Origin of the sequence: Thioalkalicoccus limnaeus, assembly GCF_041197575.1 — a bacterium.
In the GTDB taxonomy this organism is placed as follows: Bacteria; Pseudomonadota; Gammaproteobacteria; order Chromatiales; family Chromatiaceae; genus Thioalkalicoccus; species Thioalkalicoccus limnaeus.
Window position 1 is genome coordinate 1 of sequence record NZ_JBDKXB010000023.1, and the last position, 55,094, is coordinate 55,094.

Below are 55,094 nucleotides of genomic sequence, written 5' to 3' on the forward strand. Positions count from 1 at the left end.
AGCGCGACCGTCGGCTGGCCCAGCGCGATGCGGCGCAGGCGGCGGAACGGGCCGCCCGGCATGCGGTCGAGGTTGCGCGTTTCGAGGCGGAGGCGGCACGCGCGCTGGTCGAGATCGCGGACGGCAAACGGGCGCCCGGCGACCAACCAGTGCTGGCGGTGCGCGCCCCGATCGCCGGTAGCGTGACCCAGCGGTACCGCTGCTGTGAAGGACCGGTGCAATCGGGCGATTCGGTGCTCGAGCTCGGCGACCTCGACCGTCTGGAGGTCAGGGTCGATCTCTTGTCGATGGACGCGGTGCGGGTGCGGCCCGGGATGCGCGTGGAGCTCGAACGCTGGGGCGGCGACGGCGACCTAGAGGGCCGGGTGCGGCGCGTCGAACCGGCTGGGTTCGAGAAGGTCTCGGCCTTGGGTGTCGAGGAGCGCCGGGTGCCGGTATGGGTCCGGATCCTGACACCGCGCGAGCACTGGGCGTCACTAGGGGATGGCTATCGCGTCGAGGCACGGTTCATCCTGTGGGAAGGCGAGGAGATCCTCCAGGTCCCGACCAGCGCGCTGTTCCGCGACCAAGACCGTTGGGCCCTGTTCGTCGTCGAGGACGGACGCGCGAGTCGGCGGATCATCGAGATCGGCCGCCGCAGCGGGCTCTGGACCCAGATCGAGTCCGGCCTCGAGGCCGGTGAACTGGTCGTCACTCACCCTGGGGAGCGAATCCAGGACGGGATCCGGGTGGCTGCGGAGATCCGCTCGTATCGCCGAGCCGCGGCCGTACGTTGACGCATAGGAGTCGATAGACTCGGTTGGATGCTGGGCCGTCCCCTTGGAGCATGGTCACGGACCCCGGGTCGCTCGGCCGTCGCCCATGTTCCCGAGGCGGACGGCGCATCAGTTTCACGATCAGCGCGGCGATGGGTCCACGATGGGCGACGATGACCGAGGTGCCCTCGTGTTGGTGCACCTCGTCGCAAAAGGACTCGAGCCGTCGATGCAGCTCGCGCACCGGGAAACGCCCGGCGAGGCACAGATCGTACGGGCGTTCTACCCAGGTTCGATAGAGGGCCGGCTCGGCGTGCTCGATCTCGTCTCGCTCGCGTCCGGCCCAGTGCCCGAGATCGACCTCCATCAGCCGCGGATCCGACGCGATCGCCGCGCGCGGATAACCCAGTCCATCGGCGACCAACGCGGCGGTCTGCGCGGCGCGGAGCAGCGGGCTCGCGACCACCCGCGCGACCTCGGTGCCGGCGAGCCAGCGGCCGGCTGCCTGGGCCTGACGGCGGCCCAGTTCGGTCAGCTCGGCGGCATCGGATTGGCCCTGGAATCGTCCCGCACGGTTGAACGTGGATTCACCGTGGCGGATCAGGATGATCTGGTCCATCGACCGGCTGGCAGCGGCCCGTGGTCGGTCAGTCGACCAGGACCCGGGCCGTCGACAGGTAGGCGCGGCCCTTCGTGATGACCGTGTCGCGGTCATCGGCCTCGGAGGCGAGATGGACCTCCTCGAGGGTCTCCGCCAGTGCGCCCACGTCGGCATGGATCCGCTCCAGTGCATTCTCGAGCGTATAGGTCAGCTCGTGGATCTTGGCCAAGTCGGCAGCGGTCAGTTCACCTTGGTCGAGCGCCGCGGCCAGCCGCCGGTTGTACTCCGAGAGATTCTGAAGTGCCTGTTCCAGTGTTTCCGACGGTAGCCCTTCGAAATGTTCGATCCGTTCGTCGGCCTGAATCATCGGTGCCGCGGCGATCAGGGCCGCGAGGAGCAGTGGGCGGGCGATAAGGGTACCGGGCATCGAGGTGGTCTCCTGCGAGAATAGAAATTAGACGCATTTGTAAGATATCCGTTGCCTCGTTGCTTGACAAGGGCTCGTCGCGTCCGGGCAAGCCCTCCGCATTGGTTGGACGCGCAAGGTTGAAGCCCGCACCGGATGCTCGGTCGGGGGCGTCAGCCCCGCAGTCGGTCAGGCATCGATCGGTTCCAAGGTCACCGGCGTGCCGTTGAGCACCGAGGTGCCGCTGACCGGATCGACCCAGTTCGGGTCGATCAGCCCATTGACGTTGACGCCGGGGCGGGCGCCGGCGACGGTCAAAGCCGCCCCCTCGAGATCGTGGCCCCAGCCGTGCGGCAGGCTGACGACCCCGGGCATCATGGCGTCGCTGACCCGGATCGGCACCTCGAGCGCGCCGCTCTTCGAGCGCAGCCGCGCCCGCATGCCGTCGGTGAGGCTGTAACGCCGGGCATCGTCCGGGTTCACGAGCAGCGTGCAGCGCTCGGCGCCCGTCATCAGTCGCGGCAGGTTGTGCATCCAGGAGTTGTTGCTGCGCAGATCGCGCCGGCCGATCAATTCGAGCGCGAATTCCGGATTGGTCGGTCGTTCGGGCTCGATCGCGAGGCGCTCGAGAGCGGCGACGAAGTCCGGCGGGGCGGCCTGGATCCGGCCGTTCGGCGTGCGCAAGCGCTCCGGCAGCCGCGACTCCAGCGGGCCGAGGTCGAGGCCATGCGGGTGGGCCTGCAAGCGGCGCATGGTCAGTGGTCCATCGCGATGCGCTCGGCGGCCGAGGGCCTCGACCCGCAGGCCCAGCGCGACCAGGCGTTCCGGCCCCAAGCGCCGGAGCAGCGCCGCGACAGCGCGTTCGACCGGCGACCGCGCCAGGCGCTGGTGCAGACCGGCCAGGATCTGCCAATCGGTCAGGGCGCCCGCCGGCGGCGTCAGCACCGGCGGCGACCACTTGGCGACATTGCGGATCGCGAGGAAGTTGAACACCAGGTCGAAGTGCTCGCGTTCGAAGGGCGAGACCGGCGGCAGGATCAGGTCCGCGTGCCGGGTCGTCTCGTTGATGTAGGGATCGACGCTGACCATGAAGTCGAGTCGCTCGAGCGCCTCGGCCAGTCGCGGCCCCCCCGGCATCGCCAGCACGGGATTGCCGGCGATCGTCAGCAGCGCGCGGATCTGACCTGGCCCGGGCGTCTCCAGCTCGTCGATCAGGGCCGCCACCGGCAGTTCCCCGCAGAATTCCGGCAGGCCGCGCACGCGGCTCGTCCATTGTCCCAGCGTTCCGGCCCCGGCCAGCCGCAGGCGGCCGAGCGGATCGATCAGCGGTGACGTGAAGAGCATGCCCCCGGGGCGATCGAGGTGGCCGGTGACGAGATTCAGCAGTTGAATCAGCCACTGGGTCGTGGTGCCGTGCGCCTGCACGCAGGTCCCGAGGCGCCCGTAGACGATGGCAGCTTCGGCGGCGAGCAACTCCTCCACCAGCGCCTCGATCGTCGCGGCCGGGATCCCGATCGTCGCGGCGACGCGTTGCGGTGAGAAGGGCACCACGGCGGCGCGAACCCGGTCCAGGCCGTCGGTGAAGGCGCCGAGTCGACCGGGTCGTTCGAGGCCCTGCGCGAAGATCCGGTGCAGCATCGCCGCGAGCAGCAACGGGTCGCGGCCGGGCCGGATGAACAGATGTCGGTCGGCGATCCGTGCCGTCTCGGTGCGCCGAGGGTCGACGACGACGATCCGGCCGCCGCGCTCCTGGATCGCCCGCAACCGCTGCATGACGCCGGGGGCCGTCATCACGGAGCCGTTCGAGACCGCCGGATTGGCACCGAGCATCAGGAGATAGCCCGTCCGGTCGAGGTCCGGCACCGGCATCAGCACCTGATGGCCGTATAGGCGCAGCGCGACCAGCATGTTCGGCAGCTGATCCATCGAGGTCGGGGAATAGAGGTTGCGCGTGCCGAGGGTCCGCACGAGCCCGGCACCGTACAGCAGCAAGCCGAGGTTGTGCGCGTTCGGGTTGCCGCGATACAGCGCGACCGCGTCGCGCCCATGGTCATCCTGAACCGCCCGCAACCGCCGGGCGGCCAGGTCCAGCGCGGCGTCCCAAGCAAGCGGCTGCCACCCGGTCGCGGTGCGCTGGACCGGGGTCCGCAGCCGGTTGGGATCCTCCTGGAACTCGGCCAGCGCGGCGCCTTTCGGACAGAGGAAACCGCGGCTCATCGGATCTTCCCGGTCGCCCCGGATCCGCGTCACCCGTCCCCCTTCGACGGTCAGGCGCAAACCGCAGCAGGCCTCGCACAGGGGGCAGGTCGTCAGCGCCTCACGGCTCATCGGTCGTCCTGACGAGCGTCGGATGCGGTGACGTCAGCAGTCCCATCGATGGCCCCGCATCGAACGCCCGCCTCATGGCTGTTGCTGGTCACGGGTCAGACGAGCCGTCGACGCTGGATCTTCCCAGGACGTCGACGCCGGCGTCGCCGAGCAGTTCGACGAGGCGAATCAGGGGCAGGCCGATCAGCGCCGTGGGATCGTCGCCGCTCAGCCGTTCGAACAGGGCGATGCCGAGCCCCTCGGATTTGAAGCTGCCGGCGCAGTCGTAAGGCCGTTCGCGCTCGACATAAGCCGTGATCTGCGCTCGGGTGAGCCGGCGGAATCGGACGCGGAAGGGCTCGCAGACACAACGCGCCGGTCCGTCGGCACCCGAGATAACGCAGAGCCCGGTCAGGAACTCGACGGTCCGCCCAGAAAGCCGCTCCAATTGCGCGATGGCTTGCTCGTGGCCACCCGGTTTGCCGAGGATCTGATCCTCGACACAGGCGACTTGGTCGGAGCCGATGATCAAGGCCTGCGGGTGATCCCTGGCCAGCGCGCGGGCCTTGGCCTCGGACAGGCGGAGGACCAGCGAATGCGCATCCTCGTCGGCGCGGCGGGTCTCGTCGATGTCCGGCGACATTGCGGTGAAGGGCAGACCGAGGCGGGCCAGAAGGTCGCGCCGGTAGGGGGACGAGGAAGCCAGCAGAAGCGGTGGCATGTGACGCGGTCTCCGGTCGATGAGCGCTCCGGCAGGCCGCCGTGGCGGCTCCGAATGCCCCGCAGATTCAGGGTTGAATGCGAACGTCTCGGCACAACTGTCGCGGCGACAGCGACGCAACGACACTGGGCCCAACAAGTCGGGGAGGTCGGGATGGGGCGCTCGGGTAGAATGCAATGGCCATGGTTCGTCGCGGTACTTGCGGGCGGGGTCGCCTTGAGCTTCTTTGGCGCCGTAGTCCCGCATTACAGCGGTGCCTACCGGCTCGACGCCCTGCTGCTGGTGACCGGGGCGACGCCCTACGTGATGTTCGGTTTTCTCGCGTACCTGCTGCACCGCTCCTTCCTAGCCGGGATCGGGATGGGTCTGCTCATTTTGCACGCACTGCTCCTTGTGTGGCAGCGCTGGTTGACCGACGGGTATCTCGACGGCCCATTGCTCTACTGGGTCCCGCTGTGTGCGGCGGCGGTCCTGTGTGGGCTCTGGCCGGCGGCATTGAGGGATGCCGATGCTCGGGCTCGCGCCCCAGAACAGGATTAGCGTTCGCTCGCCAGGTTTTGGCCACATGGGGGTCTGTCTCGGTTAGACTGCTACCTGAATCAGCCTGGCGGGTCTACTCGAACGGCAATTGTAACCTCTTTACCTGACGCCGATGGATGCCGTGGAGGTACGGTGTGTCGGCCCTGGGTGCCGTACCCGTCGCCACAGAGGGGTTTACGGCGCCGTCCTCGGGCCGGCGTCGCGCTGGTCGCGTCGCTGGCATCACCGCCGGCGTCTCGGTGGACTCGACAATCAGCCGCCCATTATCTGGTCCGCAACCTTCGATGTCGAAGATCATTTCTCTTCGTGATGCCTGGTCCGGTGCCGCCGACTGCGATAGCTGTTCGCTGCGCGACGGTGTCCTGTTCGCGGGACTTGCCGAGGCCGATTTCGGGCGGCTTCACGACCAGATCGATCAGTTTGCGTTGCCGGCCGGCGCCGCCTTGTATCGGGTTAAGGATGGGGGTGACCATCTGTTTACGATCCGTGTTGGTGTCCTGAAGCTGGTTCAGTATCTGGCCGATGGCAGCCAGCGCATCGTGCGGATCGCGCGCGAGACCGATGTGCTCGGGCTCGAGGCATTGCTCGGCGAGGGCTATCACCACGACGCCATCGCCCTGCAACCGACCGAGGTATGTCGGCTGCCAGCGCGGCTCGTGGCCGAGCTCGGCCGCGATAACCCGCTTTTGCATCGCGAGTTGATGGCGCGTTGGCAGCGAGCCCTATCCGAAGCCGACGCCTGGCTGACCGAGCTGTCGACTGGTTCGTCGCGGCAGCGCGTGGCCAGGCTGCTATTGCGGTTGGTTCGCGATCGCGACGCGCGGCTCAGCCAACTCTTCTCCCGCGAGGACATGGGGGCGATGCTGGGCCTCACGACCGAGACAGCCAGCAGAACGATCGCCGAGTTCAAGCGTCAGGGCCTGCTCGTCGAAACCGAGCCCAACGGGTTCCTGCTCGACATCCCGAACCTACGCCAGATCGCCGACGGTGGCGCCCGCTGAGCCGTGAACAGTCGCAGGCTGCCTGTGCTCGGTGTCGCGGCCGGGCGGCAAGGCGCATCGACCCGGTTGTCAACCGGGGTATCGATGGTTCGGTCTGCTCGCGCGTCGATTGACGGATTTCATGGAAGACGGGATCGACGGCTCCGACACTGTGGTCGAGGCCCTCGTTCATTGGCCAGGCCACCCCGAACCTCAGGGACGCGTGAGGTCCGTTCGGCGGTCTCATACGCGCTCCGTGCCCGCGGTGCCCGGCCTGAAATCGCGAACGAGGCCATGGCCGAGCGGCCCGCCCTTGGCCGGTCGCCTTCTTCTTTTCTATGCCCGATCGTGTTCGCTCGGGGCACGGCCGAGCATTGCCGAGATTCATCGCATGCGTATCGCTATCACGAGTCAGAATTTCCGAACCATCACAAGCCACGCGGGCAAGAGCCGGCGCTTCTTGATCTACGAGGTGGAGCGAGAGGCGCCGCCGAACGAAGTCGACCGCCTCGACTTGCCCCACGGAATGGCGTTGCACGATTATCATGGCGACGACCACCCATTGTTCGTCGCCGGGCTCGATGCGATCGTCACCGGCGGGGCCGGGTCCGGATTCGTTCAACGGATGGCACGGCACGGTATCCAGGTCCTCGCGACCAGCGAAACGGACCCGCTCGTCGCGCTGCGCGCGATCGCCACTGGCCAGCCCTTGCCACCACCAATGCCGCATGAACACTGACGGAGCCCCCCAGCCAGCGCCGGTCGGCGAAGTGCCGTGAGACGCGCTCCGACTCGCGGGCTGACGCCAGCGATTGCCATCGAAGCCCGGGTGCGCTGCCTAACCGTGTCGGCTGCCTCAGCGCCGCCGCGCTGTTGTGGTTTCCTAAGTGCTTTACGAAAAGTCGACCCGGGGAGCTGAATCGTCGTGAGGCATTTGGTCGAAGCGGGCCACCTGGACCTGGTGGCGGCCGCTACGTTTGGCCGTGTACAGGGCTTGGTCGGCGGCGGCGACCATCCGCAGCGGGTCGCCCCCGGCAACGGGGTCGAGTGTCACCAGGCCCATGCTGACCGTGACATGGTCGGCGACCGGCGAGGCGGCGTGTGGGATCGCCAGTCTGTCGACGGCGTCCAGTAGCTTTTGGGCCAGTGTTCTGGCTTGTTCTGGATCGGTGTAGGGGAGCAGGATCATGAACTCCTCGCCGCCGTAACGGGCGATGAAGTCTCCCGAACGCCGCAGGGTCGCGGATAGGGCTCCGGCGAGACGGCGCAGACAGTCGTCGCCGGCGCCGTGGCCATAGGTATCGTTGAACGGCTTGAAGTGATCGATATCCAAATAGATCAGCGACAGCGGTTGTCGCGAGCGATGCGCGCGCTCCCATTCGCTTTTCAACACGAGATCGAAGCGGCGCCGGTTGCCGATCTCGGTCAGGGCGTCGAGAAAGGCATAGGATTCGAGCAACTCGTATTTGCGTTTCAGGTCCAGATGCAACTTGACACGGGCCATGACCACCGGCGGGTAGAAGGGCTTGGTGATGTAATCGACCGCGCCAGCGGCGAAGCCCCGCGCGGCGTCCATGACCTCGGAGACGGCCGTCACGAAGATGATCGGGATGCCCTTGGTCCGTTCATCCTGCTTCAACGCGGCGCAGACCTGATAGCCATCCATCTCGGGCATCAGGATATCGAGCAGGATGATGTCGGGCGGTTGCTCGGCGCGGGCGAGCTTCAGCGCGCGTGCCGCGCCGGTCGCTGCGCTGACGCGAAAGTCAGCGCGAAAGATCTCGATCAGCAGATCGATGTTCGTCCGGGTGTCATCGACGATCAGGATCTTGGGTCGCTCATCCGGTTCCGTCATCAGGTCCTAAACTCTCCCGCATACGGTCGATGGTGTCGATCGCGGCATCGATCTCGAACTCGGCGATCTGGGTGCGCAGTTCGTGTGATAGGGTCGTGCCGAAGCATTGCTCGAGCGCCGCTGACAAATGGGCGAGCCGCGCCCGTGCGCTGTCGAGATCGTCATCGAGTTGCGAACGCAGCGCAACCAGTGCCTCGTCGATCTCGGCGCGTGAGAGTCTGCGATCGCCAGTGACGGGGACGGTAGCCGCGTCATCCGCCGATGAGCTGGGCAGTCGCGCGAGGCCCTCTCGGACCTCGGCCACCGTGGCCACGAAGCCGCGCCAGATCGGCGAGCCCGGATCGAAGGTGCCGGAGGCGAGCTGATCCTCGGCCGCCGCGGCCCGATCGTACAGGCCAATGGCGCCCAGATTGCCGGCGACGCCCTTGATCGAATGGACGGCTCGGCGACCCTCATCGAACCGCCCGGCGGCCAGGTGTGCTTCGGTCGTCCCTACGACGGCCCTGAGATCGCTTGCGAACCCGTGCAGCAGCCTGAGATAGAGCCCTCGATTGCCGTTGGCGCGCCGCAATCCATCGGCGGTGTCGATACCGGGCAGGTCGAGATCGAGCTCCTGTTCCGCTGGTGTCGGGCTCGGCTGGCGGGTCCTGGCCGGCGAGGTGGCCGAGGGGATCCAGCGCGCGAGCGTCGCGAAGAGCTTCGCCGGATCGATCGGTTTGGTGAGATAGTCGTTCATGCCGGCGGCCAGGCCGCGTTCGAGGTCGCCCTTGAGTGCGTGGGCGGTCATCGCGATGATCGGCAATGACTCGCAACCCGCGGTGGCACGCAGCCGCCGCGTCGCCTCCAGGCCGTCCATGACCGGCATCTGTAGATCCATCAGCACCGCGGCATGCCGGGCCGGATCGGCCTTGGCGAGTGCCTCGGCGCCGTTCTCGGCGGTGTCGACGGCGAGTCCTGCGGCCTCGAGCCATTCGATCGCGACAAGGCGATTGATCTCGATGTCTTCGACCAGCAGCACTCGCTGTCCGGAGAGATCAGGCGGTTCGACGACATCGCCGCCGGCGCGCTGGACCTGCTGTGTTATCGGCTGCGCCCCCTGATGCCCGAACAAGGCCATGATGGTGTCGAACAGGAACGATTGGTCGATCGGTTTGTGCAGGAAGGCATCGAGCGTGCTGCGTTCCGACCTTTGCATCAGGTCCTCGCGGGCGTAGGCCGAGATCATGCAGACGACCGGCGTCCGGTCGAGTTTCAAGTCGCGACGAATCCGCTGTGCGGTCTCGAGCCCGTTCAGGCCCGGCATCTTCCAGTCGAGCAGCACCAGATCGAAACGCCGCGCGGGATCGGCGAGGAGGGCCAGGGCCGCCTCGCCCGAGCCAACGGCCGTCGCCTCCATCTGGAACGAACGGATCTGGCCGGTCAGGATCTCGCGCGCCGTCGCGTTGTCGTCGACGATCAGCACGCGCAGGCCGCGTAAATCGATCGGCGTGGCCGGGCGCGGGTCGCGACGGTCGGGTTGGCGACGCAGCACCAGGGTTGCCGTGAAGGTGCTGCCTTGTCCCGGTTGGCTTTCGACGGTGATGGTGCCGCCCATCGATTCGGTCAGGTGGCGAACGATCGCGAGCCCAAGGCCGGTTCCGCCATGGCGCCGCGTGATCGACTCATCAGCCTGTGCAAAGGGCTCGAGGATGGCCGCGAGACGCTCGGCCGCGATGCCCGGGCCGGTGTCGCGGACGACACAACGCAGCCGAATCTGGTCCTCGTTCGACGGCGCGGCCGTCGCTTCGTCGAGCTCGATGGTGACGGCGACCTCGCCGCGCTCGGTGAACTTGATCGCATTGCCGGTCAGGTTGATCAGGATCTGTCCGAATCGAACCGGATCTCCGATCAGCGCGCGCGCCACCTCTGGATGGGCGGACACGATCAGTTCGATGTCGCGTTCATGGGCCCGAAAGGCAAACATTTCGGTCAGATTCGCGAGGATCTCGTCGAGCGAAAAGGCCGTGCTCTCGAGGTCCAGGCGACCGGCCTCGATCTTGGAAAGATCCAGGATATCGTTGATGACGGCCAGCAGCGTCGCGGACGCGGATTTGACCTTCGTCAGGTAATCCCGTTGACGCGGATCGAGATCGGTCCGCAGTGCCAGATCGGTCAGGCCAAGGATCGCGTTGAGCGGGGTGCGGATCTCGTGACTCATGTTCGCGAGGAAACCGCTTTTGGCCTGGCTCGCAGCCTGGGCGGCTTCGCGCTCCCGCTCGGCCTGTTGCCGTCGGCGACGCTCGGTGACGTCGAGCACCATGCCCTCTAGGATCGGTGCCTCCCCGGGTCCCTGATCGACTTGGTGCAACGACAGCTCGGCCCACAGGGTGGTGCCGTCGACCCGTTTCAATTGCGTCTCGCAGCCCTCGACGCGGCCTGTCGCGTGCAGTTGCGCAACCAAGGCCCGTCGGTCGTCGGGATTGACGTAGACCTGGGCACCGAGGTCATGAATGGTCCGTTGCGCCTGTGCGAGATCCTGGTAACCGAGCATCGCGAGCAGAGCAGGGTTCGCGTCGAGGATTCGGCCGTCCAGGGTCGTCCGGAAGATGCCCTCGGTCGCATTGTCGAAGATCGATCGATATTTCGCGGCGGCTTCCTCGATACGCCGGCGTCCGTCGGCGAGATTCGCGGCCATGCGATCGAAGGCGTCGGCCAGGGCGCCGATCTCGTCGCGACGGACCATCCCGAGCCGCGTCGACAGATCTCCGCCGGCGAGTCGTTCGGCGCCGAGCTTAAGGGCCAGGATCGGGCGCGCGATCGTGCGGCCCGCCCACCAGCCGATCAACAAAATCAGCGGCACGGTCGCGGCGAACACCGCGACTGCCATGGCCAACAGCCGCTGTTCGTAGGCCTTCAGTGTTGCCGCCGAGATGTCGGCGCCCAGCACCGCGACCTGGGTGCCATCGGCGGCCCGGATCGGCGCGTAGCCTGACAACCAGGTTCCCCAGCGGTCCGAATACAGGTCGCTCTCGACCACCGGTGCGGTCATCGTGGCGATCTGCTCGCGCAGCAGCGGGCTCGCCTCCTCGTATTGGCTCCCGAGTACCGCGAGCTCGACCGGATCCTCTTCGGCATCCACGACGAAGCGGATCGCCCCGTCGGCGTCGAGACGCATCGTGTAGACGAAATGCAGGTCCGAGGCGCCGTCACGTATCTGTTGCAGGATCCCCTGCACTTGTTGGTAGGGTGCCGAGTCCATCCCGAGCTCGGGCGTGATCCGGCTGTGCAGGTCCCCGTCGACGGTCACGGCCGCGACCGCGACGATATCGCCCAGGCGCTGTCGCAGGTCGGCGATTCCCTGGTCGCGCGCGACTTCATAAAGGACCCATGCCGTGGCCCCGGAGACGAGCAATGTCACCGTCAGAAACGCCAGGGTCAGACGTCCCTGAAGCCCGATGGCTGGGCGAGAACCTCTTTGGAGGCCCGACGGGACAGACAGCGGAGGGGATGCGTTCATGACCGAACTATAACGACTCGCGATCCTATTGTCCGCTGGCGAGTCGGCTCGGCTCCAGCGCGGCGAGGTAGTGTCGAGCGCTGACTGTCTGGTCGTAGTCGGCGACCGCGGCGCGCAGTCGTTCGGGGGCCGGCGGGCGATCGAGCGTCGCGGCCATGGCCTCGGCCAGTCTTGGCGCATCGCCGATCGGCACCAAGGGGCCCCATCGGCCCTGCTCGAGCAGCTCGGAGGGACCACTCGGGCAGTCGGTTGCGACCACGGGGATGCCGATCGCCATGGCCTCGGTCAGGACGTTCGGGGAACCCTCCCAGCGCGATGTCAGAACGAAGAGCTTGGCGCGGACCATGAAGGCGTAAGGGTTCGGCTCGAAGCCCGGTAGGTCGAGATCCGCGGCGACGCCGAGGCGCTCGCCAAGGGCCTCGAGGGACGCACGTTCGCGGCCTTCGCCGAGGATCAGGAGCCGGCAGGCGCGCGTGCGCCGCACTAGCGCGAAGGCGTGGATCAGGGTCGCGAAATCCTTTTGGTACTCGAGACGGCCGACGCCGAGGATCACCGGGGGTTGGTCGGGACGCAGCCATGGATGCGGACAGTCGGCGGTCGCCTGCCGTGCCATCTCGGGGGTGATGACTGGGTTGCGGATCACCTGGATGCGGTGTCGCGGGACGCCCGATAGGGCCTCGATATCGGCAGCCACACCGCTGGATACCGCGATGATCCGATCGAGGCGCGGGTAGAGCAAACGGATCGGCGCGTAACGCAACCACCGCTCGAGCGCCGTCTTGCCGGTCATCGCGGTCGACAGATGGGTACCCAGGCGCAACAAGAGCGGTGTATCGGTGCCGGCCAATGCGCGGGCCACGACGGCGGCGCGGCCGGCGCGATCCTTGATCGCCAGCAAGGCGTGGGGTCGCTCGCGACGCAGGTAGCGGGCCAGCGCAGGGATCGCCGTCAGGCTGTGGTCGGCGCCGAGCGGGTACTGGCGCACGGCGGGCGGTATCCGATCGAGATGCGGGCCGGCGCGTCGGATCAGCAAGAGGTCGACCGATTGGCCGAGGTCGACGAGCCCACGGACCAGGTTGACGACCATCCGTTCGACGCCGCCTTGACCGGAAAAGGAGACCAGGATCGCAAAGCGTGGTGCGGATCGCGGAGCGGCCGGCATCTCGCTAGGCTTCGCCGGTCGACGACCGGGCCAGCCAGTCGGTATGGAAGAATTCGCCGCGCGGCCGGTCGACGCGCTCGTAGGTGTGGGCGCCGAAATAGTCGCGCTGGGCCTGGATCAGGTTGGCCGGCAGCACCGGTTGCCGGTAACCGTCGTAGAAGGCCAACGCCGAGCCCAGGGCCGGCACGGGCAGGCCCAGTCCGATGGCCATGGCCAGGGTCTTGCGCCAGCCGGGTAGGGTCCGCGCGAGTTCCTCGCGGAAGAAGGGGTCGAGCAGCAAGTTCTCGAGATCCGGTTCCCGATCGAAGGCGGCCTTGATGTCGTTCAGGAAGCGGCTGCGGATGATGCAGCCGCCGCGCCACATCAGGGCGATGCCGCCGGGGTCGATCTGCCAGCCATTCGCGATCGCCGCTTGGCGCATCAACATGTAACCTTGCGCGTAGGAGCAGATCTTCGCCGCGTACAGGGCGTCGTGGATCCGAGCGATGAATTTCTCGGGCTCGACCGCGAAGCTCAGCAAGCCGGGCGGTAGCCACGCGGCGGCCCGCTCGCGTTGCCCCTTCATCGCCGAAAGGAAGCGCGCGAACACGGCCTCCGTGATCAATGTCAGCGGGATCCCGAGCTCGAGCGCGTCGGCGCCGCTCCAGGCCCCGGTGCCCTTTTGCGCGGCGCTATCGAGGATCTTGTCGATCAGTGGTGCGCCGTCATCGTCGCGGACATGGAGGATCTGCGCGGTGATCTCGATCAGGAAGGAGTCCAGCACCCCGCGATTCCAATCGGCGAAGACCCGTTGAATCTCATCGATGTCGAGACCGAGTCCCTCCCGCAACAGCCAATAGGCCTCGGCGATCAGCTGCATGTCGCCGTATTCGATGCCGTTGTGGACCATCTTGACGTAGTGGCCCGATCCTCCGTCACCGACCCATTGGCAGCAAGGGACGCCGTCGACCTGGGCAGCGATTCGTTGGAACAGACCCGCAAGCGGTGGCCAGGCCCGTGGGTCGCCGCCGGGCATGATCGACGGGCCGCGACGTGCCCCGTGTTCCCCGCCGGAGATGCCGACGCCGAGATACAGGATGCCGTCCGACCCGAGCTCGCGCAGGCGGCGTTCGGTGTCCCGATAGTGGCTGTTTCCGCCGTCGATCAGGCAATCGCCCGGTTCCAGATAGGGGCGCACCTCGTTGATCAGGTCGTCGACCGGCGCACCGGCGCGAACCATCAACAGGATCTGGCGCGGACGTTTCAAGGCCTGCGCGAGGGTCGCGAGCGATTGACAGCCGACGATGCGGGTCCCGGCGGCGGGGCCGCGCAGGAACTCGTCGGTCCGGGTGCCCGTCCGGTTGTAGACCGCGACTCGGAAGCCGTGCTCGTCCATGTTCAAGGCGAGGTTCTGGCCCATCACGGCCAGGCCGATGAGTCCGATATCTGCGTCAGCCATCAGCGGTCTCCGGCGTAAGCCTCTGTGTGTGCTTGCGCGCCATTATACGGCGGCGGCGTGTCTTTTGTGCCTGCTGGACTGGCCGTGGGATCGGTCAGCAGCGACGAATGTGTCAACTTATCCGTCGCCTGGGCAACTCCCGGAAAATCCATGTGTGACGGGCATAACGTACCAGGCCGACGCGGTTGTCGGTCGAATCACAATGGCCCGGGGGTAGGTGCGGCTTTAGCCGCACGGAGGTCGCGGCCAGGGCCGTTTGGCCGAAATGCGTTGCGGCTGAAGTCTCACCATACCGCGCTTTGGAATGGCATTGCGGCTGAAGCCGCACCTACACCGCGCATCAGTCGACTAAAACGGCATTTTCTCGCGGGAGTCGCCTTGGTCTCTGATCCGTGTCCACCCGTGTACATCCGTGGCTTTATTTTCGACGCGAATCGGGTGCGCGAGGCCGGTAGCGCCGGTGGTAGTCCGGGTCATACAGGGCGCTGTCGCGAAACTCGGTCGCGGCCAGGGCCGGGCCGACCAGGATCAGCGCCGTGCGCTCCTGCGGCGCGGCGCGAAAACGCTCCAGGATGTCGGCGAGCGTGCCGCGCAGGATCGCCTGATCGGCGTGCGTCGCGCGGGTCACGATCGCGATCGGGCACGTGGCGCCGTAAAACGGCGTCAGGGTCGTGACGATCTCCCCGAGCCGATGGATCGCCAGGTGGATCGCGAGCGTCGCGCGGCTCGCGGCGAAGGTCTCGAGCGTCTCGTTCGGGGGCATCCGGGACGCGCGTCCGCCGACCCGGGTCAGCACCAGGCTTTGGGCGACCTCCGGGATCGTCAGTTCGGTGCCGAGGGCCGCCGCGGCGGCGGCGAAGGCCGGTACCCCGGGGGTCAGCGTGTAGGGGATCCCGAGGCGCTGAAGGCGGCGGATCTGCTCGGCGACGGCGCTCCAGATCGACAGGTCGCCGGAATGCAGCCGCGCGACCTCGAGCCCCGCCGTGTGCGCAGCGAGGAATTCCGCCTCGATCGCGTCCAGGTCGAGCGGCGCCGTGTCGACGAGGCGTGCGCCGGGCGGGCAATAAGCGAGCAGCTCGGCCGGTACGATCGAGCCGGCGTAGAGACAGACCGGGCAGCGGCCGAGCAGGTCTCGGCCGCGCACCGTGATCAGGTCCGCGGCGCCGGGGCCGGCGCCGATGAAGTGTACCCTCATGGATCCTCCTGTCGGGCCAGCGCACAGGTGGCCAGGCCGTTGGTGAGCCGCGGCAGGATCAGCGTGCCGCACGGTGCGGTCGCGGCCAGGGCCGCGGCCTCGGCGACCGACGCGATGCCGACCAGGCGCCGGACCGCTTCCGAGCGCGTTGGGCAGGCCGTGGCGACTGCGTCGAGTGCCGCTTCGTCGAACAGCCACAGCGGATGGCCGAGCCTCCGGGCGGCCTCGATCAGACCGGGCTCGTCGCGTTTGGAGGTCACCGAGGCCAGCGCATCGATTCGGGCGACGCCAGCCTGCGCGCGGGCCGTGTCGATGAGCGCGATCAGGGTCTCGGCCGGACAGCCGGCGCGGCACCCGATCCCAGCGACGATCATGGCTTGACCGCGACCCATTGCCAGGCCGGCATCGCCGGTCGGAAGGCCGCGAATCGACCGATTCGATCGAGGCGTTCGACGGCCAGCCGCACCAGATCGCCGCCATGCCGGTCGCGGGCTTCGATCAGCCGTTGTTGCGTCGCGAGCGCGACCGCATTTGCGACCAGCCGGCCGCCAGGTCGCAAGGCCGCCCAGCAGGCCTCGATCAGCGCCACGTCCTGCCCGCCGCCGCCGAGGAAGATCGCATCCGGCGTCGGCCAGCCGGCGAGGGCCGCCGGGGCCGTCCCGAGACGGACATCGAGGCGCGGGACGCCGAGCCGTTCGGCGTTGCGGCCGGCCCGCTCGACGCGTTGCGGATCCCGGTCGAGCGCGATGGCGCGGGTCGTCGGGTGCGCCAGCAGCCACTCGATCGCGATCGAACCCGAGCCGCAGCCGATGTCCCACAGCAGCGCGCCGGCGGTCGGTCGGAGGCTCGACAGCGTCACGGCGCGTACCTCGCGCTTGGTGATCTGCCCGTCGTGCTCGAACCAGTCATCCGGCAAGCCCGGGGCCTGCGGCAGGATCATGGCTTCCGGCTCGGCCGCGACCTGGATCGCCAGCAGGTTCACCGGGTGCACACCGGTCAGATCGAAGGCGCGCGCCTCGGTCGTGCGAATCCGTTCATTGGGTCCGCCGAGCGCCTCGAGCAGCGTCACAAGGCTCGGGCCGAAGCCCCAGCCGGTCAGCGCCGCGCTGACGGCCGCCGGGGTCGTCGCATCGGCGGACAGGACCAGTACCGTCGTACCCGGTTGCAGTGCCGGGCGAAGGCTCTCCAGCGGCCGGCCACACAGCGACAGCATCGGACAGTCCTGTTCGGCCAGACCGAGACGCGCGGCGGCCAAAGCCAGGCTCGAGGCTTGCGGCAGCACGCGCGTCTCGGCGGGTGGCACCTGCTGGCTCAAGAGACTGCCGACGCCGAAGCAGAAGGGGTCGCCCGAGGCCAGAACCACGACCGGCTGGCCGCGGCGCGCGAGGATCGCCGGCCAGGTCGCGCCGAGCGGCGCCGACCACGTCAGGGTGTCGCCGCGGATCAGCGGCGCGGCCAGGTCCAGATGCCGGCGGCCGCCGACGACGAGACAGGCATTCGCGATCAGGGCCCGAGCCTCGGTGCCGAGGCCCTCGACGCCATCCTCGCCGATCCCTATGATCGCCAGCCATGTCTTGGCCCCGGCGGATGGCGCATCACCCATGACGACCCCCCCTTTGCGGATCCTGTTGCTCGGCGGTACCAGCGAGGCGTTGGCGTTGGCCCGCGCGCTCGAGGGTGACCGGCGTTATGCGGCCGTCTATTCGGTCGCCGGGCGCACGCGCGACCCGCGGCTGCCGGTCCTGGCGTGCCGGTGCGGTGGGTTCGGCGGCGTCGAGGGCCTGATCGAGTATCTGCGCGCCGAACGGATCGAGTTGCTGGTCGATGCGACCCACCCCTTCGCGGTACGGATGTCGACCCACGCGGTCGAGGCGAGCCGCCGTGCCGGGGTGCCGTTGCTCGCGCTGCGCCGGCCCGCGTGGACGCCGGGGCCGGCCGATCGCTGGGTCCAGGTAGCGGATATCGCCGCGGCCTGCGTCGCGCTCGGGCCGGCACCGCGGCGCGTCTTTCTGACGACCGGACACACGGACCTGGCGGCCTTTTGCGCCGCGCCCCAGCATCGGTATCTGATCCGCACCGTCGAACCGCCGACGGTGCGCCCGCCGCACTGCACCTGCCTGACGCAACGCGGCCCGTTCGATCTGGAGCAGGAGCGCGCCCTGCTGCGCGAGCATCGCATCGAGATCCTGGTGACCAAGAATTCCGGTGGGGCCGCGACGGCGCCGAAGCTCGCCGCGGCGCGGGAGTGCGGCGTCACGGTCATCGTCGTCGAGCGACCGCGCTTGCCGTCTGCCGATCAGGAGGTCGGCGACGTGCCGGCGGCCCTCGATTGGCTCGCCGATCATTGCGCTCGGTCCCGTCCGACGGATCTCGGCGTGTAGACCCACGGATCGTGCCCGGGACGCCGGATGATCCGTGTCTCGGCGGTGCCGACGACGACGAGGGTGCGCATGTCGGCCTGCTCGGCGCGCGCGGTCGCGAGATCGGTAACGACGACCTGTTCGTCCGGTCGGCTGATGGCTCGGGCGAAGGCCACCGGCACCGTGCCGGGCAGGTGCCGGCGGAGCCGGTCGAGGGCCTCGCCGAGCTGCCACGGGCGGGCCTTCGACAGCGGATTGTAGAGGGCCAGCGCGAAGCCGGCGCAGGCCGCGGCCGTGAGCCGGTCGAGGATCAGCGGCCAGGGTTTGAGGTTGTCCGACAGCGACAGCACGCAGAAGTCATTGCCGAACGGCGCGCCGAGTCGCGCGGCGGCGGCGAGCACCGCCGAGACCCCGGGATGGACCACGACCTCGAGCTCGCGCCAACGCGGATCGCCCTGTTCGATCACCTCGAAGACCGCGGCGGCCATGCCGAAGACGCCGGCATCTCCAGCCGAAACCAGGGCCACCGTGCGGCCGGCCGCGGCCAACGCCAGCGCGTGCCGGGCGCGCTCGGCCTCCACGCGATTGTCCGAACCATGCCGGTGCTGCCCCGGCCGGTCGGTGACCCGCGCGAGGTAGGGGCCGTAGCCGACCAGATCCGTGGCCGCTGCCAACGCGCTCGCGGCGCGCGGGCAGAGCAGATCCGTCGCGCCGGGACCGAGGCCGACGATCGCCAACCGACCGCTCATCGTGCCCCCTTGCGGCCCGGAATCAGCACGATCGAGAAGTAGGGCACGCGGTGCTCGAGCTCCTCGTCGGACAACAAAGAGATGTGCTCGCCGGGCATGGTGCCACGCTCGACGAGGATCGCGCGGTCGAGCGCGCCGGCTTGCGTCAAGGCGCGCCGGATCGCGGGCAGGTTGCGGCCGACCTTCATGATCACGGCGGCATCGGTATCGGCGAGGCGGCGGGCCAGTTCGGCCTCGGGCAGGGTGCCGGGCAACACGGTCAAGACGTCGTCGCCGTGCGTGATCGGGGTTTGGGCACGCGCCCAGCAGCCACTCATGCCGGTGACGCCGGGGACCACGTCGGTCGGAAACCGATCGGCCAGCCGATCGTGCAGATACATGAAGGACCCGTAGAAGAAGGGGTCGCCCTCGCATAATACGGCGACATCCCGCCCCGCTTCGAGATGGGCCGCCAACCGTTCGGCGGCCTCGTCATAGAAGCGCCCCATCGCCAGTGGATAACGCGCATCGCTCACCGGCACCTCGGTCGTGAACGGGTATTCGAGCCGCACCTCGACCTGGTCGCCGCGCAGATAGGAGGCCACGACCGTCCACGCATGTCCGGGCCGTCCGCGTTTGGCGAAGTAGGCGACCACCTCGGCCGCCTCGAGATGACGCAAGGCCTTCAAGGTCACGAGCTCCGGATCACCGGGTCCGACGCCGAGCCCGCGCAGGGTGCCGCCCCGGTTCATTCCCGCTCGCTCGCTAGCGCATTGATCGCCGCTGCGGCCATCGCACTGCCGCCGAGGCGGCCCGGTACGACGATCGATGCCTGCTCGGTCGCGGCGATCAGGGCCTCCTTCGATTCGGCGGCGCCGACGAAGCCGACCGGCATCCCGAGGACCAGCGCCGGGCGGGGTGCGCCGGCCTCGAGCAGCTCGAGCAGGCGAAAGAGCGCCGTCGGCGCATTCCCGATCGCGACCAGGGCACCGGCGAGATGCGGCAACCAGAGCTCGACCGCCGCCGCCGAGCGGGTGTTGCCGATGCGTTGGGCCAACGCGGGAACACTCGGGTCGTTCAGCGTGCACAGGACGCGGTTGTCGGCCGGCAACCGGGCGCGGGTGATGCCGTGGGCGACCATCTGGCTGTCGCAGAGGATCGGGCGGCCGGCCTTCAAGGCGGCGCGACCGGCGACCGCGGCGCCGGGCGAGAACTGGAGCACGTCGGCCAGGCTGGTCATCCCGCAGGCGTGGATCATGCGGACCGCAACGCGCTCCTCATCCGGCGTGAACCGCTCGAGAGATGCCTCGGCGCGGATCGTTGCGAAGGAACGGGCATAGATGGCGGCCCCTTCGCGAAGGTAATCATAGGTTCGGGGCATCAGGGTCGCGAATCCTCGATGGCGTCGCCTTCGTCGAGATCGACCGAGGGCATATGATTCGGGTGCCCGGCGCCCGATGGCGACCGGTGTCGGCCAGCGATGCCGTCGGGCACTGGTGGTGCCGCCTCGGGTCGCAACGCGCGTGGGTGGGCATTGGACACGCAAAGGCCCTTGAGGTACCGTTGGGCAAGGCTATTCAGAGACTTATCTTGTCATCGGCCGAGGATGAACAGAAAAGGATAGCCCAACTGTCGCGAGCGCAGCAAGACGGGGTCGACGGCAACCGGATGGTCCCTGTCCCGGACGATCGATGTCGTACGCTAGGTTCCCGCCGGCCGTCCCACCGAGCTGGGAGGGGGCGTCGGCCTTTCGGCGCTGCCGGTTCGTCGATTGGTTCTACGGTCAAGGATGAGCCACCGCACGATCTGGAGGCGACGACGATGCAAGGCGAATACATCCGCACCGAGTCCCGTTTTCGTCACTGGGTCACGGCCGATGGAGCCCCCGGCCCGACCGGCGATGGGGGCTTCGCGGCCGCGCCGAATCGCTATCACCTCTACGTTTCCTATGCTTGCCCCTGGGCCCACCGGACGCTGATCGTCCGGGTCCTGAAGGGGCTCCAAGACATCATCCCGATCTCGGTCGTCCACCCGATCATGCCGCCGGACAGCTGGACCTTCGGCGACTACCCCGGCTCGACCGGCGATCGCGTCCAGGGCCTCGCGACGCTGGCCGACCTCTACCAGCAGGTCGCCCCTGGGTTCGACGGGCTGGTAACGGTGCCGGTCCTGTACGACACCGAGCGGCGCACGATCGTCAACAACGAATCGTCCGAGATCGTCCGGATGTTCAATCGCGCCTTCGATGCCTGGGGGCGGGCCGATCTGGACCTGTACCCGGAGCCGCTGCGCGAGGAGATCGACGCGGTCAACGCCGAGGTCTACGAGGGCGTCAACAATGGGGTCTATCGTGTGGGGTTCGCGACCACGCAAGCGGCCTACGACGCGGCCTACGATCGCTTGTTCACGGCGCTCGACCGGCTGGAGGCACGTCTCGGCAAGCAGCCTTATCTCGTCGGCGATCGGCCGACCGAGGCGGATTGGCGGTTGTTCCCGACGCTGATCCGTTTCGACGCCGTCTACTACAGCCACTTCAAGTGCAATCGCCAACGCCTGATCGATTTCCCGAACCTCTGGGGCTACACGCAACGGCTGTATCAGGTCCCCGGCATCGCCGACACGGTGCGGATCGATCACATCAAGGCCCACTACTATGGTAGTCATCCGACGCTGAACCCGACCGGGATCATCCCGAAAGGGCCCGCGCTGTCCTTCGACCTGCCCGCGGGTCGAGGTGCTGGCGTGACGGGGGTCAAGATGACCCAGGAACGCGGCGCGCGAACCGATCCCGCGCCGCGTGATCTATAGTCACTATAGGTCCCGTGTATCGTCAGGTGGCGCGATCCAGATACCGTTCTCCGGCCGGTGCGTTCACCTGATGCGCCAGTTCAAGGCGAGATCGGGGCGGAGAGGCGGTTCGGCCGGTCATGCACGCGGACCGAACCGTCACAGACCGCGTGTAGGTGCGGCTTCAGCCGCAAGAAGGCCACCTTGGCTGATTGGGTGTAGGTGCGGCTTCAGCCGCACGCAGGCACCCCTGGCTGATCGCGTGTAGGTGCGGCTTTAGCCGCAAGAAGGCTATCCCGGGCCGTCTGGCCGAATTCCATTGCGGCTGAAGCCGCACCTACACCGCGCACCCTTTAACCAAAATGGCACTTTATCTCGCGGGAGTCGGCTTGGTCTTTTTTCCGTGTTTTTCCGTGTTTATCCGCGTGCATCCGCGGCTCTGTTTTCACGCTAGAGTGAGGTCCCCATGAAAAACGTCGCAAACCTGTTGGACGAAAAGGGTCACGCAGTCCACACGATCGGACCGGACGAGACCGTCGCCGAGGCCCTGAAGCGGATGGCCGACCACAACGTCGGGGCGCTGCCGGTGCTCGATGGGGATCGGCTCGTCGGGCTCATCTCGGAGCGCGACTACGCGCGCAAGGTCTTGCTCGCCGAGCGATCCTCGCCGACGACTCGGGTGCGCGAGATCATGATGACCCGCGTGCCCTGCGTCGCGGCGACCCGCACGCTCGAGGAATGCATGGCCGTGATGACCGAGCGGCGCGTGCGCCATCTGCCGGTCGTCGATCAAGGCAAGCTGATCGGATTGATCTCGATCGGGGACCTGATCAAGGCGATCGTCGCCGAGCAGCAGTTCATCATCTCGCAGCTGGAGCAATACATCTCGAGCTGACCGGGCGGGGCTATCCTGGTCCCGAAGACTCGGGCAGTCGTTCATGCCGGCCGTTCGATTGAAGAGGGCCGTAAGAGATCGGCGAAGCCCTGGGGCACACGCAAATGGCTTCCGATGAGACTTCACCGGTTGGAGTGTTGAGATGACCGATGCGATCAATGAATGGATTACCATCGACCCAGAGGTTCGTGGCGGCAAACCGTGCATCCGCGGGACTCGGATCACGGTTTACGACGTCCTCGAATACCTGGCGGGTGGCATGAGCGAGCAGGAGATCCTGGCCGACTTTCCCAGCCTCGCGTCGGAGCACCTGCGCGCGGTGTTGATGTTCGCTGCGCAGCGGGAGCGCCGCTTGGCCGTTGGCACGCCCCATGAAATTGCTGCTTGACGAGAACTTGAGCCCGAAGCTCCCGGGGTTGCTGGCGGAGCTTTGCCCAGGCAGCAGCCAAATCGATGAGGCGGGATTGCGCGGGGCGAGGGATGCCGAGGTATGGGAGTATGCCAAGGCAAACCGTTACATCCTGGTGTCCAAAGACAACGACTTCGGCCAGCGCAGCTTTCAATACGGCGCGCCACCGAAGGTCGTCTGGCTGAACGTCGGGAATGCTGGAAACGTCAGCAGGACCACCCGGCATTCGCCCTGCTCGGCAAGCACGGTCGCGGCCGGCGCACGGCCGACGTCATGGCGAACCTGCGGGGCGAGGCCGAGTGATCACAGCGGTCGATACCAGCGTGCTATGGGTGGTTTACTTGAAGCGCGAGAAGGCGTCGAGGAAGGCCTTGTTCGTGGCCTCCCAGGCTGATTCCATGCCCTTGCGCATGTCGTTCCAGGCCGCCTCGCTTGCGGTCGCCATCTCGTTTAGCATCTCGCGGGCTTCCTCGCGCTGCTTCTGCAATCGATCGATCTGCTCGTGATAGTGTTGCTTCATCTCGGCCTGGGCCTGGTCGGCCCGGGCCTGTAGCTTGTCGAGGTCCGCATCCCATTCGTCGATCTTGGCCTTCATCTTTTCGATATAGGCTTTACGGTCGGTCATGGTCTTTCCTCCAGCGTCAGCGTGACATGGCTCCGACAGGCACCGAGTGTGCGGGTGCTTGCTTGCTCCTCAAGTATTTCCCGATTGGGCATCGGGCGCAACCAAACCCCGACCGGTGGCTCAACCGAGCGGCCGGTGCGTCCACGGAACAAAAACAGGGGCCGGGGCTCCAACTCCACGCATGAAAAAGACTGTTGAACTGGGATGTCTGATCGCGATCGGTCTCTCGCTGGCCGCCTGCGGGCCCTCCGGAGGCGAGCCACCGTCGTCGGACACGCGCGCCGAGCGCATCTTGCCGGTGCGCGTGATCGAGGTCGCCGGGCGGGACCTGTCGCGGGTGGTGCAGGTGTCGGCGCCCGTCGAACCTTTGCGAAGGATCCGCCTCGCCGCGCGCACCGACGGTGTCCTGACCGAGGTGCTGGTCGAGGAGGGTGACCGGATCCAGGCCGGCGAGGTGCTCGCGCGCATCGACGTCAGCGAGCAACGGGCCGAGCTGGCCAGGGCGGAGGCGCGGCGGCACGAGCGCCAAGCGCACTTCGACCGGCTGACCCTGCTACAGCGGCGCAACTATATCGACGAGGCCAGTGTCGAGGCGGCCGCGGCAGAGCTCGAGGTGGCCTCGAGCGAGGTCCTGCTGTGGCAGACGCGGGTCGATTTCGGCACCGTCACGGCCCCGATCGATGGCACCATCGTCGCGCGCCATGTCGAGCCGGGCGAGGCGATCTCGCGCCACGAGGCCTTGTTCGCGATCGCCGACCTGTCCAACCTCGTCGTGCGGCTCGGGATCTCCGAGTTGGACGTCCGGAATCTGCGGATCGGCGATGTCGTGAACCTGCGCATCGATGCGCTCGGCGATCGCGACCCGGTCGTCGGCGTGATTCGGCGTCTGTTCCCGGCGGCCGAGGACCTGAGTCGCCTGGTCACGGTCGAGGTCGAGCTGCCGCAGGCCGATGCGATCGGCGTGCGCCCGGGGTACCTGGCGCGGGCCGATGTGATGGTCGATCGGCGCGACGGTGTGCTGGCGGTGCCGGCCGGCGCGGTCGCCGAGGCGGCCGGGGAGCCCTTCGTGATGGTCGTCGACGGCGACGAGCGGCTCGAGCGGCGCGCGATCGACGCGGGCCTGATCCGCGGCGCCTGGCGCGAGGTGCGTTCCGGTCTCGCCCCGGGCGAGCGGGTCGTGTCGGCCAACCCGCTGGAGATGACCGCTGGCACGCGGGTGCGGGTCATCGACGAGCACCCTTGAGCGAGGCATCGCATGACGCAGGCTGACCGCATCGGCTCGTCCGCTCCCTCCGAGCCAACCCGTGGCGCGCGCTACTACGCCGGGTTGACGCATGCCTCGATCCGCCGCCCGATCGGGACGCTGGCGATCGCGTCGGTGGTACTGGTGCTCGGCCTGTTTTTCGTCGACCGGCTGCCGGTCAACCTGCTGCCGCAGGTCGAGTTCCCGTACGTGACGGTGACGGTCAATTACCCCGGCGTCGCGCCAGAGGTCATGGAGGAACAGGTCACCCGGGTCCTCGAGCGCAATCTGGCCTCGGTCGAAAACCTGAGTCGCCTGTCGAGTCGGGCCTCCGAGGGTCGGACCAACGTCAATCTGATCTTCGAGCACGGCGTCGATCTCGATATCGCGATGCAGAATGCGGCGCGCTTGCTGGAGACCGCGCGCCAGCAGTTGCCGAGCGACATCGAGCCGCCGCGGCTGCGCAAGTGGGATCCGGGCGAATGGGCGGTCTGGCGCGCCGGTTTCTCGTCGCCGACGCGCCCGCCGCGCGAGGTGCGCGACTGGGTCGAGCAGCGCCTGGTGCCCCAGTTGCAGTCGATCAGCGGGGTCGCGGCGGTCGAGGCGACCGGCGGCCAGGTCCGCGAGATCGAGGTCGTCCTGGATCAACAGCGGCTGCGGTCCTATGGGCTGACGCTGCGCGATGTCGCCGATCAACTGCGTGACGAGAACGTGAACCTGGCCGCCGGCCACATCACATCGCCACGCTTCGACGTGATGGCCCGCACCGACGGGCGTTTCACGAGCCCCGCGGAGATCGAGGACCTGCTGTTGACGGTGCCGGACAGCGCGCGCCGGATCCGCTTGAGCGAGGTCGCCGAGATCCGCGACGGCTTCCGCGAGCAGCGCCTGTTCGTGCGGCTGAATGGGGTACCGGCGACCCAGTTGTCGATCTTCAAGCTGCCCGATGCGAATGTCGTCGCCGTCGTCGATGCGGTCAACCAGCGCATCGCGCAACTGGAGCGTTCGGGGTTCATCCCCGCTGACATCCATTGGCAGGTCACCCGCGACGGCTCGGTTTTCGTGCGTGGGTCGGTCGAGGCCGTCGCGACGGCCGCGATCCTCGGCGCCGTCCTCGCGATGCTGGTCGTGCTGGCCTTCCTCGGCTCCTTGCGCAAGAGCTTCGTCATCGGCCTGTCGATCCCGCTGGCCGTGCTCTTCACCTTCGTGCTGATGGGGTTCGGTGGCTTGACGTTGAACGTGATCAGCCTCGGGGGTCTGGCGCTCGGCGTCGGTTTGCTGCTCGACAATGCGATCGTCATGCTCGAGAACGTCTCGCGCCACCAGGAGCGGCTCGCGAAGTCGTCGCGCGACGCGGCCCATGACGGGGCCGACGAGGTGATCTCGGCGATCACCGCCGGCACCCTGACGAACCTGGCCGCGGTGGCGCCCTTCCTGTTGATCACCGGGATGGCGGCGCTGGTCTTCCGCGAGCTGATCCTGACTATCTCGTTCGCGGTCATGGCCTCGCTGGCCGTGGCCCTGACGCTGGTGCCGATGCTGGCGGCCCAGTTGGGGCGGGTGCGCTTTCGCTCCGGATTGGATCGCAGTCGGCCGTATCGCTGGTTCGATCGCGGTGTCGACCGGCTGGTGCGGGGTTACCGTGGGCTGCTTGCGCGGCTGTTACGTTGGCGCTGGGCTGTGCTGCTGGTGTCCGCGGCGTTCTTCGTCGCCAGCCTGGTCGGTTTCGAGCGTTTGGGCAGCGAGTTCTTGCCGCAACTCGACGATGGTCAGGTCGGGGTGCGCATCTCGTTGCCGCCGGGGACCCCACCGGACGAAACCGATCGCGCCGCGCGGCTGGTCGAGGCCGCGTTGCGCGATATGCCCCATGTCACAAGCGTGTTCGCGCTCGTCGGTGGGCACCTGCACGGCGGCGTGATCTCGGAGCGCCCCGGCACCGCGCGGATGGATGTTGCGCTGGTGCCGGCCAGCGAGCGGCCGGACAGCCCAGCCGGTCTGTGGGTCGCCGAGGCCCAGCGCCGCCTGCGCGATCTTCAGATCCCGAACGCCCGGATCTGGGTTCAGCCCCCGCGGATCCCGGGCCTGACGCTCGGCCCGACCGCGGCCGACATGGACGTCACGATCGTCGGCGAGGACCTGATCCGGCTCGATGAGCTGGCGCGCGAGATCGTCGATCGCCTGGAAGGGGTCGTGGGCCTCGAAGACCTCGAGGTCGCGCGCGAGGATCGCACGCCGCTGTTGAGCGTCGATGTCGATCGCGAGCGGGCCGCGGCGCTGGGGCTCAATGTCAGCGAGATCGGACGCGCCCTGCGCGACGCGGTGACCGGCTACATCCCGACACGCTATGCGACCGGGGTGGCCGAGTACGATGTGCGGGTCCGCCTGCCGCGCGAGGCCACCGGCGACGAGCAGGCGCTGGGGCAGGTGATCCTGTCGGCCGCCGGTGGCCGCCTGATCCATCTCAGCGACGTCGCGGCCTTTCGGCTCGGCGAAGGGCCGGCCCACATCGAGCGCGAAAATCAGGTGCGTGTGCAGCGGATCACCGGGAACTTCAACACGGCGCTGGCCGATGCCGGTCAGATCATGACCGAGATCCGTGCCCGGATCGGCGACATGAGGCTCCCGGACCAGTACGGGCTGATCTTCGGCGGCCAGTTCGAGACCGTCGAGGAGACGCGCAGCGAGATGACGATCGCGGTGCTGCTCGCGCTCTTTCTGGTCTTCGTCGTGCTGGCGGTCCAGTACGAGCGGTTGTCGAATCCGCTGGTCATCATGGCCGCTGCGCCGCTATGCCTGATCGGTGTCGTGACCCTGCTCTGGGCGACCGATACGCCGCTGTCGGCGCCGGCCTTCCTCGGTGTCATCCTGTTGATCGGCATCGTCGTCAACAACGCGATCCTGCTCGTCGAATACATCGAGCGCGGCCGCCGGCGCGGCCTGGACACCGCGACCGCGATCGTCGAGGCCGGTGGCATCCGGCTGCGGCCGATCCTGATGACGACGCTGACGACGGTGGCCGGCATGATTCCGCTCGCGTTGGGGATGGGGTCCGGCGCGAACCTGATGCAGCCGCTCGCAATCGCCGTCATCGGCGGGCTGCTGACGGCGATGTTGCTGACCCTGTTCCTGATCCCCTGCCTGTACCTGATGGTTCAGAACGCGAGTGAGCGCCTGAAGGCCCTGCTATTTGGCGAACCGGGGCGACCTGAAGACACCTTGAAGGCCGCGAACCCTCGATGACACCGAGTGGCTCTAGGTCGGTGCCCGGCGGGCATCGGCCGTTGGCCACCGAACGCGGGTTGCGGGGGTTGCGGCGAGGGGCCGACGAATGGAAGGAGATCCGATGCGATGTCACGATTCCAACTCATCCAATCGATCCAGGAAGGCCAAGACCTGCTCTCGGACCATGCGCAGGGTCGTCTCGAAGCGCGAGGCTACGAGTTGCTCGCGCTCCCAATCCAGCTCGAACGAGTAGGCATTGCGAAAGACATGACGAAAGCCGCGAAAATCCTGCAACAGGCGGTACAGTTCGTCGTCGATGACCGCCGGGCGGTAGCCCTCGACATCTAGTTTCATGCGGCGAAGCAAGTCGGCATGCCAGGTGTCCATGCCGATGTCGTTCTCGAAAAAGGCCGCGATGCGCCGAAACATGTTCTCGCAGCCGTTGTAGAAATTGTGCAGTAAGTAACCGATGGCGCCTCGGTCGTACACCGAGACCTCCGTGGGCGGCAGATCAAGCTTTTCACGAACCGTAGCGAAGACGTGCGCCAAGGCTTCGAGCTTGGCCAACTCGTCTTTGATGTCGGCGCGCAGCAGCTCGACCTTAGCCTTATGCCGCATAGATCAGCTTGCCGCGCTCGATGGCCTTGGACACGAACTGGGCGTCATCGGACTCGGTGTGCAGGTCGATCGAGCGTTCGAGCGCGTCCTCCAAATCACGGCGCAACGCCCAGTAGTCGGCCGGATCCGTTCCCAATACGACCAAATCGATGTCCGAGCGAGCGTGTGCTCGACCCTCGACCAATGAGCCGAATGCGATGGCGCGGGTCGCGTGATAGCGACGGAAAATGGCGGCACCCTCACGTTCCACCCGATCCAACAAGTGCTCGGACAGCCCCGCGGACTCCTGCCTTCGCTCGGCCCATCGCGCCTTGAGCCGACTGTAATCGAACGGATCCGCGGTCGCTGTCGCACCTTGCGCGACGGGATCTGATGGTGGCGAGTTCGAGTGTGCCATGTGCCTTCAAAGCGGGTTGGCGTGCGCGTTGGTCGCGAATGTCGAATCGATCCGGATACCGGCAGCCGAGCCGTCGCGGCGTCACTCGGCCCGGTTTTCTGTTGGCCGTCGTGCTCGCTGCGGCGGCTGCGGCCCCGGCCGCGCCTGTGGTGTCGGCGGTCGCCTTCATCAGCCCGACGGCCGTCACGCGACAGTGCGATTCTAGAGGAAAAAGGACACCGACCAAACCGCCGAGTTCCACCCTGGATCGGCCTCGGATGGCCCGGATCGTGCGGAAACGGGAGCTTTGCGGTGCCGCTCTGACCGGGTTCGGATCCTCCGTGTCTGGAGGATGCCCTGCGATCCGGCCGCACGGCGCCTTCGGCCTGCGATGCGGCGCTAGGATCAGTTATCCTGGACAGCGTCCATCCCCCGAGCGGAGCGACCGGATGAAATTCCCCTATGGCTTGAGCGATTTCGGCACCCTGATCGGCGAGGGGTATTGGTATCAGGACCGCAGCGATCGCCTCGCGGCGATCGAGGAGGCGGGGCGGCAGCTCATCTTCCTGCGCCCGCGCCGCTTCGGGAAAAGCCTGCTGCTGTCGATGCTGGAGCATTACTACGATCTGAACCGGGCCGGGCAGTTTCAGGCCCTGTTCGGCGGCCTCGCCGTCGGCCGCAAGCCGACCCCATTGCGCAACGCCTATTTCGTCATGAAGTGGGATTTTTCGCTGGTCCCGGCGCATGGCGAGATCGCCGACATCGAGGCGGCATTGCATCAGCATCTGAACGACTGCGTCTCCGACTTCGCCCAGCGCTATTGCGACCGGCTGCCCGGTCCCATCGCGATCCAGGAGGGCAATGCGCTGTCTTCCTGGCGCGCCGTCCTGACAGCGGTCTCGCAGACCCCGCACAAGCTCTATCTGCTGATCGACGAATACGACAACTTCGCCAACGAGGTCTTGATGGCCGATCGCGACGGCGGTCGCGAGCGTTATCAGACGCTGCTCTATGGCGAGGGCCTGCTCAAGACCGTCTTCAAGGCGGTCAAGGCTGCCGCGGGCGGGATGGGGCTCGATCGGGTCTTCATCACCGGCGTCTCGCCGGTCGTGCTGAGCGACATGACCAGCGGTTACAACGTTGGCAAGAACATCTATCTCGAGGCCGATTTCAATGATCTGTGCGGCTTCACCGAGGCCGAGGTCGGCGCGGCGCTGGCGCAGCTCGCGGTCGAGGGCGGCGGCTGGTCGGCGGCCGAGGCGCTGGCAACGATGCGGACCTTCTATAACGGCTATTGCTTCAGCGAGGACGCCGCCGAGACCCTCTACAACCCGACGCTGAGCCTCTATTTCCTCGACGCGCTGCGTCGTCGCGGCCGCTATCCCCGGCAGATGCTCGACGAGAACCTGGCGATGGATCGCGGCAAGCTGATATACATCGCGGGCCTCCCGCACGGCGAGGCGCTGTTGATCGCGGCGCTGAGCGGCGATGACCGCGTCGTGATTCCGCAGCTGGCCGGACGCTTCGGGGTCGCCGACGTGCTGGCGGCGGTCAAGGACGAGCCCTTCATGGCCTCGCTGCTGTACTTCTTCGGTGTCCTGACCCTGGCCGGGCTGACCTCGTTCAACGAATGCGTGCTGCGCATCCCCAATCTGGTTGCCCGCGGGCTCTACGTCGAGCGCCTGCGCGAGCGCTGGCTGCCGCCGACCGGCCTGGACCGGGCGCTTGCCCCGGCGATTCGCCGGCTCGGTCAGCAAGGCGATCTCGCGCCGCTGGCCGATCTGATCGAACAGGGCTATTTCCGGGTGCTGTCCAATCGCGATTACCGCTGGACCAACGAGCTCTTGGTCAAGTTCGCCTTCCTGACGCTTTTGTTCGACGACCGACTCTACATGGTCGTGTCCGAGCTCGAGACCGACCGCGGCTATGCCGATCTGGCGTTGATCGTACGCCCCGACATGCGGCGGTTCGAGGCCTTGGACCTGTTGCTCGAATTCAAGTACTTGGGGCTGAAGGAATCGGGCCTGACCGGCGAGCAGGTGCGCAACCAATCGCGCGAGGCGCTCGCCGCGCGGCCAGAGGTGGCGGCGAAGCTCGACGAGGCTGCGGCGCAAGCGGCAGACTACGGCGCGACCCTGCGGAAACGCCATGGGCTCAAAGAGCTGCGCGCCTTCGCCGTGGTCGCCCTCGGGGTCGAACGGCTGGTGTGGCGGGCGCTGTGAGCGAGCGTGGATCCGCGAATCCTTGGCGCCACTCCCGACTGCTTTGGTATGGATCCATGACCGTCGCGAAGAGGGCAATCGGCCGGGTTCGCGTCGGCGGGTCCCGTCGCCCGGCACCCACGCGGTCGGTTCGCCGTTCCCATCATAGGTTTTTCGACCGATGACCACCGATAGAATGCGGGTTCAGTACCGGGTCACCGGCGCCGGTCGCGCGATCGCCGCGCGCGCCGCGGCGCTCGCCGTCGAGCAGAGCATCGAGATGCCGGTCGCGGCCGTGCGCAATGCCCGGGTCCGCGACGAGGTCGTTGGGCGCGTCGAAGGGATCCTCGACGAGGGCGGGGACGTCCATCGCGTCACGATCAGCCTGGCGGTCGAGACGACGGGCGGCGAGGCTGGCCAATTGCTGAACATGCTGTTCGGCAACAGCTCGCTGCATCCGGATCTCAGGCTCGTCGATTTCGATCTGCCCGATACGGCCGCGGCGGCCTTCGGCGGTCCGCGTTTCGGCATTGGCGGCTGGCGGGCGGCCTTGGGGATCGGGCGTCGTCCGCTGACGTGCAGCGCTTTGAAGCCCCAGGGGTGCGAGGCGGCCGAGTTGGCCGCGCTGGCCGGTCAGCTCGCCTCGGCCGGGATCGATCTGATCAAGGACGACCATGGCCTCGCCGATCAGGCGAGCGCGCCGTTCGCGCGCCGGGTCGCGGCGGTACAGCGGGCGGTCGATGATGCCAATCGTGCCACCGGCCGCGGCTGTCTGTACGCTCCGGCGCTGAATGGTGGTTCGCGGCGCATCCAGGAGCAGCTCGGTGTCCTGCGTGACGAGGGCGTCGGCGCGGTCTTGGTTGCGCCGATGATCGCCGGTCTCGGGACCTTGCAGGAGCTCGCGTCGGAGGGGCGGCCCATCCTTGCGCATCCGGCGCTCGCCGGGCATGGCGCGATCGCCGCGCCGCTGTTGCTCGGCAAGCTGTTTCGGCTGGCCGGTGCCGATGCCGTGATCTACCCGCACTCCGGGGGACGCTTCGGCTTCAGCGCCGACTTGTGCCGGAGCATTGCCGATGCCGCGCGCGGGCCCTGGTGTGGGTTGGCGCCGACGCTGCCGGTGCCGGCCGGTGGTATGCACCCGGATCGGGTCGAGGAACTGGTCGCGGGCTATGGCCCGGACCTGATGCTGCTGATCGGCGGCGCCTTGCTCGAGGCCGATGATGTCCGTCGCGCCGCGCGCGCTTTCGTCACGCGGGTCGCCGCGTTGGAGACCGACCGATGAACGATACTCCGATCATCCGCCGGGCGCGCCCCGGCTTCACCTGGGAGGCCGTCGAGCCGTTGGTCTACAAACCCCAGGGCAGTGCCCCGTTTCGCGACATCACCCGGCAGGTCCTGTTTCGGCGCGCCGATCTGGCCTGCGAGCTGCGGTATTTCGAGATCGCGCCCGGTGGTTATTCGACGCTCGAACGGCATGAGCACGAGCACGGCGTCATGGTCCTGAACGGCCGCGGTCGGGTTTTGGTGCGCGACGCGCTGTATCGGGTTGCCGCGCAGGACCTAGTCCTGATCCCGACACGAGCCTGGCATCAGTTCCGCGCCGATGAGGACAGCCCGTTGGGCTTCCTGTGCCTGGTCAACGTCGAGCGTGACCGGCCGCAATTGCCCACGGCCGAGGATCTCGCCGAGCTGCGGCGTGACGAGGCGATCGCGCGCTTCATTCGGCCCTGATGTCATGCCCGTGGCGAGTCGCTCCCAGGGATTAAAGAATCAAAGGATCAAAGGATCAAAGGATCAAAGGAGCCACGGAAGAGCACGGAAGAGCACGGAAACTCGCGGACCGAATCAGCCATGTCTCGACCTATCCGTTACTTGGTCTTTATCTTCGGGTCTTTCCGCGTCCATCCGTGTGCATCCGTGGCTCTTTTTTCACGCTGCCCGGCCTCCATCGGGCCTGTTCCGGTTTCCACGATGCCGCCCCGTTCCGATCGACGATAGCCTCTTGGTCGGCGTTCGGTCGGGGCGGCACCACATGATATGATCCGCGCCTATGCTGACCTACCCGAACATCGATCCCGTCGCCTTGGCCCTCGGGCCGATCCAGATCCACTGGTACGGCCTGATGTATCTGGTCGGCTTCGCTGCGGCCTGGTTGCTCGGCCGCTGGCGCGCGGCGCAGCCGGACTCGGTGATGACGAAGGCCATGGTCGACGATCTGGTCTTCTACGGCGTGATCGGTACCATCGTCGGCGGGCGACTCGGCTACATGCTCTTCTACGGCTGGGATGCGATCCTCGAGGACCCGCTGGCGCTGCTGCGCGTCTGGGAAGGCGGCATGTCCTTCCACGGTGGCCTGCTGGGGGTCCTGCTCGCGATCTGGCTTTTCGGCCGGCGGTATGGTATCGAGTTCTTCCGGGTCGCCGATTTCGCGGCACCGCTGGTGCCCCTTGGCCTGATGGCTGGCCGGATCGGCAACTTCATCAATGGCGAGCTCTGGGGTCATCGCACCGACCTGCCGTGGGGGATGGCCTTGCCATGCGAGCGCTTCGCGGCGCAGTGCCGGGATCTGCCTTTGGGCACGGAATGGAGTCTTCCGGTACATGCCTCGCAACTGTACCAGGCAGCCCTCGAGGGGTTGGCCCTGTTCCTGATCCTCTGGTTCTTCTCGCGCCGCCCGCGGCCGATGATGGCGGTCTCCGGTCTCTTCCTGGTCGGCTATGGCGTCTTCCGATTCACGGTCGAGTTCGTCCGCCTGCCCGATGCGCACATCGGATATCTCGCCTTCGATTGGCTGACGATGGGCCAACTCTTGACGCTGCCGATGATCCTTGCCGGTTTGGTTATGTTGGGCCTCGCGTATCGGCGCAAGCCGACAGCCGCGTGATGGACCGATACGACGGATCGGGGATCCCATCCGGGCCATTGACCGTCGCGCCCGCCTGATCTCGGGTAGCAAGCTGCCGATGGGTGGCGAGGCCGAACGGTTCGGTCCTTGCAACCCGTCGCCACGCCGTTATCATGCCGGTTTGGTGTCGTTTTACGAGGCAACCGATGACGGCTCAGGTACTCGACGGAAAGGCGATCGCGGCGGATATTCGCCAATCGCTCCAGGCTCGCATCAGTTCGATGGTCGCCAACGGCGAAAGGCCGCCTGGGCTGGCCGTGGTCCTGGTCGGCGAGGATCCCGCCTCGCAGGTCTACGTCCGCAACAAGGCGCGAGCCTGCCAGGAGGTCGGATTCTATTCCGAGGTCCATCGGTTGGCACGGGAGACGGCACAACCGGACCTGCTCGCGTTGGTCGATCGCCTCAATGCCGATCCGCGCATCGACGGGATCCTGGTGCAGCTTCCATTGCCCCCGCAGATCGATGCCGAGGCCGTGATCGAACGGATCCTGCCATCGAAGGATGTCGACGGTTTTCACCCGTATAACGTCGGGCGCCTGGCGTTGCGTTTACCACGCCTGCGGCCATGCACGCCGAAGGGCATCATGACGATGCTCGCGCGCACCGGCGTTCCGCTCGAGGGACTGGATGCCGTGATCATCGGTCAGTCGAATATCGTCGGGCGCCCGATGGCGCTCGAACTGCTGGCCGCGCGCTGCACCATCACGGTTTGCCATAGCCGCACCCGGGATCTCGCCGACAAGGCGCGCGGTGCCGACATCCTGGTCGCTGCGATCGGTCGCCCGGCATTCGTCCCGGGCGATTGGATCAAGGAAGGGGCCTTGGTCATCGACGTCGGCATCAATCGCACCGCGGATGGCGGCCTGGTCGGAGACGTCGACTTTGCCGCCTGCGCCGCGCGCGCGGCCTGGATCACGCCGGTGCCCGGTGGCGTCGGCCCGATGACCATTGCGAGCCTGCTCGAGAACACATGCGAAGCGCGGGGGTGGGCCACCAGTCCCGAGTGACCCCAGTACGGCCCGGAACACGATGACGCGCTGTCCACCCTCCCGGATCGTCCTGCGCCTTGTAGCGGCCGAGTGAGTCGAGCCGCCAGGCGGGCTAGATCACGGCCTGCCGGACCCGTGCGGAGACCCATTCGCTGACGATCACTGTGGCGAGGATCAACAGGAAGATCAGCGTCACCTGCGGCCAGGCGAGGCTGTCGACCGAGGACTTCAGTTGCAGGCCGATGCCGCCGGCGCCGACGAGTCCGAGCACCGTGGATTCGCGGATATTGATGTCCCAGCGAAAGACGCTGATGCCGACGAAGGCCGGCAGGATCTGAGGCACGATGCCGTAGTCGAGCACCTGCGCGCCGCCGGCGCCCGAGGCGCGCACGGCTTCGACCTGCCGGGTATCGATCTCCTCGATCGCCTCATAGAGCAACTTGCCGATGAAGCCGATCGAGCGCAGCGCGATGGCCAGGATCCCGGCGAGCAGTCCGGGTCCCAGGATCGCAACCAACAGCAGGGCCCAGATCAGCGAATTGACCGAGCGCGACGCGACGATGACCAGCAACGCGACCGGCCGCACCAGATAGCGGCTCGGCGTCGTGTTAGTCGCCGCGAGGAACGCAATCGGCACCGCGATCAGGATCCCCAGCAGCGTGCCGAGCGTCGCGATGTTGATGGTATCCCAAAGCGGTTTCCAGAGCTGATCCATGTAGGACCAGCGCGGCGGCACCATCCGAGAGAACAGGTCCTCGGCCTGACGCGGGGCGTCCCAGACGAAGGCCCAGATCTGGTTGCGGGTCATCGCCTCCCAACTGATGACGAACACGAGCACCAACAGGAGCCAGCCGACCCAGACGACGAGGGTTTGCACCGGGGTGCGTCGCGTCCAGATCGGGCCGTGCGGGCCGGGTCGGATCGCCATCATTGCACCTGGCGGCGGATCCAGCTCGAGGAGTACTCGGCGACCAGGACCACGGCGATGATCAGGATCAAGATGGCCGCGGCCGAGTCGTATTCGTAGCGGTCCATCGCGGTGTTCAGCGTCGCGCCGATGCCGCCTGCGCCAACGATGCCGATCACCGCGGATTCGCGGAAGTTGATATCGAGGCGATACAGCGACAGGCCGACCAATCGCGGCATCACCTGCGGCTGGATGCCGTAGTTCAGCACCTGCCACCAGGAGGCGCCGGTGGCGCGCACCGCCTCGGCCTGCGCCTCGATGATGTCCTCGATGTCCTCGGCCAACAGCTTGCCGAGAAAGCCGATCGTCGCAAAGGCCAGCGTCAGGAAGCCGGCCAGTGGGCCGAACCCGACCATCGCGACGAACAGGATCGCGACGATGATCTCTTGCAAGGCCCGCGAGACCGCGATGATCGCGCGGCAGGCCAGGTAGATCGGGGCGGGCGCGATGTTGCGCGCGGCGCCCAGTCCGATCGGCACCGAGATCAGGATGCCGACGACCGTCGCGGTCAAGGTCATCGTCAGGCTTTCGAGCAGCCCGGCGGCGATGTCGTCCCAGCGGCTAGTGAAGTCCGGTTGGGCGAAGGCGGCGACGAACCTGAGCCCGCGTTCCCAACCGTCGGCGACCCGTGCCCAGTTGACCTCGACGGCGCCCAGCCCGACGACCAGGTAGGCCAGCGCGCCGAGGTACAGGACCCAGCGCAGCCGCGGGTCGCGGATCAAGGGCGCGGGGCGCCAGCGGCGCGCGGCCGGGGTTTCGGGCACGGCGGCCATCACAGGGCCCGCACGAGCTCGTCGCGCGTCAACGCCGCCGCGGTGGCCTCGCGCGGTCCGCTCGGGTGGGCCTCGCCCCCCCAATCCTCTTCGCCGTAGATGCGGGTCAGGATCGCCGGCGTCAGCCCGTCGGGTGCGCCATCGTAGACGATGCGGCCGGCCTTCAGGCCGATGATCCGGCCCACGAACTGCCGTGCTAGCGCCACATCATGGATGTTGACGATCGCCGCCAGACCGCGCTCGGTGCAGACCTCGCGCAACAGCCGCATGATCTGGCGCGAGGTCTTCGGATCCAGGCTCGCGGTCGGTTCGTCGACCAGCAGGAGATCCGGATTCTGGGCCAGCGCGCGGGCGATCCCGACCCGTTGGCGCTGGCCGCCGGACAAGGCGTCGGCGCGTTTATCGGCGTGCTCGATCAGGCCGACCCGGTCGAGCAGTGCGAAGGCCGCGTCGATGTCGGTCTGCGGGAAACGCCGCAGAAAGCTGCGCCAGAAGGGGACATAGCCGAGCCGGCCAGTCAGCACGTTTTCCATCACCGACAGCCGTTCGACCAGCGCGAATTCCTGGAAGATCATGCCCATGCACCGCCGCGCGCGACGCAGCGCGCGACCGCGCATCGCGGTGATCTCGCGCTTGCCGAGAAAGACCCGGCCGGAGGTCGGCTCGACGAGCCGGTTGACGCAGCGGATCAGCGTCGATTTGCCGGCGCCGGAGGGTCCGATCAGCCCGACGATCTGCCCGGCCGGGATCTCGAGCGAGACCTCGGTCAGGGCCAGATCGCCGGTGCGATAGCGCTTCGTCAGCGTCTCCAGACGCAACAGCATCGCGCGATCTTCCCGTCGTGCTCGGGACCTGCTGCGGTTCAGCGGCAGTCGTAGGAGACGCCCATCGCGGCATCGATCTGTCGGACGACCTCCCAGTGCTCCTTGTAGGTAATCGGGATGAACTGGGCCTCGCCGGACTCGGCGAATTCGCGCGCGAGCTCGGAGCCTTCCCAGTCGAACGTGAAGAAGGCTTCCTTGACCTTGTCGGCCAGTTCCGGCTTCAGGTTGTAGACATGGCCGTAACCGGTGGTCGGGAAGGTCTGGGAGCGATAGAGGCTGACGATCTGCTCCGGTTGCACGACGCCGCGGGCCATCATGCGCCGCATGACCGAGTTGGCGATCGCCGCGGCCGGGTAGTCGCGGTTCGCGACGCCGATGATCGAGTTGTCATGCTTGCCGGAGAAGACCGGCGCGTAATCGCGCTCGGCCTCCAACCCGTACTCGGCGGCCAACAGCGCCGACGGGGCCTTGTAGCCGCTGTTCGAGGTCGGCGCCGTGAAGGCCAGTCGCTGGCCAGCAATGTCGGCGATCTCGTCGATCCCGCTCCCGGGATAGGTGATGATCTCCATCTCGTAGCCGTAGCTGCCGTCGGCCGCGGCCATCATCGCGAAGGGGACGAAGCCGGCGCAATTGACTGCAAGCGGATTCGAGCCGGTGTTGAAGCCAGCCACATGCAGGCGTCCGGCGCGCATCGCCTCGAGTTGCGCTGCATTCGATTGCACTGGGAAGAACTGGACCCGTTTGCCGGTCGTCTGCTCCATGTGGGCGAGAAAGCCGTCCCAGACCTTGGCGTAGACGGACGGGTCCTCGACCGGCGTATAGGCGAAGACCAGCACCGGCGGATCGACCCAATCCTTCGGATCGGTCGGGGCATCGGCCACCAGATCCCCGTCGGCGTCGGTATAGCGTGGATCCATGGCCAAGAGGGGTCCAGTGACCAGCATGGCGAGCCAAGCGGCCATGCCGAGAAGCTGGTAGCGCGCTGCAGCGAATGTCATCGGGGCGACCTCGAGCATTCAAAATGGACTGGGATCGCCGATGATAGACACTGAATTTTACGGTTTCTTGAAGGATTCGCCGGTTGCGGTCGCCGCGCCGGGTTCGGCCGCCAGCACATTGTCTTGCAGGTGGGCGCTGCCGTTGATGCCCCCGGGGCCTTTCAGATGGGTCGCCTTGCTCCATTTCCATGCCCCTCGGACGAAGAAGGCTAGCGAGAGAACCGCTAGGACGGCGATCAGGATCAATGCAGTCTCGGTGCTCATGGTGTCTCCTCGATGACCCAATGACTCAAGGCGTTTAGCATAGACGCCTGCCCAGCGAAAGTCAGCCCCCCGCGCGGGCTGTCGGCATCAGCGCCTTGCTGTCGTCGCGATCCGCGTCACCCCGTCCGGAGAGGCAGGCCCAAGGCATCGCGGACGGCCGGGACCAGTCGGGCACGAATCTCGTCGCGGACCGCGATGAAGGACTCGAGCGGTTCACCGTGCGGGTCGCGGAAGGGTAGATGGATCCTCGGGACGGGGCGCGGGAAGATCGGGCAGTTTTCTTTGGCGTTGTCACAGACGGTCACGACCAGATCGAAGGGTTCGTCGAGCACCGCGTCGATATCCTTCGGCAAGAGTCCATCGGCCGGCAGCCCGGCCTGCCTCAGCGCGTCGATCGCGCCGTCCGCGACCTTGGGCTGCGGTCGGGTGCCGGCGGACAGCGCACGGACGCAGCCGGCCAGGTCGTGGTTGAGGATCGCCTCCGCCATCTGCGAGCGGCACGAATTGCCGGTGCAGAGCACCAGGACGGTCTTGACTGGATCGGTCATCTCGAGCTCCTTGCGACAGGGGGTGGGGGCGCCATAATATTCGCTTTGCCATATACAGTCCATCTCCGGGAGTCCAGGTTCGGTTCGCGGCCTTTATCGCCCGTTCACCTGCGGGCTCCAGCGCGCGTTGGCTAGCCAGGCAGGGTACGCATCGCGTACCTTATTGGGACACGAGGGGTCGGGTTTTGCGGTGGGCGACCGCCGCTAGGCAGGCCGCAGCCTGCTGCCGCTGCGCCCTGATCCGGTTGCGATCCGCTTCGAGGAGACGCCGAGGAGTTTTTGGTGGACAATACGTTACAGCGTTTGCTCGATGCCGAGATGCGCGCCGAACGCATAGCGCAACAGGCCGAGGTCGAGCAGGAGCAGGCGATCCAGGCCGCGATCCGCGAGGCCCGCACCGAGGAGGAGCGGTTGATCGCCCGCATCCCGGACTTGCATCGAACCTACATCAAGAAGGCGCAGGAGCGGGCCGAACAAACGGTCGCCGAGCTCAAGCGGCGTTACGACGAGCGCCACGTCCAACTGCGTGATATGGCCGAAGAGCGCGAGGACGAGGCGCTGGACGCGGCCTTTCTGATTCTGACCAATGCGGAGCTCTGAGCGGCGGGCCGGCATCGGTTGAACGCCGGATCGCTGGGGCCGTTTCAGTATGTCCGATACCTCGCGTCAGGCCTACCTCCACACCCGGGTCTCGGTGATGTCGACCCGCCTGTTCAACCCCGGTGAGTTCGATGCGCTGATGCGCTTGGATTTGGCGGGAATGGCCGAGCGGCTCGGCTTTCGCGCCTTGCTCGACGAGCAATTGTCCACGCGGGGCAAGAGCCGCGCGGTCGAGCAGACGCTGATCCAAACCCTGTTGACGGAACTGACGATCCTGACCCGGCCCATGCTGGCGCCCGAGCGTGCGTTGGTCTTGGCCTGGGGTCGACGTTACGCGCTGTTCAACCTCAAGACGCTGATCCGCGGCAAGCTCCATAATCTGACGGCGCGCGAGATCGAGGATCAGCTTTACGAACTGCCGCCTCGCCTCGGCCTCGCCGATCAGGCCTTGCTGCGCACCGAGAACGTCCTGGAACTGCTCCGTGCGCTCGAAGACGGGCCCCACGCGCCGATCGCGCGCCAGGCGCGCGAGGTCTACGAGCAGCGGCGGGAGCCCTTCGCGCTCGAGGCGGCCATCGATCAACGCTATTATGCGGGCCTCGCGCGCCATGTCATGCGGTTGCAGGATGACCATGTGGAGCCTCTGCGTGACCTGGTCGGGGCGCTACTCGATCGCGTCGATCTGATGTGGTTGTTGCGGTTCCGATTCACCTACCGCTTGTCGCCGTCGGAGACCTTCTTCTGGCTGGTCCCCTCGTTTCGGTTGATGCATCGCGAGCGGCTGCTCGAATTGGTGGACCTGGAATCGATCGAGCGGGTGCGCGAGGCCTTGCCAACGGCCTTGGCCGACTCGCTCGACGGTGCTGACACCCTGATCGAGCTTCAACGCCACCTGGGCGCTCACTTCGCGCGGCGCGCGCGACACATCCTGCGCCGGAGCCGCTCGGGGGTCGCCCGCGCACTGGCCTACCTGATGTTGCGGGAGATGGATCTGATGACACTGTTCGCGTTGATCCAAGGCCGTCTCCTCGGGTTGCAACCGGATCTGGTCGTCGCCGCGGTCGAGCTGTCCGAGCCCGCTTCCAACCCTGCCGGTCGGGCCGCGGCGGCCTGACGACGCTTACCGACGAAGGAGCCGGATCGAGGATGTTGACACCGCTGGCGATGAAGCATGTCCGGCTGTTGGTCCTGACCGAGGATCTGCCGCGGGCGGCCCTGACCCTGGCCGAGACCGAGAGCTTTCACCCGGACACGCGCGAACCGGGCGATCCGCGACTGTCCGGGACGCCGGGCCACGAGTATCGCGAGACCTTCCAGCAGGCACGGACGCGCCTGGCCAAGATCGGCAATCTGATCCCCCTGGTGGAGGAGGTGGATCTGACCGAGATCCGTGTCGTCGATGCCGCGGAGCTGGCCCAGGTCAACGATTGGCTGGGGCGGATCTGGCGCGAGACGTCCCGCTACGAGGAAGAGTACCGGCGCCTCGAGGACGAGGAGGGGTTCGTTGCCGAACAGCAGGCCGCGGTCGCCAACTTCGCCGAGCTGCGGGTCGATCTGCGCCTTTTGCGCAGCCATACACGATTCCTGGAGATCCACGTCGGTCTGGTCCCGCGCGAGAATCTGCGTCAGCTCCAGGGTGCGGTCGGGCTGGCTGATCACATGCTGTTCAACTATACGACGCGCGGTGAACAGGCCCACGTCGTGATCGTCGGCCCGCGCGGTCACGGCGAGACCGAGTTGGCCTCGGTTCTCAGCTCGGCCGGTTTTCAGAGCCTGCCGATCCCGCAGGAGCTCGACCGATCGCCGGACGAGATCGCCGAATCCTTGGCGCGCCGCCGCGCCGAGATCGAGATCGAGCGCCAAACCTTGGGACATCGGCTGCAAGAATGGGCCGCCAGTTTCGCCGAGCGACTGACCGAGGCCGAGCGGACCTTGCGGCTGGCCGAGCCCTTCGTGACCCTCGATCCTTCGGTGCGCAATGCCGGGCATCTCGCGTGTTTGGCCGGCTGGGTGCCAGCCCGCGCAGTCGCCGATCTCCGACGCCGGCTCGACGATAGCTTGACCCAACCCTTTCAGCTCGATAGCCGCGACCCGCTCGCGGACGAACGGCCGCTGGTCCCGTCCGTGCCGGTGCGCAGTCGCTTGCTGCAACCCTTCGCGCTGCTGGTCAAGCAATACGGCATCCCGCAGTACGGCGAGGTCGACCCGGTCCCCTTGTTCGCGGTTACCTTCCTGTTGATGTTCGGCACCATGTTCGGCGATGTCGGACAAGGCGCCGTCATCGCCATCCTCGCGTGGATCTTCCGCAAGCCACTCGGACGTCTCTACCTGTTCGGTGTCCTGGCCGGTCTGTCGTCGATGGCTTTCGGCTTCCTGTTCGGCAGCGTCTTCGGGTCAAAAGAGTTGCTGCCGGCGTTGTGGATGTCGCCGCTGAAGGATCCGATCCTGATGCTACAGCTGGCACTGGGCTGGGGCATCCTGTTCATCGTGCTGGCCTGTCTGTTGGCGATCTATAACCGGCTCGTCGTCAAGAACCTCGCCGGGGCCTTGTTCGGACACCATGGCCTGGTCAATCTCGTCTTCTACCTCGCGCTGATCTGGGGCGCCGTCAATCTCGCGACCGCCGGCGCGTTCGGCTGGTGGCCCGCGACACTCGGTCTGATGGCCCTCGGTGGCCTGGCTTGGTACAACTGGCGCCATCTGGACGCGCCCGTTGCCGAACGGGTCTTGGTCGTCTTCATCGAGACCCTCGAGACCGTGATCGGGTACGCGTCCAATACCCTGTCGTTTCTGCGGGTCGCGGCCTTCAGCCTGAATCACGTGGCGTTATCGATCGCGATCTTCACCCTCGCCGGGATGATGGGTACCTTCGGACATCTCGTGACCTTGATCCTGGGCAACATCTTCGTCATCGTGCTCGAGGGGGGCATCGTGATGATCCAGGTGATGCGTTTACAGTATTACGAGGGCTTTTCGCGGTATTTTTCGGGCAATGGCCATGAATTCGCGCCGTTGCGGTTGCGGCGCGCGGCGCCTGGCCGCTAGCCGGCGCGCCGATTTGGTTCGGCTCACCTCCCATCCTTCTCAAGGAGTGCGACATGTATTGGCTCGTTGGTCTGATGTCCTTGGCCCTCATCGGCCTGATCGTCACCGGTCTGCTGTTGGAGCTGCGCCCGGCGTACGCGCGACATCTGCAAGGCTGGTTCAAGCCGGCGATGGGGGGGCAACTGGTGGTCTTCGTGGGTGCGCTACTCGGGCTGCTCTGGTTCGGCATCGATCAGGTCATGGCGCAAACCGAGGCTGTTACCGCGGTCGGTTCGGAGATCTCGGTCGGGCTGGGGCTCGCGATCATCGGTGCTGGCATCCCGACCGGGCTGTCGACGATCGGCGCCGGCATCGCGGTCGGCCCGATCGGTGCGGCCTCGTTGGCGGCGATCACCGAGAAGCCCGAGATCCTCGGCCGAACTCTGATCTACCTGGGCCTGGCCGAGGGGATCGCGATCTACGGCTTGGTCATCAGCATCCTGCTGTTGAACCGGATCTGACGTCGGACACGAACGATGACGGCTGACAACGAGCCCGGCCGCGGGACCCGATTGCTCTTTTTCGGCGAGGACAGTCTCGCCGATGGGTTTCGGCTGATCGGCTTCGAGACCTATCCAGACCCGATCCCGGCCGATCTGGAGCGGGTCTTCCGGGATCTGCTGCGCGCACGCGAGAACGCCTTCGTGGTGATCGAGGATCGCCTGATGCAAGCCGATATCCCGATCCTGCGCCAGATCCGCCGCGAAGGCGGCCGCATCGTCTTGATGGCGATCCCGCCGCTGCGGGAACCGCCGCGGCTCGCCAGCGAGGTCGCCGATCGGCTGCGAGCCATGTTCGGCGCCTCATCGATGAAGGCACGGGAGTCCTCGTGAACCAGGTAGACGCACTCGAGCAAGCCATCCTCGCCCGCGCCGAGCGCTTGGCGACAGAGTACCGGGATCGCGCCAAGCGTGGTCGTGACAGCATCCTGCGCGAGGCCGCCGACAAGCGCCGGTTACGCGAACAGCGCGAGGAAGCCCAGGCCAAGGCGATCGGCGAGCGCACCTTCCGGCAGCAGGTGCAGGCAAGCGAACTCAAGATGCAAAGCCAGCTCGACCGGGTGCGCTGGAATCTGGTGCAGTCCGTCGAGCGCCGGCTCGCCGACCGGTGGCACCGCTTCGCCGAGGACGAGACCGCCTATCTGGCGTTGCTGCGTGAACTGATCCGCGTGGCCGCCGGCCAGATCGAGCGCGACAGCTTGCTAGTCCAGGCCAACCTGCACGACATCAAGCGTCTGCGGCTTGACTGGGAGCCGGTCGTCGCCGCGCTGCCCGGTCGCCGGGTGGTACTGAGCGAGGAGCCGATCGAGACCCTGGGTGGTGTCCTGATCGTCAGCGAGGATCGCTCGATCCGCGTCGACAACACCTTCGAAGGGCGCTTGGCGAGGCTGCGGCCGCGGATCGCGCAAACGATTCTCGAGCGCCTGCTGCCGAGCGGCCTCGATACGGGCAGCCTCTTCACCGGCTGAACGATGCTCGTCTCCGACGTCGTCGTATCGCGCCGGCGCGACCCTCGGCGACAGGGGCCTCGCCGTCGGGCTGACCAGGGCTGATTCAGGGTCTGTCGCGACGAGATCATGCGAGGACCGATGCAACCAGCGACAGCGACCGGCCGCACGCGCGTAGCCCGGCGCACGGAAGGACCATGAGCGATAGCAAAAGAACCGGTGTGATTCTCGACATCAACGGCCCCATCGTGACCATCGATCTGCCGGGCATTCGCAGCGGTGAGCAGGTCAAGATCGGGGAGCTGGGTCTGTTTGGCGAGGTCATCTCGCTGCGTGACCGACAGGCCATCGTGCAGACCTACGAATCGACCGACGGCGTGCGGCCCGGTGAGCCGGCAGTCGGTCTCGGGTGGCCGCTGTCGGTCGAATTGGGTCCTGGCCTGATGGGCAGCATCTTCGACGGCGTGCAGCGGCCGCTCGACAAGATCGCGCTGATCTCCGGCGACTATATCCGCCGCGGGATCAGCGTCGCCGCGCTCGATCGGTCGCGCCTTTGGTCGTTCACGCCCAACCCCGCGCTCGAGCCGGGCACCCGGGTCACCACCGGGCAGGTCCTGGGAACCGTGCAGGAGACCGAGACGGTCGAGCATCGGATCCTGGTGCCACCGGGCATCGAGGGCGAGATCGACGAGGTCGCGCCGGCTGGAGACTATGACGTCGAGGCGACGATCGCGCGGGTCCGCGACGGGCGCGGACAAAGTCAGCGCCTGGCCATGTTCCATCGCTGGCCGGTCCGCAAACCCCGCCCTTACGCGCAACGCGACGACAGCATCGTGCCGCTGATCACCGGCCAGCGGATCATCGACACCTTCTTCCCGCTGCTCAAGGGCGGCAAGGGGGCGGTCCCGGGTCCGTTCGGTGCCGGGAAGACGATGGTCCAGCAACAGATCGCGCGCTGGTCGAACGCCGACATCGTGATCTACGTCGGCTGTGGCGAACGGGGCAACGAGCTCGTCGACGTGCTGGAGAGTTTCCCGCAGCTCGATGACCCCTATACCGGGCGCAAGCTGATGGAACGGACGCTGCTCGTCGCGAACACCTCGAACATGCCGGTCGTGGCCCGCGAGGCCTCGATCTATGTCGGCATCACGATGGCCGAGTACTATCGTGACATGGGCTACGACGTGGTCATGCTCGCCGACTCGACGAGCCGCTGGGCCGAGGCACTGCGCGAGGTCTCCGGCCGGCTCGGCCAGATGCCGGTCGAGGAGGGCTATCCGGCCTATCTGGCGTCGCGGCTGGCGGCCGTCTACGAACGGGCCGGGCGGGTCGAGACCTTCGCGACCGGTTCGGGCTCGGTGACGCTGATCGGCGCCGTCTCGCCGCCCGGCGGCGACTTCTCGGAGCCGGTCACGAGCCATACCAAGGACATCATCGAGACCTTCTGGGCCCTGTCCAAGGAGCTTGCCGATGCCCGTCATTATCCGTCGATCGATTGGGTGACCAGTTTCTCGGGTCATGTCCAGACCGCTGCCCAATGGTGGGCCGCGGAGATCGATCGCGACTGGGAACGGGATCGCATGCGGGCGCTCGCGCTGCTGGCGCGCGATGCCGAGCTCTCGCGGATCGTCAACCTGGTCGGTCCCGAGGCCCTGTCCGATGCGCAGCGCTGGGATCTCGAAGGCGCGGCGCTGATCAAGGAAGGGGTCTTGCAGCAGAGCGCGCTCGACCCGGTCGACACCTTCTGTTCGCCGCACAAGCAGTTTGCGCTGCTCGATCTGGCCCTGGCGATCTACGACCAGGGTGCCGAGCTCGTGACCCTTGGCGTGCCGGTTCAACAGTTGCAGGCCTTGCCCTTCCTGTCGCGGGCGCGGCGCATCAAGACCCTGTACAGCAGCGAGCAGCTCGAGCAGATCCAGGCCTTTCGTGCCGAGGTCGAGCAGGCGATCGAGGGGCTGCGGCTCGAGTATGCGAAAGGGGAGGAGGCCTGATGAGCATCAAGGCGTATCGGACGGCGCACGAGGCCCGCGGCGGTCTGCTCGTGACGCGGCATGTCCCGGGGGTGGCCTTCGGTGACCGCGTCGAGATCGAGGACCATGCCGGTGGACTGCGCAATGGTCAGGTCATCCGGACCTCGAACGACGAGGTCTTGATCCTGGTGTTCGAAGGCACTGAGGATCTCGACCTCGCCGAGACCTGGGTCCGTTTCCTCGATGAACCGATCGAGATCGCCTTGTCGCCGGAGCTGCTCGGACGCGAGTTCAACGGCCTCGGCGAGCCGCGCGACGGCCGTCCGCCGATCCTCGCCAGCATCCGCCGTGCCGTCGCCGGCTCGGCGATCAATCCGGCCGCCCGGACCTACCCGCGCGAATTCATCCAGACCGGGATCTCGACGATCGACGGGCTCAACTCGCTGGTGCGCGGCCAGAAGCTGCCGATCTTCTCGGGCTCCGGCCTGCCGCATAATCGGCTTGCCGCGCAGATCGTGCGCCAAGCGCGGCTCAAGGACGAGGACACCAGCTTTTCGGTCGTCTTCGCCGCGATGGGCGTCTCCTACGCCGACGCCAAGTTCTTCCGCGACGAGTTCGCCTCCTCGGGCGTGCTGCGCAATGTCGTGATGTTCGTCAACCTGGCCGACGATCCGCCCGTCGAACGCTTGACTCTACCGCGCACGGCCCTGACCGTGGCCGAATACCTCGCCTACGATCTGGATCGCCACGTCCTGGTCGTCATGACCGACATGACCTACTACGCCGAGGCGCTGCGCGAGGTCGCGACGGCCAAGGGCGATGTGCCCGCGCGCAAGGGCTATCCGGGATATCTGTACTCGGACCTCGCCGAGATCTACGAGCGCTGCGGGCGCATCCATCAGCGGCACGGCTCGATCACGATGATGCCGGTCGTCAGCATGCCGTCGGACGACATCACGCACCCGATCCCGGACCTGACCGGCTACATCACCGAAGGCCAGATCGTGCTGTCGCGCGACCTCCACAACCAGGGCATCTACCCGCCGGTACACATCTCGCCGTCGCTGTCGCGGTTGATGAAGGACGGCATCGGCAAGGACGACACCCGCGAGGATCACCCGCGCGTCGCGGCCCAGCTCTACGCGCTCTACGCCCGGGCGCTCGAGACCCGCAACCTGGCCTCGATCATCGGCGCCGACGAACTGTCCGAGCGCGACCGCCGCTACCTGAAGTTCGCCGATGCCTTCGACAGCCGCTTCGTCGGCCAGGGCGAGACCGAGGACCGCAGCATCGAGGCGACGCTGAACCTGGCCTGGGACCTGATGTCGATGTTCCCGCGCGACACCCTGACGCGCGTCAGCGAAACGGACCTCGCCAAGTTCCACCAGGGCGAGGAATGAGAGGCGGCCCATGGATCCCGGCGGACCCTGGGCGTCGCCGGCCGGATGCGCCCGGAACGAGAGCAGAAAAACCGTGGATGACTCTTTATCTTCATGACCTGTGGGAGCGCTTTTCCGCTCGCAGGCACTATAAGGCTGCCTTCGTTGTGGATCGACTGGTGACTGAGAGCAGCTGATCACCCATTGCATCGATCAGCGATGCCGCCTGAAGGAGACCGATGGAGCCGTCGCGCGGTTTGACGGTGCCGTGTCCTGTCGAGCAGATCGACTCGCGATGGCGAGAGCAACTGGCCGCCCATCCGTCCGACATGGACCTCAAGAGCCTGTCCAACAGGCGTCTACCCCCGGAGCATGATGAGTCCGGGTGGGCCGGCCTCGTCCGTCCGCGAGTGCGCAGTGGTGACCGCGCCTCTTCGCGCGCTCGCCGCTGGTATATAATTCGTCCTTCGTGGCGGACTCACCGAACGAACCTTGGGCGGAGGCAGGATGACTGAGGCGGCGAAAAAGCGTCTGATCGGGGCCGTGGCCCTGGTGGTACTGATGGTGATCTTCGTGCCCATGCTGTTCGAGGACGCCGATCACCCGGCCGAGCGCGATCCGGCTTTCGGTCTCGACGGGGCCGAGCGGCGCCCGGTTGATTCCGCCCCGCCGGTCGAGACCTTCCCGCCGCTCGGCACCCCGATCGACGAGGGCGAGTTGGCCCTGAGCGAGGACGAGATGATCCCGTTCGAGATGGGCGAGCCGGCCGATGAGGCACCACCGTTGGTACCGATCTCGCCCACCGAACCGCGGTCGCCGACGCCGAGCGTGACCCAACCCGCTGCACCGCCTGCGGTGGCGCAGCCGTCCCCGGCGACGCAGCCATCGCCGCCGCGGACAACGGCTCAACCCGCGCCGCCGGCTACGACGACCTCGGCGCCCCCGGCGGCGCCGAGGTCCGGTACCTACGTGGTTCAGGTGGCCGCGGTCTCGACCGCGGAGCGCGCCTCGGTGCTCGAGCAGGAGTTGCGCCAGAAAGGGTTTCGCCCGTTCATCGAGCGTGCTGTCGTCGAGGGCCGCACTTGGTACCGGGTCCGTGTCGGTCCCGAGAATGACCGGTCACAGGCCGCGCGGCTGATGGAGTCGGTCAAGCAGGCGACCGGCTATCAGGGTCAGATCTTGCGGCAACCCTGATCGGCGCCGCGTCACGTCACGTTTTGGACCGGATTCCCGGTACCTGTCAGAAAGGGGCTGAGCGCGTTGGAAAACTTGAATTGGGTCGATTATCTGATCCTGGTCATCATCGGCCTGTCGGCGGTGATCGGGTTTGCCCGAGGTCTGATCCGCGAGGTCCTGTCGCTCGGGATCTGGATCGCCGCGATCTTCGTCGCCTGGCTCTTCTTCCGCGATCTCGCGGCCGAGTTGGAGCCCTGGATCTCGACCCCATCGGTGCGCCAGGTCACGGCCTTCGTGCTGATCGTGTTCGGTATGCTCTTGATCGGGGCGCTGCTCGGATTCGTGTTGACGACACTGATCGACAAGACCGGTCTGAGCGGCTTCGATCGGCTGATGGGCCTGATCTTCGGTGTCGCGCGTGGCGGTGTCCTGGTCGCCCTGCTGGTCTTCATCGTCGCGCTGACGCCGATGACCGAGGATCCCTGGTGGAACGAATCACAATTGATCGCGCCGTTCGAGCGGCTGGCGGACTACCTGCTGGCGCTGGTCCCTCCTGATATCGAGGATCGAATCAAGGTTCTCTGACCGGCACCGGTCGCCGCCCCGTCATCACGAGGTTAGCTATGTGCGGTATCGTCGGAATCGTTTCCCAGGGACCGGTCAATCAGTCCCTCTATGATGCGTTGCTGGTCCTCCAGCACCGCGGCCAGGATGCGGCCGGGATCGTGACCTGCGAAGGTGAGAAACTGCACCTGCGCAAGGACAACGGCTTGGCTCGCGATGTCTTCCGCACCCGCCACATGATTCAATTACGGGGCAGGATGGGGCTCGGCCACGTCCGCTATCCAACCGCCGGTGCCTGCAACTCGGCCGAGGCCCAGCCCTTTTATGTGAACTCGCCTTATGGCATCACGCTGGCGCATAACGGCAACCTGACGAATGCCGAGGATCTGAAGCGCGACCTCTTCGTCGAGGATTTGCGCCACATCAATACCGACTCGGATTCCGAGATCCTGCTCAACGTCTTCGCCCACGAGTTGCAGATCCAGGGCAAGCTGCGGATCGACGAACAGGATGTCTTTCGCGCCGTGGCCGGTGTCCACCGGCGCTGTCGCGGTGGCTACGCGGCGGTCGCGATGATCCCCGGCTTCGGGATCTGCGGCTTTCGCGACCCGTTCGGGATCCGGCCCATCGTTTACGGGATCCGCGAGACCGACGAGGGGACCGAGTACATGATCGCGTCCGAGAGCGTCGCGCTCGATACGCTGGGTTTTCGCCTGATCGGCGACGTGGCCCCCGGCGAGGCCGTGTTCATCGATATCGATGGTCATTTTTATTCGCGCCAGTGCGCGCCCGACCCGATCCTGTCGCCGTGCATCTTCGAGTTCGTCTACTTTGCCCGACCGGATTCGATCATCGACAACATTTCGGTACACAAGGCCCGTTCCCGGATGGGCCGTAAGCTCGCGGCGAAGATCAAGCGCGAATGGTCGAACCATGACATCGATGTCGTGATCCCAGTGCCGGATACGAGCCGCACCGCGGCCCTGCAGCTGGCCAATTCGCTCGGTATCCCCTATGCCGAAGGCTTCATCAAGAACCGCTATATCGGGCGGACCTTCATCATGCCCGGGCAGAAGGTGCGCAAGAAGTCGGTTCGTCAGAAGCTCAACGCGATCGACCTTGAGTTCAAGAAGAAGAACGTGCTGCTCGTCGACGATTCGATCGTGCGCGGCACCACGTCGCAGCAGATCATCCAGATGGCCCGCGAAGCGGGCGCGCACAAGGTCTACTTCGCGTCGGCGGCACCGCCGGTGCGTTACCCGAACGTCTATGGCATCGACATGCCGTCGGCCAACGAATTGGTGGCCCACGGTCGCACCGAGGACGAGGTGGCCCGCGAACTGGGTACCGATCGATTGATCTACCAGGACCTGTCGGACCTGGTCCAGGCGGTACAGAAGCGCGACAAGAGCCGTGTCGACCGCTTCGATGCGGCCGTCTTCGATGGCGATTATGTGACCGGCGACGTGACCCACGAATACCTGCAGCACCTCGCCCTGCACCGTAACGATGGAGCGAAGGAGGCCAAGTCGTTTCGTGGCGATGGCGTGATCGGCCTCCACAACACCGTCTGATGGAGGCGTCGCGCAGAGACGGGCCGCAGGACGGGATCGTGGGCGAGGCGGGCGATCGAGCGCCGCTCGGCTTTGCGACCCGCGCGATCCGCACCGGACATCACCGTACCGCCGAGGCCGAGCACAGCGAGCCGATCTTCGCGACCTCGAGTTATGTCTTTGCGAGCGCGGCGCAAGCGGCGGCGCGCTTCGCCGGGGATGACCCCGGCAACATCTACTCGCGCTTCAGCAATCCGACGGTCCGTGCGTTCGAGGAGCGGCTCGCCGTGCTCGAGGGCGGCGAGTCGTGCGTGGCGACGGCGTCGGGCATGTCGGCGATCCTGGCGGTCTGTCTCGGGTTACTCCAGGCTGGGGACCGGATCCTCTCATCGCGCAGCCTGTTCGGCAGCACGACGATGCTGTTCAACAAGTATCTGGCCCGCTTCGGTATCGCGACCGACTATGTGCCGCTGTCGGATCTCGCTGCCTGGGCGGCTGCGATCGGGCCGCGGACGCGGCTGCTGTATTGCGAGACCCCGTCCAATCCCTTGACCGAGATGGTCGACATCCGGGCGCTGGCCGATCTGGCCCACGCGCAGGCGTGTTTGCTGGTCGTCGACAATTGTTTCTGCACGCCGGCGTTGCAGCGGCCGCTAGCGCTTGGCGCGGATCTGGTCATCCATTCGGCGACGAAATACCTGGACGGGCAGGGGCGTTGCGTCGGCGGTGCGGTGGTCGGCGATCGGCAGCGGGTCGGCGAGGAGGTCTTTGGCGTCTTGCGCACGGCGGGACCCAGCCTCAGCCCGTTCAATGCCTGGGTGTTCCTGAAGGGGCTGGAGACCCTGTCGCTGCGCATGGACGCGCACTCCCGGGCGGCGGCCGCGCTGGCCGATTGGCTGGCCACGCACCCCGGGGTCACGCGGGTCCATTACCCCGGTCGCCCCGACCATCCGCAGCATCACCTGGTCGGAGCGCAAATGCGCGGCGGCGGTGGGATCGTCTCGTTCGAGGTGGCCGGTGGACAGGCCGCGGCCTGGTGCCTGATCGATGCCACCGAGCTGATCTCGATCACCGCGAATCTCGGCGACGTGAAGACGACGATCACGCACCCGGCGACGACGACGCATGGACGGCTGTCGCCGCCCGAGCGGGCCGAGGCCGGGATCACCGATGGCCTGATCCGGATCGCGGTCGGGCTCGAAGACCTCGCCGACATCCAGGCCGATCTGGCGCGCGGGCTGGAACGGATTGCCGCGCAGCGCTCAGCCAGCTGAGCTTCGTCAGTGTCCGGTGAGAGACGACGTGCCGGTCCCGCCCGTGCCTGCGGCCCGGCGTTTGTCGGTCAGAGGTACAGCAGCACCAGGATCAGGCCGCCGAGCAGCACACGATAGATGACGAACGGCAGCATCCCGACTCGTTCGACGAATTGCAGGAAATAGTGGATCGTCAGATAGGCGACGATGAAGGAGAGCGTAGCTCCGAGCGCCAAGGCGAACCAGTCCACCGGTTCGCTGCTCCCGACCAGATGCAGGGTCTCCAGTGCCCCGGCCATCAGGATGGTCGGGATCGCGAGCAGGAAAGAGAACCGTGCCGCGGCGCGCCGGGTCAGACCGAGCAGCAGGCCGGCCATGATCGTGATCCCCGAGCGCGAGGTGCCGGGAATGATCGCGACCGCCTGCAACAGGCCGATGAATAGGGCGTCGCGCCAGCCGACCTGATACTCGTCGCGGACCCGTCGGCCGCGGGCATCGGCCCACCAGAGGAGTAGACCGAAACCGATCGTCGTGCTGGCGATGATCAGCGCGATCATCCGCTCGTCGGCCCGCAACATCTCGAGCAACATCTTGAAAGGCAAGCCAAGGATGACGACCGGCAAGGTCGCGACGACGATCATCCAGCCGAGCCGCGCCTCGGGGGAGGTCAGCTGGCGCGTCGCGAGCGAGTCCGACATCGCCACGACCATGGCCGCGATCTCGCGCCGAAAATAGAGGATCACGGCGACCAAGGTTCCGAGATGGACTGCTACGTCGAACGCGAGATCCTGCAAGGCATAGCCGAACAGCAGCGGGGCCAGGACCAGGTGCGCCGAGCTCGAAATCGGCAGGAATTCGGTCAGCCCCTGAACGAATGCAAGGAGCAGGATCTGCGAGATGTCCATTGGTCACGTCTCCTGAACGAAAAAGGTCGCGATTATAGCGTCGATGATAATTCGAAGAGCCCCAACGTCAGGATGGCGCGCTCGAAGTCGGCCGATCATCGGCACGTCGGTAACCGTTCCCGAGGCGGGTTTTGTCGATTCGACGCAGGCGTTCGAGCCCGGCCTCGAGCGATGCCACGGCGGTCGAACGCATGGCACCGCGGCGTGATCCGAGCCCCCCCCACCAGGTGATCAGCGTCCAGGCGCCGAACAGATCTTGGACCAATTCGGCTTGATAGTAGCGACCTTTCTCGTCATTGATCCAGCGCGGCATCTTCAACTTTCTGTGGGGTGGTGTTGGCACGACGAAGCCGACGGGCCCGGTTTCTCGTCAGGGAAGCGGTGAACGATTCGGCGCTTCCCATGCGGGCTAGGAACCCCGCCCTGTTCCGTCGCGACAAGCGATGAACGATACGTGGTTCGGAAGCCGCGTGCACGACGGCCGTGGTGATCCTCGGCCAGGACGGGCGACCGATCAGCGTCTCCTCAGGGGCGCATGATCGCACTGATCGCGGCGCGCAGCCGCGTCAGCAGCGCGGCCCGGCCCGGCAGACCCAGGCGGGCGGCAGCCGTGCTCGGCTCGTGCATCTGTAGCACCGTGGCGATCAGGGCCTCGGCCGAGGCCAGATCGACGCGGCCTATTCGGATCTGCTCGCCGAGTCGTGCGCCCACCAGTTCGGCCAGCACGGGCAACGAAGCCTCCAGACTGCGATACTCGTAGGCGAACCCGGCCAGTTCGATCCATTCGGCGGGATCGAGGTGCGGCCGTCGATCCGGCAGCTCGGCCAACAGCCGCGCGATCAGGCGCGCCGGAGCCATGCGCAGCGGCCCCGCGAGCCACTGTGGCAGGCGCCGCGCCAAACGCTGTCGACCCTCGGCGACCAGGGCTTTTCCCGCCGGCGTCACGGGCTTCAGGACCACCAGGGCATGCTCGCCGCTGGCCGCGTTGCGCCGGGTGCCGACGTGGACCGGCGCGAAGCCGCACCGGGTCCAGAAGCCTAACAGCTCCGGCGTTGCGCCGAAACTGGCACCGATCAGGTCGGCCTCATCGGCCCTGGTGTCGTCGATGAGACGGCGCAGCGCAAGGGCGCCGAGGCCGCGGCGTTGGACGGCCGGATGCACCGCGAGGCGCAGGACCCGCCGATAACGCCAGCGCGGGGCGCTGATCAGCCCGGCATGGGCCGCGAGCGTCTGCGGCAGAAGATGGCCGCGCGGACGGCGTTCGCCGGCGAAGATCGCGCGGCTGAGCGCCTCGTCGAACGCGCCCTCGTCGGCGGTCAACAGGGTCGCGACGATGGCCTCGCGATGACGCAATACGTAAACCCGGACGTTCGGGCCATCGAGCAGATGGCGCAGATCGAATGGCCGTGTCTGGTAGTGGGCCAGGATCAGCAGACCGAACAGCTCGCGGAGGCTGGTTTCGTCCTCGAGCAGTCGCTGACGGTCCAGGCACTCCCAACGGCAATTCGCCACCTCGGCGTCGGCGACCGTGTCGCTTGACGCCGGCTCGGCGTCGAGCAGCAGCGCGCGGGCCGCGAGCGACTCGAGCGGATCCCGCTCGGCCCAGCGGATCGGGGCCGTCAGCGTCAAGGCCCGCCAGTTCGGGGTCGATCGGTCGAGCGTCGCGCGAAAGCGCACCTCGAAACCGCGTCCGGTGCCTTCGTAGCCATGCACGGTCGTCGCGAAGACCACCCGCGGGTACCCGGTCAGGGCCCGCTCGAGCAAGGGCACCGGGATCGCGGCGGCCTCGTCGACCAGCAGGAGCGCGGCCGGGTGGCTGGCCGGATCGAGGTCTTCCGGCGCGACGAAGGCCAGAGTACGCCGCTGATAGCGGATCTGCGATCCGCTCGTGCGTACCTCGGGAAGCCGCGCCCGGGCGTGCCGAAACAGGGTCTCGGCGGCCCGGCGGGTCGGCGCCGTGACCAGGATCGACGGG

At 67.0% G+C, this 55,094-nt stretch carries 54 protein-coding genes; 28 read left to right on the forward strand and 26 right to left on the reverse strand.

Annotated elements, in window-relative coordinates; translation table 11 throughout:
* The coding region (locus tag ABC977_RS14050) for an efflux RND transporter periplasmic adaptor subunit (RefSeq protein ID WP_369667899.1) at nucleotides 1-776 on the forward strand (776 nt) is incomplete at its 5' end.
* Here ABC977_RS14050 and ABC977_RS14055 read toward each other — a convergent pair.
* The 4 genes from ABC977_RS14055 to ABC977_RS14070 form a co-directional block, all read right to left on the reverse strand.
* Entirely contained in the window at nucleotides 691-1,374 is a 684-nt protein-coding gene (locus tag ABC977_RS14055) for a histidine phosphatase family protein (protein WP_369667900.1), read from the reverse strand. The genes ABC977_RS14050 and ABC977_RS14055 overlap by 86 nt on opposite strands.
* Nucleotides 1,375-1,402: 28 nt before the next feature.
* A complete protein-coding gene (locus ABC977_RS14060; RefSeq protein WP_369667901.1) occupies nucleotides 1,403-1,783 on the reverse strand; it encodes a DUF6746 family protein in 381 nt (126 codons plus the stop codon).
* Nucleotides 1,784-1,951: 168 nt separating this feature from the next.
* A complete protein-coding gene (locus ABC977_RS14065) occupies nucleotides 1,952-4,090 on the reverse strand; it encodes a molybdopterin-dependent oxidoreductase (RefSeq protein ID WP_369667902.1) in 2,139 nt (712 codons plus the stop codon).
* An 88-nt stretch (nucleotides 4,091-4,178) separates the two neighbouring features.
* Nucleotides 4,179-4,790, reverse strand: coding sequence for a Maf family protein (locus tag ABC977_RS14070; RefSeq protein WP_369667903.1), 612 nt, complete (start codon nucleotides 4,788-4,790; stop codon nucleotides 4,179-4,181).
* 153 nt (nucleotides 4,791-4,943) lie between these two features.
* On the opposite strand from ABC977_RS14070, the gene ABC977_RS14075 reads away from it, so the two are divergent.
* The 3 genes from ABC977_RS14075 to ABC977_RS14085 all read left to right on the forward strand — a co-directional run bounded on the left by ABC977_RS14075 (nucleotide 4,944) and on the right by ABC977_RS14085 (nucleotide 7,049).
* Nucleotides 4,944-5,330: a hypothetical protein gene (locus ABC977_RS14075; protein WP_369667904.1), complete on the forward strand. Its 387-nt coding sequence runs from the start codon at nucleotides 4,944-4,946 to the stop codon at nucleotides 5,328-5,330.
* Nucleotides 5,331-5,614: 284 nt separating this feature from the next.
* Nucleotides 5,615-6,331, forward strand: coding sequence for a Crp/Fnr family transcriptional regulator (locus tag ABC977_RS14080; protein ID WP_369667905.1), 717 nt, complete (start codon nucleotides 5,615-5,617; stop codon nucleotides 6,329-6,331).
* 370 nt (nucleotides 6,332-6,701) lie between these two features.
* A complete protein-coding gene (locus tag ABC977_RS14085; protein WP_369667906.1) occupies nucleotides 6,702-7,049 on the forward strand; it encodes a NifB/NifX family molybdenum-iron cluster-binding protein in 348 nt (115 codons plus the stop codon).
* 153 nt (nucleotides 7,050-7,202) lie between these two features.
* Here the strand turns inward: ABC977_RS14085 and ABC977_RS14090 are convergent, their stop codons facing one another.
* The 7 genes from ABC977_RS14090 to cbiE form a co-directional block, all read right to left on the reverse strand.
* Nucleotides 7,203-8,165: a GGDEF domain-containing protein gene (locus ABC977_RS14090; RefSeq protein WP_369667907.1), complete on the reverse strand. Its 963-nt coding sequence runs from the start codon at nucleotides 8,163-8,165 to the stop codon at nucleotides 7,203-7,205.
* On the reverse strand, nucleotides 8,149-11,562 hold the full coding sequence (locus ABC977_RS14095) for a hybrid sensor histidine kinase/response regulator (RefSeq protein WP_369667908.1): 3,414 nt from the start codon (nucleotides 11,560-11,562) through the stop codon (nucleotides 8,149-8,151). Before ABC977_RS14095 ends, ABC977_RS14090 begins: the two co-directional genes overlap by 17 nt.
* A 124-nt stretch (nucleotides 11,563-11,686) precedes the next feature.
* On the reverse strand, nucleotides 11,687-12,823 hold the full coding sequence (locus tag ABC977_RS14100; RefSeq protein WP_369667909.1) for a glycosyltransferase: 1,137 nt from the start codon (nucleotides 12,821-12,823) through the stop codon (nucleotides 11,687-11,689).
* A gap of 4 nt (nucleotides 12,824-12,827) precedes the next feature.
* Complete coding sequence (gene gnd / locus ABC977_RS14105) at nucleotides 12,828-14,261, reverse strand: decarboxylating NADP(+)-dependent phosphogluconate dehydrogenase (RefSeq protein WP_369667910.1); 1,434 nt, start codon at nucleotides 14,259-14,261, stop codon at nucleotides 12,828-12,830.
* A gap of 418 nt (nucleotides 14,262-14,679) precedes the next feature.
* Nucleotides 14,680-15,456, reverse strand: a complete 777-nt coding sequence (gene cobM / locus ABC977_RS14110; protein WP_369667911.1) for a precorrin-4 C(11)-methyltransferase — start codon at nucleotides 15,454-15,456, stop codon at nucleotides 14,680-14,682.
* Nucleotides 15,453-15,830 carry a cobalamin biosynthesis protein gene (locus tag ABC977_RS14115; protein ID WP_369667912.1) on the reverse strand — a complete coding sequence of 126 codons (378 nt, stop codon included), beginning with the start codon at nucleotides 15,828-15,830 and terminating at the stop codon, nucleotides 15,453-15,455. Before ABC977_RS14115 ends, cobM begins: the two co-directional genes overlap by 4 nt.
* Nucleotides 15,827-17,059 (reverse strand): precorrin-6y C5,15-methyltransferase (decarboxylating) subunit CbiE, encoded by a 1,233-nt coding sequence (gene cbiE, locus ABC977_RS14120; protein ID WP_369667913.1) that lies wholly within the window; start codon nucleotides 17,057-17,059, stop codon nucleotides 15,827-15,829. Before cbiE ends, ABC977_RS14115 begins: the two co-directional genes overlap by 4 nt.
* Between cbiE and ABC977_RS14125 the strand changes: the two genes are divergently transcribed.
* The gene (locus ABC977_RS14125; protein WP_369667914.1) at nucleotides 17,058-17,837 is read left to right on the forward strand and encodes a cobalt-precorrin-6A reductase; all 780 of its coding nucleotides are present in this window, start codon (nucleotides 17,058-17,060) and stop codon (nucleotides 17,835-17,837) included. The genes cbiE and ABC977_RS14125 overlap by 2 nt on opposite strands.
* Here the strand turns inward: ABC977_RS14125 and cobJ are convergent.
* From cobJ to ABC977_RS14140, 3 genes are read right to left on the reverse strand one after another with little or no spacing between them, the layout of a single operon-like run.
* Complete coding sequence (gene cobJ, locus ABC977_RS14130) at nucleotides 17,798-18,565, reverse strand: precorrin-3B C(17)-methyltransferase (protein ID WP_369667915.1); 768 nt, start codon at nucleotides 18,563-18,565, stop codon at nucleotides 17,798-17,800. The genes ABC977_RS14125 and cobJ overlap by 40 nt on opposite strands.
* Entirely contained in the window at nucleotides 18,562-19,296 is a 735-nt protein-coding gene (locus ABC977_RS14135) for a precorrin-2 C(20)-methyltransferase (RefSeq protein ID WP_369667916.1), read from the reverse strand. The genes cobJ and ABC977_RS14135 overlap by 4 nt, the downstream gene beginning before the upstream one ends.
* On the reverse strand, nucleotides 19,293-19,925 hold the full coding sequence (locus ABC977_RS14140) for a precorrin-8X methylmutase (protein ID WP_369667917.1): 633 nt from the start codon (nucleotides 19,923-19,925) through the stop codon (nucleotides 19,293-19,295). Before ABC977_RS14140 ends, ABC977_RS14135 begins: the two co-directional genes overlap by 4 nt.
* Before the next feature lie 440 nt (nucleotides 19,926-20,365).
* Here ABC977_RS14140 and ABC977_RS14145 point away from each other — a divergent pair, with 440 nt between their 5' ends.
* From ABC977_RS14145 to ABC977_RS14160, 4 genes are all read left to right on the forward strand, one after another.
* On the forward strand, nucleotides 20,366-21,352 hold the full coding sequence (locus tag ABC977_RS14145; protein ID WP_369667918.1) for a glutathione S-transferase family protein: 987 nt from the start codon (nucleotides 20,366-20,368) through the stop codon (nucleotides 21,350-21,352).
* Between the two features lie 445 nt (nucleotides 21,353-21,797).
* Nucleotides 21,798-22,226 carry a CBS domain-containing protein gene (locus ABC977_RS14150; RefSeq protein ID WP_369667919.1) on the forward strand — a complete coding sequence of 143 codons (429 nt, stop codon included), beginning with the start codon at nucleotides 21,798-21,800 and terminating at the stop codon, nucleotides 22,224-22,226.
* A gap of 142 nt (nucleotides 22,227-22,368) precedes the next feature.
* Nucleotides 22,369-22,614 carry a DUF433 domain-containing protein gene (locus tag ABC977_RS14155; RefSeq protein ID WP_369667920.1) on the forward strand — a complete coding sequence of 82 codons (246 nt, stop codon included), beginning with the start codon at nucleotides 22,369-22,371 and terminating at the stop codon, nucleotides 22,612-22,614.
* Nucleotides 22,598-23,029 carry a DUF5615 family PIN-like protein gene (locus tag ABC977_RS14160; protein ID WP_369667921.1) on the forward strand — a complete coding sequence of 144 codons (432 nt, stop codon included), beginning with the start codon at nucleotides 22,598-22,600 and terminating at the stop codon, nucleotides 23,027-23,029. The genes ABC977_RS14155 and ABC977_RS14160 overlap by 17 nt, the downstream gene beginning before the upstream one ends.
* Here ABC977_RS14160 and ABC977_RS14165 read toward each other — a convergent pair.
* Nucleotides 22,973-23,260 (reverse strand): sll1863 family stress response protein, encoded by a 288-nt coding sequence (locus ABC977_RS14165; RefSeq protein WP_369667922.1) that lies wholly within the window; start codon nucleotides 23,258-23,260, stop codon nucleotides 22,973-22,975. The two genes, ABC977_RS14160 and ABC977_RS14165, sit on opposite strands and share 57 nt — an antisense overlap.
* A gap of 181 nt (nucleotides 23,261-23,441) precedes the next feature.
* On the opposite strand from ABC977_RS14165, the gene ABC977_RS14170 reads away from it, so the two are divergent.
* Entirely contained in the window at nucleotides 23,442-24,503 is a 1,062-nt protein-coding gene (locus ABC977_RS14170) for an efflux RND transporter periplasmic adaptor subunit (RefSeq protein WP_369667923.1), read from the forward strand.
* Nucleotides 24,504-24,515: 12 nt separating this feature from the next.
* Entirely contained in the window at nucleotides 24,516-27,743 is a 3,228-nt protein-coding gene (locus ABC977_RS14175) for an efflux RND transporter permease subunit (protein ID WP_369667924.1), read from the forward strand.
* 111 nt (nucleotides 27,744-27,854) lie between these two features.
* On the opposite strand, the gene ABC977_RS14180 is transcribed toward ABC977_RS14175, so the two are convergent.
* Both ABC977_RS14180 and ABC977_RS14185 read right to left on the reverse strand, forming a co-directional pair.
* Nucleotides 27,855-28,343, reverse strand: coding sequence for a ribonuclease toxin HepT-like protein (locus tag ABC977_RS14180; protein WP_369667925.1), 489 nt, complete (start codon nucleotides 28,341-28,343; stop codon nucleotides 27,855-27,857).
* The gene (locus ABC977_RS14185) at nucleotides 28,333-28,740 is read right to left on the reverse strand and encodes a nucleotidyltransferase family protein (RefSeq protein ID WP_369667926.1); all 408 of its coding nucleotides are present in this window, start codon (nucleotides 28,738-28,740) and stop codon (nucleotides 28,333-28,335) included. The genes ABC977_RS14180 and ABC977_RS14185 overlap by 11 nt, the downstream gene beginning before the upstream one ends.
* Before the next feature lie 428 nt (nucleotides 28,741-29,168).
* Here ABC977_RS14185 and ABC977_RS14190 point away from each other — a divergent pair, with 428 nt between their 5' ends.
* From ABC977_RS14190 to folD, 5 genes are all read left to right on the forward strand, one after another.
* Nucleotides 29,169-30,941, forward strand: coding sequence for an AAA family ATPase (locus ABC977_RS14190; RefSeq protein ID WP_369667927.1), 1,773 nt, complete (start codon nucleotides 29,169-29,171; stop codon nucleotides 30,939-30,941).
* Between the two features lie 160 nt (nucleotides 30,942-31,101).
* Complete coding sequence (locus ABC977_RS14195; protein ID WP_369667928.1) at nucleotides 31,102-32,202, forward strand: RuBisCO large subunit C-terminal-like domain-containing protein; 1,101 nt, start codon at nucleotides 31,102-31,104, stop codon at nucleotides 32,200-32,202.
* A complete protein-coding gene (locus tag ABC977_RS14200; RefSeq protein WP_369667929.1) occupies nucleotides 32,199-32,651 on the forward strand; it encodes a cupin domain-containing protein in 453 nt (150 codons plus the stop codon). Before ABC977_RS14195 ends, ABC977_RS14200 begins: the two co-directional genes overlap by 4 nt.
* Nucleotides 32,652-32,970: 319 nt before the next feature.
* Nucleotides 32,971-33,804 carry a prolipoprotein diacylglyceryl transferase gene (gene lgt, locus ABC977_RS14205; RefSeq protein WP_369667930.1) on the forward strand — a complete coding sequence of 278 codons (834 nt, stop codon included), beginning with the start codon at nucleotides 32,971-32,973 and terminating at the stop codon, nucleotides 33,802-33,804.
* Nucleotides 33,805-33,971: 167 nt separating this feature from the next.
* Entirely contained in the window at nucleotides 33,972-34,832 is an 861-nt protein-coding gene (folD, locus tag ABC977_RS14210; RefSeq protein WP_369667931.1) for a bifunctional methylenetetrahydrofolate dehydrogenase/methenyltetrahydrofolate cyclohydrolase FolD, read from the forward strand.
* A 94-nt stretch (nucleotides 34,833-34,926) separates the two neighbouring features.
* On the opposite strand, the gene phnE (ABC977_RS14215) is transcribed toward folD, so the two are convergent.
* From phnE (ABC977_RS14215) to ABC977_RS14240, 6 genes are all read right to left on the reverse strand, one after another.
* A complete protein-coding gene (phnE, locus tag ABC977_RS14215; RefSeq protein ID WP_369667932.1) occupies nucleotides 34,927-35,745 on the reverse strand; it encodes a phosphonate ABC transporter, permease protein PhnE in 819 nt (272 codons plus the stop codon).
* Nucleotides 35,742-36,554: a phosphonate ABC transporter, permease protein PhnE gene (phnE, locus tag ABC977_RS14220; RefSeq protein WP_369667933.1), complete on the reverse strand. Its 813-nt coding sequence runs from the start codon at nucleotides 36,552-36,554 to the stop codon at nucleotides 35,742-35,744. The genes phnE (ABC977_RS14215) and phnE (ABC977_RS14220) overlap by 4 nt, the downstream gene beginning before the upstream one ends.
* A complete protein-coding gene (gene phnC, locus ABC977_RS14225; RefSeq protein WP_369667934.1) occupies nucleotides 36,554-37,378 on the reverse strand; it encodes a phosphonate ABC transporter ATP-binding protein in 825 nt (274 codons plus the stop codon). The genes phnE (ABC977_RS14220) and phnC overlap by 1 nt, the downstream gene beginning before the upstream one ends.
* Before the next feature lie 38 nt (nucleotides 37,379-37,416).
* Nucleotides 37,417-38,376, reverse strand: coding sequence for a phosphate/phosphite/phosphonate ABC transporter substrate-binding protein (gene phnD, locus ABC977_RS14230; protein WP_369667935.1), 960 nt, complete (start codon nucleotides 38,374-38,376; stop codon nucleotides 37,417-37,419).
* A 57-nt stretch (nucleotides 38,377-38,433) separates the two neighbouring features.
* The gene (locus tag ABC977_RS14235; protein WP_369667936.1) at nucleotides 38,434-38,640 is read right to left on the reverse strand and encodes a hypothetical protein; all 207 of its coding nucleotides are present in this window, start codon (nucleotides 38,638-38,640) and stop codon (nucleotides 38,434-38,436) included.
* 116 nt (nucleotides 38,641-38,756) lie between these two features.
* Complete coding sequence (locus tag ABC977_RS14240) at nucleotides 38,757-39,188, reverse strand: arsenate reductase ArsC (protein ID WP_369667937.1); 432 nt, start codon at nucleotides 39,186-39,188, stop codon at nucleotides 38,757-38,759.
* A 282-nt stretch (nucleotides 39,189-39,470) separates the two neighbouring features.
* On the opposite strand from ABC977_RS14240, the gene ABC977_RS14245 reads away from it, so the two are divergent.
* From ABC977_RS14245 to ABC977_RS14300, 12 genes are all read left to right on the forward strand, one after another.
* A complete protein-coding gene (locus tag ABC977_RS14245; protein ID WP_369667938.1) occupies nucleotides 39,471-39,788 on the forward strand; it encodes an ATPase in 318 nt (105 codons plus the stop codon).
* 49 nt (nucleotides 39,789-39,837) lie between these two features.
* Nucleotides 39,838-40,902: a V0D/AC39 family V-type ATPase subunit gene (locus tag ABC977_RS14250; RefSeq protein WP_369667939.1), complete on the forward strand. Its 1,065-nt coding sequence runs from the start codon at nucleotides 39,838-39,840 to the stop codon at nucleotides 40,900-40,902.
* Between the two features lie 32 nt (nucleotides 40,903-40,934).
* Nucleotides 40,935-42,833, forward strand: a complete 1,899-nt coding sequence (locus tag ABC977_RS14255; RefSeq protein WP_369667940.1) for a V-type ATP synthase subunit I — start codon at nucleotides 40,935-40,937, stop codon at nucleotides 42,831-42,833.
* Nucleotides 42,834-42,886: 53 nt separating this feature from the next.
* The gene (locus ABC977_RS14260) at nucleotides 42,887-43,333 is read left to right on the forward strand and encodes an ATP synthase subunit C (protein WP_369667941.1); all 447 of its coding nucleotides are present in this window, start codon (nucleotides 42,887-42,889) and stop codon (nucleotides 43,331-43,333) included.
* A gap of 15 nt (nucleotides 43,334-43,348) precedes the next feature.
* On the forward strand, nucleotides 43,349-43,705 hold the full coding sequence (locus ABC977_RS14265; RefSeq protein ID WP_369667942.1) for a V-type ATP synthase subunit F: 357 nt from the start codon (nucleotides 43,349-43,351) through the stop codon (nucleotides 43,703-43,705).
* Nucleotides 43,702-44,340, forward strand: coding sequence for a V-type ATP synthase subunit E (locus tag ABC977_RS14270; RefSeq protein ID WP_369667943.1), 639 nt, complete (start codon nucleotides 43,702-43,704; stop codon nucleotides 44,338-44,340). Before ABC977_RS14265 ends, ABC977_RS14270 begins: the two co-directional genes overlap by 4 nt.
* A gap of 176 nt (nucleotides 44,341-44,516) precedes the next feature.
* A complete protein-coding gene (locus ABC977_RS14275; protein WP_369667944.1) occupies nucleotides 44,517-46,310 on the forward strand; it encodes a V-type ATP synthase subunit A in 1,794 nt (597 codons plus the stop codon).
* Complete coding sequence (locus ABC977_RS14280; protein WP_369667945.1) at nucleotides 46,310-47,689, forward strand: V-type ATP synthase subunit B; 1,380 nt, start codon at nucleotides 46,310-46,312, stop codon at nucleotides 47,687-47,689. The genes ABC977_RS14275 and ABC977_RS14280 overlap by 1 nt, the downstream gene beginning before the upstream one ends.
* 486 nt (nucleotides 47,690-48,175) lie before the next feature.
* Nucleotides 48,176-48,862, forward strand: coding sequence for an SPOR domain-containing protein (locus ABC977_RS14285; RefSeq protein WP_369667946.1), 687 nt, complete (start codon nucleotides 48,176-48,178; stop codon nucleotides 48,860-48,862).
* 66 nt (nucleotides 48,863-48,928) lie between these two features.
* On the forward strand, nucleotides 48,929-49,429 hold the full coding sequence (locus ABC977_RS14290) for a CvpA family protein (protein WP_369667947.1): 501 nt from the start codon (nucleotides 48,929-48,931) through the stop codon (nucleotides 49,427-49,429).
* A 38-nt stretch (nucleotides 49,430-49,467) separates the two neighbouring features.
* Nucleotides 49,468-50,982 (forward strand): amidophosphoribosyltransferase, encoded by a 1,515-nt coding sequence (purF, locus tag ABC977_RS14295; RefSeq protein ID WP_369667948.1) that lies wholly within the window; start codon nucleotides 49,468-49,470, stop codon nucleotides 50,980-50,982.
* Between the two features lie 38 nt (nucleotides 50,983-51,020).
* Nucleotides 51,021-52,235: an O-succinylhomoserine sulfhydrylase gene (locus ABC977_RS14300; protein WP_369667949.1), complete on the forward strand. Its 1,215-nt coding sequence runs from the start codon at nucleotides 51,021-51,023 to the stop codon at nucleotides 52,233-52,235.
* Between the two features lie 68 nt (nucleotides 52,236-52,303).
* Here ABC977_RS14300 and ABC977_RS14305 read toward each other — a convergent pair whose 3' ends face one another.
* From ABC977_RS14305 to ABC977_RS14315, 3 genes are all read right to left on the reverse strand, one after another.
* A complete protein-coding gene (locus ABC977_RS14305; RefSeq protein WP_369667950.1) occupies nucleotides 52,304-53,119 on the reverse strand; it encodes an undecaprenyl-diphosphate phosphatase in 816 nt (271 codons plus the stop codon).
* 67 nt (nucleotides 53,120-53,186) lie between these two features.
* Nucleotides 53,187-53,432: a WGR domain-containing protein gene (locus ABC977_RS14310; protein WP_369667951.1), complete on the reverse strand. Its 246-nt coding sequence runs from the start codon at nucleotides 53,430-53,432 to the stop codon at nucleotides 53,187-53,189.
* A gap of 212 nt (nucleotides 53,433-53,644) precedes the next feature.
* A partial coding sequence (locus ABC977_RS14315; RefSeq protein ID WP_369667952.1) for a GNAT family N-acetyltransferase occupies nucleotides 53,645-55,094 on the reverse strand: 1,450 nt, incomplete at its 5' end.

Coding starts and splice junctions, on each gene's coding strand:
- ABC977_RS14075 (WP_369667904.1), top strand. CDS start 4,944: ATGGGGCGCTCGGGTAGAATGCAATGGCCATGGTTCGTCGCGGTACTT.
- ABC977_RS14190 (WP_369667927.1), top strand. CDS start 29,169: ATGAAATTCCCCTATGGCTTGAGCGATTTCGGCACCCTGATCGGCGAG.
- ABC977_RS14135 (WP_369667916.1), bottom strand. CDS start 19,296: ATGAACCGGGGCGGCACCCTGCGCGGGCTCGGCGTCGGACCCGGTGAT.
- purF (WP_369667948.1), top strand. CDS start 49,468: ATGTGCGGTATCGTCGGAATCGTTTCCCAGGGACCGGTCAATCAGTCC.
- cbiE (WP_369667913.1), bottom strand. CDS start 17,059: ATGGGTGATGCGCCATCCGCCGGGGCCAAGACATGGCTGGCGATCATA.
- ABC977_RS14055 (WP_369667900.1), bottom strand. CDS start 1,374: ATGGACCAGATCATCCTGATCCGCCACGGTGAATCCACGTTCAACCGT.
- ABC977_RS14070 (WP_369667903.1), bottom strand. CDS start 4,790: ATGCCACCGCTTCTGCTGGCTTCCTCGTCCCCCTACCGGCGCGACCTT.
- ABC977_RS14100 (WP_369667909.1), bottom strand. CDS start 12,823: ATGCCGGCCGCTCCGCGATCCGCACCACGCTTTGCGATCCTGGTCTCC.
- ABC977_RS14085 (WP_369667906.1), top strand. CDS start 6,702: ATGCGTATCGCTATCACGAGTCAGAATTTCCGAACCATCACAAGCCAC.
- ABC977_RS14150 (WP_369667919.1), top strand. CDS start 21,798: ATGAAAAACGTCGCAAACCTGTTGGACGAAAAGGGTCACGCAGTCCAC.
- ABC977_RS14285 (WP_369667946.1), top strand. CDS start 48,176: ATGACTGAGGCGGCGAAAAAGCGTCTGATCGGGGCCGTGGCCCTGGTG.
- ABC977_RS14065 (WP_369667902.1), bottom strand. CDS start 4,090: ATGAGCCGTGAGGCGCTGACGACCTGCCCCCTGTGCGAGGCCTGCTGC.
- ABC977_RS14255 (WP_369667940.1), top strand. CDS start 40,935: ATGTTGACACCGCTGGCGATGAAGCATGTCCGGCTGTTGGTCCTGACC.
- ABC977_RS14170 (WP_369667923.1), top strand. CDS start 23,442: ATGAAAAAGACTGTTGAACTGGGATGTCTGATCGCGATCGGTCTCTCG.
- ABC977_RS14155 (WP_369667920.1), top strand. CDS start 22,369: ATGACCGATGCGATCAATGAATGGATTACCATCGACCCAGAGGTTCGT.
- ABC977_RS14200 (WP_369667929.1), top strand. CDS start 32,199: ATGAACGATACTCCGATCATCCGCCGGGCGCGCCCCGGCTTCACCTGG.
- ABC977_RS14250 (WP_369667939.1), top strand. CDS start 39,838: ATGTCCGATACCTCGCGTCAGGCCTACCTCCACACCCGGGTCTCGGTG.
- gnd (WP_369667910.1), bottom strand. CDS start 14,261: ATGGCTGACGCAGATATCGGACTCATCGGCCTGGCCGTGATGGGCCAG.
- phnC (WP_369667934.1), bottom strand. CDS start 37,378: ATGCTGTTGCGTCTGGAGACGCTGACGAAGCGCTATCGCACCGGCGAT.
- ABC977_RS14265 (WP_369667942.1), top strand. CDS start 43,349: ATGACGGCTGACAACGAGCCCGGCCGCGGGACCCGATTGCTCTTTTTC.
- ABC977_RS14235 (WP_369667936.1), bottom strand. CDS start 38,640: ATGAGCACCGAGACTGCATTGATCCTGATCGCCGTCCTAGCGGTTCTC.
- ABC977_RS14275 (WP_369667944.1), top strand. CDS start 44,517: ATGAGCGATAGCAAAAGAACCGGTGTGATTCTCGACATCAACGGCCCC.
- ABC977_RS14140 (WP_369667917.1), bottom strand. CDS start 19,925: ATGCCCCGAACCTATGATTACCTTCGCGAAGGGGCCGCCATCTATGCC.
- cobJ (WP_369667915.1), bottom strand. CDS start 18,565: ATGAGCGGTCGGTTGGCGATCGTCGGCCTCGGTCCCGGCGCGACGGAT.
- lgt (WP_369667930.1), top strand. CDS start 32,971: ATGCTGACCTACCCGAACATCGATCCCGTCGCCTTGGCCCTCGGGCCG.
- ABC977_RS14310 (WP_369667951.1), bottom strand. CDS start 53,432: ATGCCGCGCTGGATCAATGACGAGAAAGGTCGCTACTATCAAGCCGAA.
- cobM (WP_369667911.1), bottom strand. CDS start 15,456: ATGAGGGTACACTTCATCGGCGCCGGCCCCGGCGCCGCGGACCTGATC.
- ABC977_RS14180 (WP_369667925.1), bottom strand. CDS start 28,343: ATGCGGCATAAGGCTAAGGTCGAGCTGCTGCGCGCCGACATCAAAGAC.
- ABC977_RS14240 (WP_369667937.1), bottom strand. CDS start 39,188: ATGACCGATCCAGTCAAGACCGTCCTGGTGCTCTGCACCGGCAATTCG.
- ABC977_RS14125 (WP_369667914.1), top strand. CDS start 17,058: ATGACGACCCCCCCTTTGCGGATCCTGTTGCTCGGCGGTACCAGCGAG.
- folD (WP_369667931.1), top strand. CDS start 33,972: ATGACGGCTCAGGTACTCGACGGAAAGGCGATCGCGGCGGATATTCGC.
- ABC977_RS14165 (WP_369667922.1), bottom strand. CDS start 23,260: ATGACCGACCGTAAAGCCTATATCGAAAAGATGAAGGCCAAGATCGAC.
- ABC977_RS14175 (WP_369667924.1), top strand. CDS start 24,516: ATGACGCAGGCTGACCGCATCGGCTCGTCCGCTCCCTCCGAGCCAACC.
- ABC977_RS14090 (WP_369667907.1), bottom strand. CDS start 8,165: ATGACGGAACCGGATGAGCGACCCAAGATCCTGATCGTCGATGACACC.
- phnE (WP_369667933.1), bottom strand. CDS start 36,554: ATGGCCGCCGTGCCCGAAACCCCGGCCGCGCGCCGCTGGCGCCCCGCG.
- ABC977_RS14060 (WP_369667901.1), bottom strand. CDS start 1,783: ATGCCCGGTACCCTTATCGCCCGCCCACTGCTCCTCGCGGCCCTGATC.
- ABC977_RS14160 (WP_369667921.1), top strand. CDS start 22,598: ATGAAATTGCTGCTTGACGAGAACTTGAGCCCGAAGCTCCCGGGGTTG.
- ABC977_RS14080 (WP_369667905.1), top strand. CDS start 5,615: ATGTCGAAGATCATTTCTCTTCGTGATGCCTGGTCCGGTGCCGCCGAC.
- ABC977_RS14280 (WP_369667945.1), top strand. CDS start 46,310: ATGAGCATCAAGGCGTATCGGACGGCGCACGAGGCCCGCGGCGGTCTG.
- ABC977_RS14260 (WP_369667941.1), top strand. CDS start 42,887: ATGTATTGGCTCGTTGGTCTGATGTCCTTGGCCCTCATCGGCCTGATC.
- ABC977_RS14145 (WP_369667918.1), top strand. CDS start 20,366: ATGCAAGGCGAATACATCCGCACCGAGTCCCGTTTTCGTCACTGGGTC.
- ABC977_RS14185 (WP_369667926.1), bottom strand. CDS start 28,740: ATGGCACACTCGAACTCGCCACCATCAGATCCCGTCGCGCAAGGTGCG.
- ABC977_RS14195 (WP_369667928.1), top strand. CDS start 31,102: ATGACCACCGATAGAATGCGGGTTCAGTACCGGGTCACCGGCGCCGGT.
- phnE (WP_369667932.1), bottom strand. CDS start 35,745: ATGATGGCGATCCGACCCGGCCCGCACGGCCCGATCTGGACGCGACGC.
- ABC977_RS14115 (WP_369667912.1), bottom strand. CDS start 15,830: ATGATCGTCGCTGGGATCGGGTGCCGCGCCGGCTGTCCGGCCGAGACC.
- phnD (WP_369667935.1), bottom strand. CDS start 38,376: ATGACATTCGCTGCAGCGCGCTACCAGCTTCTCGGCATGGCCGCTTGG.
- ABC977_RS14305 (WP_369667950.1), bottom strand. CDS start 53,119: ATGGACATCTCGCAGATCCTGCTCCTTGCATTCGTTCAGGGGCTGACC.